Origin of the sequence: Escherichia sp. E14S1, assembly GCF_004211995.1 — a bacterium.
Lineage (GTDB): Bacteria > Pseudomonadota > Gammaproteobacteria > Enterobacterales > Enterobacteriaceae > Escherichia.
Window position 1 is genome coordinate 57,672 of sequence record NZ_RHJQ01000013.1, and the last position, 57,671, is coordinate 115,342.

At 49.1% G+C, this 57,671-nt stretch carries 56 protein-coding genes, 2 pseudogenes and 1 other annotated feature (2 of these 59 cut by a window edge); of the genes and pseudogenes, 26 read left to right on the plus strand and 32 right to left on the minus strand.

Annotated features, from left to right (window positions below; translation table 11 throughout):
- From D9734_RS15950 to D9734_RS15960, 3 genes are all read right to left on the minus strand, one after another.
- Positions 1-1,915, minus strand: the 5' portion of a protein-coding gene (locus tag D9734_RS15950; RefSeq protein ID WP_165383291.1) for an efflux RND transporter permease subunit. 1,193 nt of this gene lie to the left of the window's left edge; 1,915 of the gene's 3,108 nt are visible here — the first part of the coding sequence; the start codon lies at positions 1,913-1,915; its stop codon lies beyond the left edge, outside the window.
- Entirely contained in the window at positions 1,915-3,036 is a 1,122-nt protein-coding gene (locus D9734_RS15955) for an efflux RND transporter periplasmic adaptor subunit (RefSeq protein ID WP_130208819.1), read from the minus strand. Before D9734_RS15955 ends, D9734_RS15950 begins: the two co-directional genes overlap by 1 nt.
- Before the next feature lie 151 nt (positions 3,037-3,187).
- A complete protein-coding gene (locus D9734_RS15960) occupies positions 3,188-3,751 on the minus strand; it encodes a TetR/AcrR family transcriptional regulator (RefSeq protein WP_130208821.1) in 564 nt (187 codons plus the stop codon).
- Between the two features lie 514 nt (positions 3,752-4,265).
- Here D9734_RS15960 and fabI point away from each other — a divergent pair.
- The 3 genes from fabI (at position 4,266) to D9734_RS15980 (ending at position 8,327) form a co-directional block, all read left to right on the plus strand.
- Complete coding sequence (gene fabI, locus D9734_RS15970) at positions 4,266-5,054, plus strand: enoyl-ACP reductase FabI (RefSeq protein ID WP_000506490.1); 789 nt, start codon at positions 4,266-4,268, stop codon at positions 5,052-5,054.
- 143 nt (positions 5,055-5,197) lie between these two features.
- The gene (locus D9734_RS15975) at positions 5,198-6,325 is read left to right on the plus strand and encodes a CMD domain-containing protein (RefSeq protein ID WP_130208825.1); all 1,128 of its coding nucleotides are present in this window, start codon (positions 5,198-5,200) and stop codon (positions 6,323-6,325) included.
- Positions 6,326-6,392: 67 nt separating this feature from the next.
- On the plus strand, positions 6,393-8,327 hold the full coding sequence (locus tag D9734_RS15980; RefSeq protein WP_130208827.1) for an exoribonuclease II: 1,935 nt from the start codon (positions 6,393-6,395) through the stop codon (positions 8,325-8,327).
- Between the two features lie 63 nt (positions 8,328-8,390).
- Here the strand turns inward: D9734_RS15980 and D9734_RS15985 are convergent, their stop codons facing one another.
- A complete protein-coding gene (locus D9734_RS15985; RefSeq protein ID WP_130208829.1) occupies positions 8,391-8,513 on the minus strand; it encodes a hypothetical protein in 123 nt (40 codons plus the stop codon).
- 53 nt (positions 8,514-8,566) lie between these two features.
- Here D9734_RS15985 and pdeR point away from each other — a divergent pair, with 53 nt between their 5' ends.
- From pdeR to osmB, 4 genes are all read left to right on the plus strand, one after another.
- On the plus strand, positions 8,567-10,552 hold the full coding sequence (gene pdeR / locus D9734_RS15990; protein WP_130208831.1) for a cyclic di-GMP phosphodiesterase: 1,986 nt from the start codon (positions 8,567-8,569) through the stop codon (positions 10,550-10,552).
- A 148-nt stretch (positions 10,553-10,700) separates the two neighbouring features.
- A complete protein-coding gene (gene yciZ, locus D9734_RS15995; protein ID WP_130208833.1) occupies positions 10,701-10,874 on the plus strand; it encodes a protein YciZ in 174 nt (57 codons plus the stop codon).
- Between the two features lie 93 nt (positions 10,875-10,967).
- Positions 10,968-11,717 carry a DNA-binding transcriptional regulator YciT gene (locus tag D9734_RS16000; RefSeq protein WP_130208835.1) on the plus strand — a complete coding sequence of 250 codons (750 nt, stop codon included), beginning with the start codon at positions 10,968-10,970 and terminating at the stop codon, positions 11,715-11,717.
- 266 nt (positions 11,718-11,983) lie between these two features.
- Positions 11,984-12,202: an osmotically-inducible lipoprotein OsmB gene (gene osmB / locus D9734_RS16005; RefSeq protein ID WP_000498252.1), complete on the plus strand. Its 219-nt coding sequence runs from the start codon at positions 11,984-11,986 to the stop codon at positions 12,200-12,202.
- A gap of 126 nt (positions 12,203-12,328) precedes the next feature.
- Here the strand turns inward: osmB and yciH are convergent, their stop codons facing one another.
- The 5 genes from yciH to pgpB all read right to left on the minus strand — a co-directional run bounded on the left by yciH (position 12,329) and on the right by pgpB (position 15,983).
- Positions 12,329-12,655, minus strand: a complete 327-nt coding sequence (yciH, locus tag D9734_RS16010; protein WP_130208837.1) for a stress response translation initiation inhibitor YciH — start codon at positions 12,653-12,655, stop codon at positions 12,329-12,331.
- Positions 12,655-13,392, minus strand: a complete 738-nt coding sequence (gene pyrF, locus D9734_RS16015; RefSeq protein ID WP_130208839.1) for an orotidine-5'-phosphate decarboxylase — start codon at positions 13,390-13,392, stop codon at positions 12,655-12,657. The genes yciH and pyrF overlap by 1 nt, the downstream gene beginning before the upstream one ends.
- A 193-nt stretch (positions 13,393-13,585) precedes the next feature.
- A complete protein-coding gene (gene lapB, locus D9734_RS16020) occupies positions 13,586-14,755 on the minus strand; it encodes a lipopolysaccharide assembly protein LapB (protein WP_130208841.1) in 1,170 nt (389 codons plus the stop codon).
- Between the two features lie 6 nt (positions 14,756-14,761).
- Complete coding sequence (gene lapA, locus D9734_RS16025) at positions 14,762-15,070, minus strand: lipopolysaccharide assembly protein LapA (protein ID WP_130208843.1); 309 nt, start codon at positions 15,068-15,070, stop codon at positions 14,762-14,764.
- A 148-nt stretch (positions 15,071-15,218) separates the two neighbouring features.
- A complete protein-coding gene (gene pgpB / locus D9734_RS16030; protein WP_130208845.1) occupies positions 15,219-15,983 on the minus strand; it encodes a phosphatidylglycerophosphatase B in 765 nt (254 codons plus the stop codon).
- 168 nt (positions 15,984-16,151) lie between these two features.
- On the opposite strand from pgpB, the gene ribA reads away from it, so the two are divergent.
- On the plus strand, positions 16,152-16,742 hold the full coding sequence (ribA, locus tag D9734_RS16035) for a GTP cyclohydrolase II (protein ID WP_130208847.1): 591 nt from the start codon (positions 16,152-16,154) through the stop codon (positions 16,740-16,742).
- Between the two features lie 62 nt (positions 16,743-16,804).
- Here ribA and acnA read toward each other — a convergent pair whose 3' ends face one another.
- The 6 genes from acnA to topA all read right to left on the minus strand — a co-directional run bounded on the left by acnA (position 16,805) and on the right by topA (position 24,269).
- Positions 16,805-19,480, minus strand: a complete 2,676-nt coding sequence (gene acnA, locus D9734_RS16040; RefSeq protein ID WP_130208849.1) for an aconitate hydratase AcnA — start codon at positions 19,478-19,480, stop codon at positions 16,805-16,807.
- 163 nt (positions 19,481-19,643) lie between these two features.
- Complete coding sequence (gene ymiC / locus D9734_RS16045) at positions 19,644-19,739, minus strand: small membrane protein YmiC (RefSeq protein ID WP_130208851.1); 96 nt, start codon at positions 19,737-19,739, stop codon at positions 19,644-19,646.
- 115 nt (positions 19,740-19,854) lie between these two features.
- A complete protein-coding gene (locus D9734_RS16050) occupies positions 19,855-20,025 on the minus strand; it encodes a hypothetical protein (protein WP_130208853.1) in 171 nt (56 codons plus the stop codon).
- Between the two features lie 2 nt (positions 20,026-20,027).
- Positions 20,028-20,168, minus strand: coding sequence for a YmiA family putative membrane protein (locus D9734_RS16055; RefSeq protein WP_212741620.1), 141 nt, complete (start codon positions 20,166-20,168; stop codon positions 20,028-20,030).
- Positions 20,169-20,487: 319 nt separating this feature from the next.
- Complete coding sequence (gene cysB, locus D9734_RS16060; protein ID WP_064527218.1) at positions 20,488-21,462, minus strand: HTH-type transcriptional regulator CysB; 975 nt, start codon at positions 21,460-21,462, stop codon at positions 20,488-20,490.
- 209 nt (positions 21,463-21,671) lie between these two features.
- A complete protein-coding gene (gene topA / locus D9734_RS16065) occupies positions 21,672-24,269 on the minus strand; it encodes a type I DNA topoisomerase (protein ID WP_130208855.1) in 2,598 nt (865 codons plus the stop codon).
- A 378-nt stretch (positions 24,270-24,647) separates the two neighbouring features.
- On the opposite strand from topA, the gene D9734_RS16070 reads away from it, so the two are divergent.
- On the plus strand, positions 24,648-24,899 hold the full coding sequence (locus D9734_RS16070) for a YciN family protein (RefSeq protein WP_130208857.1): 252 nt from the start codon (positions 24,648-24,650) through the stop codon (positions 24,897-24,899).
- 35 nt (positions 24,900-24,934) lie between these two features.
- On the opposite strand, the gene sohB is transcribed toward D9734_RS16070, so the two are convergent.
- Positions 24,935-25,984, minus strand: a complete 1,050-nt coding sequence (gene sohB, locus D9734_RS16075; RefSeq protein WP_130208859.1) for a protease SohB — start codon at positions 25,982-25,984, stop codon at positions 24,935-24,937.
- Positions 25,985-26,202: 218 nt separating this feature from the next.
- On the opposite strand from sohB, the gene D9734_RS16080 reads away from it, so the two are divergent.
- The gene (locus tag D9734_RS16080) at positions 26,203-26,961 is read left to right on the plus strand and encodes a YciK family oxidoreductase (RefSeq protein WP_130208861.1); all 759 of its coding nucleotides are present in this window, start codon (positions 26,203-26,205) and stop codon (positions 26,959-26,961) included.
- Positions 26,958-27,548: a cob(I)yrinic acid a,c-diamide adenosyltransferase gene (gene cobO, locus D9734_RS16085; RefSeq protein ID WP_130208863.1), complete on the plus strand. Its 591-nt coding sequence runs from the start codon at positions 26,958-26,960 to the stop codon at positions 27,546-27,548. Before D9734_RS16080 ends, cobO begins: the two co-directional genes overlap by 4 nt.
- A gap of 51 nt (positions 27,549-27,599) precedes the next feature.
- Here cobO and D9734_RS16090 read toward each other — a convergent pair whose 3' ends face one another.
- The 6 genes from D9734_RS16090 to rnm all read right to left on the minus strand — a co-directional run bounded on the left by D9734_RS16090 (position 27,600) and on the right by rnm (position 33,560).
- A complete protein-coding gene (locus D9734_RS16090) occupies positions 27,600-27,908 on the minus strand; it encodes a hypothetical protein (protein ID WP_130208865.1) in 309 nt (102 codons plus the stop codon).
- Positions 27,909-27,918: 10 nt separating this feature from the next.
- Complete coding sequence (locus D9734_RS16095) at positions 27,919-28,920, minus strand: hypothetical protein (RefSeq protein WP_130208867.1); 1,002 nt, start codon at positions 28,918-28,920, stop codon at positions 27,919-27,921.
- Positions 28,921-29,089: 169 nt separating this feature from the next.
- The gene (gene rluB, locus D9734_RS16100) at positions 29,090-29,965 is read right to left on the minus strand and encodes a 23S rRNA pseudouridine(2605) synthase RluB (protein ID WP_001291217.1); all 876 of its coding nucleotides are present in this window, start codon (positions 29,963-29,965) and stop codon (positions 29,090-29,092) included.
- Between the two features lie 191 nt (positions 29,966-30,156).
- A complete protein-coding gene (locus tag D9734_RS16105; protein ID WP_130208869.1) occupies positions 30,157-32,034 on the minus strand; it encodes a DUF2207 domain-containing protein in 1,878 nt (625 codons plus the stop codon).
- A 27-nt stretch (positions 32,035-32,061) separates the two neighbouring features.
- Positions 32,062-32,682 (minus strand): L-threonylcarbamoyladenylate synthase, encoded by a 621-nt coding sequence (locus D9734_RS16110; protein ID WP_001516499.1) that lies wholly within the window; start codon positions 32,680-32,682, stop codon positions 32,062-32,064.
- Positions 32,679-33,560: an RNase AM gene (gene rnm / locus D9734_RS16115; protein WP_001285663.1), complete on the minus strand. Its 882-nt coding sequence runs from the start codon at positions 33,558-33,560 to the stop codon at positions 32,679-32,681. Before rnm ends, D9734_RS16110 begins: the two co-directional genes overlap by 4 nt.
- A gap of 137 nt (positions 33,561-33,697) precedes the next feature.
- On the opposite strand from rnm, the gene trpL reads away from it, so the two are divergent.
- The 6 genes from trpL (at position 33,698) to trpA (ending at position 40,364) form a co-directional block, all read left to right on the plus strand.
- Positions 33,698-33,742, plus strand: a complete 45-nt coding sequence (gene trpL, locus D9734_RS16120; RefSeq protein WP_001700591.1) for a trp operon leader peptide — start codon at positions 33,698-33,700, stop codon at positions 33,740-33,742.
- Positions 33,719-33,812 (plus strand) — a sequence feature (Trp leader region). Its footprint overlaps the gene before it by 24 nt.
- Before the next feature lie 21 nt (positions 33,813-33,833).
- Complete coding sequence (trpE, locus tag D9734_RS16125) at positions 33,834-35,396, plus strand: anthranilate synthase component I (RefSeq protein ID WP_130208871.1); 1,563 nt, start codon at positions 33,834-33,836, stop codon at positions 35,394-35,396.
- Complete coding sequence (trpD, locus tag D9734_RS16130) at positions 35,396-36,991, plus strand: bifunctional anthranilate synthase glutamate amidotransferase component TrpG/anthranilate phosphoribosyltransferase TrpD (RefSeq protein ID WP_000763524.1); 1,596 nt, start codon at positions 35,396-35,398, stop codon at positions 36,989-36,991. Before trpE ends, trpD begins: the two co-directional genes overlap by 1 nt.
- Entirely contained in the window at positions 36,992-38,353 is a 1,362-nt protein-coding gene (trpCF, locus tag D9734_RS16135) for a bifunctional indole-3-glycerol-phosphate synthase TrpC/phosphoribosylanthranilate isomerase TrpF (RefSeq protein WP_205712820.1), read from the plus strand. It abuts the gene before it with no gap.
- A gap of 11 nt (positions 38,354-38,364) precedes the next feature.
- On the plus strand, positions 38,365-39,558 hold the full coding sequence (gene trpB / locus D9734_RS16140) for a tryptophan synthase subunit beta (RefSeq protein ID WP_130208873.1): 1,194 nt from the start codon (positions 38,365-38,367) through the stop codon (positions 39,556-39,558).
- The gene (trpA, locus tag D9734_RS16145; protein WP_130208875.1) at positions 39,558-40,364 is read left to right on the plus strand and encodes a tryptophan synthase subunit alpha; all 807 of its coding nucleotides are present in this window, start codon (positions 39,558-39,560) and stop codon (positions 40,362-40,364) included. Before trpB ends, trpA begins: the two co-directional genes overlap by 1 nt.
- A gap of 50 nt (positions 40,365-40,414) precedes the next feature.
- On the opposite strand, the gene ompW is transcribed toward trpA, so the two are convergent.
- On the minus strand, positions 40,415-41,068 hold the full coding sequence (gene ompW, locus D9734_RS16150) for an outer membrane protein OmpW (RefSeq protein ID WP_064527188.1): 654 nt from the start codon (positions 41,066-41,068) through the stop codon (positions 40,415-40,417).
- Positions 41,069-41,269: 201 nt separating this feature from the next.
- Between ompW and D9734_RS23555 the strand changes: the two are divergent.
- The 4 genes and pseudogenes from D9734_RS23555 to yciA form a co-directional block, all read left to right on the plus strand.
- Positions 41,270-41,484, plus strand: a pseudogene (locus D9734_RS23555) (YkgJ family cysteine cluster protein); the annotation flags it as partial.
- A 27-nt stretch (positions 41,485-41,511) separates the two neighbouring features.
- Positions 41,512-42,255 carry a YciC family protein gene (locus tag D9734_RS16155; RefSeq protein ID WP_130208877.1) on the plus strand — a complete coding sequence of 248 codons (744 nt, stop codon included), beginning with the start codon at positions 41,512-41,514 and terminating at the stop codon, positions 42,253-42,255.
- 29 nt (positions 42,256-42,284) lie between these two features.
- Positions 42,285-42,824, plus strand: a complete 540-nt coding sequence (locus D9734_RS16160) for a septation protein A (protein ID WP_000808667.1) — start codon at positions 42,285-42,287, stop codon at positions 42,822-42,824.
- Between the two features lie 104 nt (positions 42,825-42,928).
- A complete protein-coding gene (gene yciA / locus D9734_RS16165) occupies positions 42,929-43,327 on the plus strand; it encodes an acyl-CoA thioester hydrolase YciA (protein WP_130208879.1) in 399 nt (132 codons plus the stop codon).
- Between the two features lie 40 nt (positions 43,328-43,367).
- Here the strand turns inward: yciA and tonB are convergent, their stop codons facing one another.
- Positions 43,368-44,087 carry a TonB system transport protein TonB gene (gene tonB, locus D9734_RS16170; RefSeq protein WP_064528843.1) on the minus strand — a complete coding sequence of 240 codons (720 nt, stop codon included), beginning with the start codon at positions 44,085-44,087 and terminating at the stop codon, positions 43,368-43,370.
- Positions 44,088-44,310: 223 nt separating this feature from the next.
- Here tonB and D9734_RS16175 point away from each other — a divergent pair, with 223 nt between their 5' ends.
- Entirely contained in the window at positions 44,311-44,607 is a 297-nt protein-coding gene (locus D9734_RS16175; RefSeq protein ID WP_000967596.1) for a YciI family protein, read from the plus strand.
- A gap of 302 nt (positions 44,608-44,909) precedes the next feature.
- Positions 44,910-46,163, plus strand: coding sequence for a voltage-gated potassium channel protein (gene kch / locus D9734_RS16180; protein ID WP_130208881.1), 1,254 nt, complete (start codon positions 44,910-44,912; stop codon positions 46,161-46,163).
- A 54-nt stretch (positions 46,164-46,217) separates the two neighbouring features.
- Here kch and D9734_RS16185 read toward each other — a convergent pair whose 3' ends face one another.
- Positions 46,218-46,391: a YciY family protein gene (locus D9734_RS16185; protein ID WP_122983112.1), complete on the minus strand. Its 174-nt coding sequence runs from the start codon at positions 46,389-46,391 to the stop codon at positions 46,218-46,220.
- Between the two features lie 142 nt (positions 46,392-46,533).
- Here D9734_RS16185 and cls point away from each other — a divergent pair, with 142 nt between their 5' ends.
- Together cls and D9734_RS16195 are read left to right on the plus strand one after the other, a co-directional pair.
- Complete coding sequence (cls, locus tag D9734_RS16190) at positions 46,534-47,994, plus strand: cardiolipin synthase (protein WP_130208884.1); 1,461 nt, start codon at positions 46,534-46,536, stop codon at positions 47,992-47,994.
- A gap of 34 nt (positions 47,995-48,028) precedes the next feature.
- Positions 48,029-48,358, plus strand: a complete 330-nt coding sequence (locus tag D9734_RS16195; protein WP_000366958.1) for an HI1450 family dsDNA-mimic protein — start codon at positions 48,029-48,031, stop codon at positions 48,356-48,358.
- 55 nt (positions 48,359-48,413) lie between these two features.
- On the opposite strand, the pseudogene D9734_RS16200 reads toward D9734_RS16195, so the two are convergent.
- The 7 genes and pseudogenes from D9734_RS16200 to ychE form a co-directional block, all read right to left on the minus strand.
- Positions 48,414-49,259, minus strand: a pseudogene (locus tag D9734_RS16200) (potassium channel family protein).
- A gap of 48 nt (positions 49,260-49,307) precedes the next feature.
- Positions 49,308-50,312 carry a murein tripeptide/oligopeptide ABC transporter ATP-binding protein OppF gene (gene oppF / locus D9734_RS16205; protein WP_130208886.1) on the minus strand — a complete coding sequence of 335 codons (1,005 nt, stop codon included), beginning with the start codon at positions 50,310-50,312 and terminating at the stop codon, positions 49,308-49,310.
- On the minus strand, positions 50,309-51,322 hold the full coding sequence (gene oppD / locus D9734_RS16210) for a murein tripeptide/oligopeptide ABC transporter ATP-binding protein OppD (RefSeq protein ID WP_130208888.1): 1,014 nt from the start codon (positions 51,320-51,322) through the stop codon (positions 50,309-50,311). The genes oppF and oppD overlap by 4 nt, the downstream gene beginning before the upstream one ends.
- Positions 51,323-51,333: 11 nt before the next feature.
- Entirely contained in the window at positions 51,334-52,242 is a 909-nt protein-coding gene (oppC, locus tag D9734_RS16215; protein WP_000979659.1) for an oligopeptide ABC transporter permease OppC, read from the minus strand.
- Positions 52,243-52,256: 14 nt separating this feature from the next.
- The gene (gene oppB / locus D9734_RS16220; protein WP_001516507.1) at positions 52,257-53,177 is read right to left on the minus strand and encodes an oligopeptide ABC transporter permease OppB; all 921 of its coding nucleotides are present in this window, start codon (positions 53,175-53,177) and stop codon (positions 52,257-52,259) included.
- Between the two features lie 85 nt (positions 53,178-53,262).
- Positions 53,263-54,894: an oligopeptide ABC transporter substrate-binding protein OppA gene (gene oppA, locus D9734_RS16225; protein WP_130208890.1), complete on the minus strand. Its 1,632-nt coding sequence runs from the start codon at positions 54,892-54,894 to the stop codon at positions 53,263-53,265.
- 728 nt (positions 54,895-55,622) lie between these two features.
- Positions 55,623-56,270, minus strand: a complete 648-nt coding sequence (ychE, locus tag D9734_RS16230) for an NAAT family transporter YchE (RefSeq protein ID WP_000616766.1) — start codon at positions 56,268-56,270, stop codon at positions 55,623-55,625.
- 477 nt (positions 56,271-56,747) lie between these two features.
- On the opposite strand from ychE, the gene adhE reads away from it, so the two are divergent.
- On the plus strand, positions 56,748-57,671 hold the start of the coding sequence (gene adhE, locus D9734_RS16235; protein ID WP_130208892.1) for a bifunctional acetaldehyde-CoA/alcohol dehydrogenase. It continues 1,749 nt past the right edge of the window; 924 of the gene's 2,673 nt are visible here — the first part of the coding sequence; it begins with the start codon at positions 56,748-56,750; the stop codon falls past the right edge of the window.

The following is a 57,671-nucleotide window of genomic DNA, read 5'->3' on the forward strand; positions in this document are numbered from 1 at the left end:
TATTTTCTGCCCCTTTACGTTGTGACCAGTTTTTCAACGAGACAAACGCCATCCCGGTATTCTGTCCGCTGCCGCTAAAACTGAAACCATCAACGGTAAAGATGACATCGGTATTTGCTTTTTCGTTTACCAGGAACCAGTCAACAATCTGGCGATTCACTTCTGCTGTACGAGCCGCGGTCGCCCCAGCTGGCAGCGTGTACTGCACCATGATTTCGCCCTGGTCTTCAGTGGGTAAGAAACTGCCCGGCAGTTTCCACATCATCAGGGCCATTCCGCCACTCAGCACGGCATAAACACCCATCGTTCGGGCAGCACGGCGCAGGACATAAATTACGCCTCGCTGATATTTATCTTCAGTACGGCGGTAAAAGCGGTTAAATGCGCCGAAAAAGCCTTTTTTATGCGGTGGAACATGCTGAAGGACGGAACCGCACAGCGCGGGAGTCAAGGTCAATGCCACCACCACGGAAAGCAGCATTGCGGAGATAATGGTTATCGAAAACTGACGATAAATTACTCCCGTAGATCCCCCAAAGAAGGCCATCGGCAGGAATACGGCTGACAACACCAGCGCAATAGCAACCAGTGCGCCAGAAATCTCGCCCATTGATTTTTCCGTGGCTTCACGCGCGGGCAACCCTTCGTCACGCATAATACGTTCGACGTTCTCCACCACCACAATGGCATCGTCCACCAACAAGCCGATCGCCAGCACCATCGCAAACAACGTCAGGGTATTAATCGAATAGCCAAACAACGCAAGAGCGCCGAATGTGCCCAGCAAAACAACGGGGACAGCTAACGCCGGAATCAGCGTGGCGCGCAGGTTTTGCAGGAATAAATACATCACGCAAACCACCAGTACGATGGCTTCAAACAGCGTCTGAATTACGTCCTCTACGGAGATTTTAATAAATTCAGTGCTGTCTTTCGGGTATGCGATGGCGTACCCCTGCGGCATATTGCGCTGGAATTCGGCAATCTTATCCTTGACCAGCGTCGCCGTATTCAGCGCATTCGCACCGGGCGAAAGCATTACAGCAACCCCGGCAGACGGGTGACCGTTAAGTTTGCCGATCGCGGTATAATCTTCACTGCCCATCTCAACGCGAGCCACATCTTTTATGCGAACAACTGCGCCGTCTGACTGGCTTTTCACGATAATATTTTTGAACTGATCCACCGTCTGCAAACGAGACTGCGCACGTACTGTCGCCGTCAGTTGCTGAGTATTCGGTGAAGGCAATGCCCCAATTTTCCCGGCAGTAACCTGCACGTTTTGCGCTTCGATAGCACTTTGCACGTCTGAAGGCATCAGCGAGTAAGACGCCAGTTTGGCCGGGTCAAGCCAGATGCGCATAGCATATTCTGCGCCAAAGACTTGCAGACTCCCCACACCTTCAACGCGCGCCAGCGGGTCCTGAACGTTACTGACCAACCAGTCGGCGATATCCGAACTGGAGGCTTTGTCAGTGGTGTCATACACGGCAGCAATCAGCAAAAAGTTGCTTTGTGATTTTTCCACTGTGACGCCCGTTTGCTGCACTTCACTCGGTAAGCGTGACTCAGCCTGCTGAATTTTATTCTGCACCTGAACCTGTGCAGTGTCGGGATCGGTACCTTGTTCAAAGGTCACATTAATACTGACCGAACCATCAGAGCTGCTGGTTGAGCTAAAATAGAGCAAATTATCCAGCCCGGTGAGTTGCTGTTCGATAACCTGGGTCACGCTGTTCTCCAGCGTTTCGGCTGAAGCACCGGTATAAGTGGCTGAAATTTTTATGGTCGGCGGCGCAACGTCAGGATATTGCGCGACGGGTAATGTGCGAATGGCCAGAATACCCGCCAACATAATCAAAATGGCGATAACCCAGGCAAAGACCGGACGGCGAACAAAAAAGCGCGAAAACATCAGGCGTTGCCTCCATTAGCCTGAACTTCAACAGCCTTGACGGTCTGCCCTGAAGTTACTTTGGCGGAACCTTCAACAATCAGTCGGTCGCCGTCATGCAGGCCGTTCAGCACCAGCCATTTATCACCATACGTTTCTCCCGTTTCGAGCGTTCGCTGCTCTACTTTATTGTCTTTATTCACCACCAGCGCAGTTGCATTGCCTTTAGCATCGCGCGTGACGCCCTGTTGAGGCGCGAGAATAGCGTCTTCCATCACGCCTTCATCGACACGAGCGCGAACAAACATGCCTGGTAATAACTGTTGTTGTGGATTGGGGAAAATCGCCCGTAATGTCACCGAGCCGGTAGACTCATCCACAGCGACTTCGGTGAGTTCCAGACGCCCTTTTTCGCTGTAGGTTGTGCCATCTTCCAGAATAAGTGAGACGCTCATGGTGTCACTGTTGGTCGCCAGTGACTGTTTGCGCAGACGTAATAAATCGACACTGGAGCGAGTGAGGTCGACATACATTGTATCCAGACCACGAATGGTCGTTAACGCCGTATCCTGCGACGCGGTCACCAGTGCGCCAGGGGTCACCGACGAAATGCCAATACGCCCCGAAATCGGCGCGGTTACCGTGGTCCAGTCAAGATTAATGCGCGCGGTTTCCAGTGCGGCTTTTTTCGCTTCAACACTGGCTTTATCTTGTGCGCAGGTAGACTGAGCATCATCAGCATCCTGTTGTGAGACACCGTTATCTTTCACCAGTCGGGCATAACGCTGCGCTTTCTGGCAATCGGCTTTTACCAGTGCCTGTGCCTGTTGTAATGCTGCCCGGGCTTCATTCCATGCCGCCCGATAACTGGCCGCATCAATTTGGTACAATGGTTGTCCGGCCTTAACCAAATCGCCTTCAGTAAATAGGCGTTTCTGGATAATTCCCCCAACCTGCGGACGTACTTCAGCACTGAGTGCCGCACTGGTGCGCCCGGTTAATTCACTGACTACCGAAACCGGTTGAGATTTGAGCGTAACAACGCCCACTTCTGTTTCCGACGGGGATGAATTGTTATTTTGCGTATTATCACAACCAGATAAGAGTAGCATTGCCACTACAGACGTTGCTATATACTTCATTATTTTCTCCAGGGTGAACAATACCCTCCCCATTAAAATTAATGAGGATATGTCAGGGATATTCAGATATAACGAACCCGCATCGCGAAATGAATTTCGCAATGAAATAAGGGGGATTAATATCCCCCACTATCGGTTAATTCTTTTCTTATTAATTTATCAACATACTAACAATGTCCTGATATATTTTTTGCAGACGTTGGGGATCGCTTTTTTGCGGTGTTAAGCGACGATAAACCGTACCTTCCATCATGGTGGCAAGCACTTCAACGCAGCAACGAATGTGCTCATCGCTAAGATGGGGATGCATTCTTTTCATATGTGCACAACCGTTAGCGAACATTCTGGCGTCAGCTTCCTCGAGCATCGCCATCACCCGTGGGTTGCGTGTGGCTTCTGCAGCCACTTCCAGCATCAACGCGTCGTCGTCCTCATTTAAGGATTTCCGCAAAGCAAGAACTTCCGGGAAGTGATCGGTACGCGCGTCAATGTCCATCTGGGCAATACGAAAGTCGATGATACGGCGAACCATCTCTTCAATAATGGCGTCTTTATTGGCGAAGTAACGATATATCTGACCCACGCTAAGCTGAGCTTCGCTGGCAATTTGCGACATACTGGCGGCGTGAAAACCGCAGCGACGAAAACACCGACGGGCGGCGTTGATGATTTCATCCTGCCGCTGTTTGTGACGTATCTCCAGCTTGCTGGTCATTTCTGTCTCCTGTCCTTCCACTTAGTGAGAACGATCATTCTCATTTTTGCCAATTATACATTTCTCCAAAGTGAGGGAAAGTATTTTTATCTTATTCATGGTGTATATTCTGATAATGAAGAGATTGTGGAGATTCTGTGAAGATAGTTGACAATATTAAATTGGGGGCTATTTGTCAGAGATAAGACCGCGACTTGTTGTCGCCAGATTATTAATCGTCGATGACACAACAAACGCCGGACCTGATAAATCCGCGTCTGTTTTATCATCAAACTTACCGGAAGTAATACGAATAGTTTTAAAGCCAGACGCTATAAGATATTTCCACAATCGGCCCCTCGCAGGCGTCGCAAAATGCTCTGGACTGCTGATTCTCTCCGGTACAGAAAGCGCAACTATAGCCACCCACAGCCAGGTTGATTATAATAACCGTTTATCTGTTCGTACTGTTTACTAAAACGACGAATCGCCTGATTTTCAGGCACAACAAGCATCAACAATAAGGATTAAAGCTATGGGTTTTCTTTCCGGTAAGCGCATTCTGGTAACCGGTGTTGCCAGCAAACTGTCCATCGCCTACGGTATCGCTCAGGCGATGCACCGCGAAGGAGCTGAACTGGCATTCACCTACCAGAACGACAAACTGAAAGGCCGCGTAGAAGAATTTGCCGCTCAATTAGGTTCTGACATCGTTTTGCAGTGCGATGTTGCCGAAGATGCCAGCATCGACACCATGTTCGCTGAACTGGGTAAAGTTTGGCCGAAATTTGACGGTTTCGTACACTCTATTGGTTTTGCACCTGGCGATCAGCTGGATGGCGACTATGTTAACGCCGTAACTCGTGAAGGCTTCAAAATTGCCCACGACATTAGCTCCTACAGCTTCGTTGCAATGGCAAAAGCTTGCCGCTCCATGCTGAATCCGGGCTCTGCTCTGCTGACCCTTTCCTACCTGGGCGCTGAGCGCGCTATCCCTAACTACAACGTTATGGGTCTGGCAAAAGCGTCTCTGGAAGCTAACGTGCGCTATATGGCCAACGCAATGGGGCCGGAAGGTGTGCGTGTTAACGCCATTTCCGCAGGTCCGATCCGTACGCTGGCCGCTTCCGGCATCAAAGACTTCCGTAAAATGCTGGCGCACTGCGAAGCCGTTACGCCGATTCGTCGTACCGTTACCATCGAAGATGTGGGTAACTCCGCAGCGTTCCTGTGCTCCGATCTCTCTGCCGGTATCTCCGGTGAAGTGGTCCACGTTGACGGCGGTTTCAGCATCGCTGCAATGAACGAACTGGAACTGAAATAATCGTTCTGTTGGTCAAGATGGGCGGCGTTCTGCCGCCCGTTTTCTCTGTTATACCTTTCTGATATTTGTTATCGCCGATCCGTCTTTCTCCCCTTCCCGCCTTGCGTCAGGATAACGATTTCCGTTATGACCAAGGAGCGCCCATGGAACAACGCCACAGTTCAGGCAAAAGCCATTGGTATCATGAAATCCAATCCAGCACTTCAGAGCATAACGTTCTGCCACTTGTACCCGAAGCCGCAAAGGTCAACGACCCTTTTTTGCTCGACGTGATTCTTGAGGAACAAACGCTGGCCCCTTTTCAGTCATGGCTGGCACCCGCACGTGCACTCGCTGGAGCATTGTTCCCGGCTCAGCTGGCCGTGACCCGCTTGCAGACATTCACCGCTTATGAACGCCTGTCGACTGCCCTGACTGTTGCTCAAGTCTGCGGCGTCCAGCGGTTGTGCAACTACTATTCCGCGCGCCTGACACCACTTCCCGGACCGGATTCCTCCAGGGAAAGTAATCATCGGCTGGCGCAAATCACACAATATGCCCGCCAACTGGCCTTCTCTCCATCTATTATCGACGGTCGATCCCGTGAGCATCTTAAAGATGTCGGCCTTACCGCCTGGGACTGTGTGTTCATTAACCAAATTATTGGCTTTGTCGGTTTTCAGGCGCGAGTGATTGCCACATTGCAGGCTTATCTTGAGCAACCAGTTCGTTGGCTACCCGGTCTGGAGATGCAAAACTACGCCGATGCATCACTGTTTGCGAATGAATCAACTCGCTGGCGTACCTGCTACGCCGTAGAAAAATCATGTGAAGATGCGGTGAATAGTTCGTCGGTTGAACTCAGCCAACTGACCGAAATACTCAATCTTCACCCAGCTCTACTTTCACGCCTTGAGGAGCTATTCGCCAGCACATTGGTTAGCGCCAAAACCAACCATCAACTTGCGACGTTGTTAACCGCGCGGATTAATGGCAGCGCCGCTTGCTTCGCTAGCCAAACATATTCAACAACAGAATATAAAGAGGCAATCCTCATTCTACGTCAGGGCGAAAATGAAATTAATCGGTGGGCTGATAGCCATTGTGTTGAGCGCGCTACCGTTCAGGCGATACAATGGCTGACCCGAGCACCCGATCGCTTTAGCGCCGCCCAGTTCAGCCCATTACTCGAACATGAAATATCATCAACACAGGTTATTAATTTGTTGGTATGGAGCGGGCTTTGTGGCTGGATCAATCGCTTAAAAATCGCGTTGGGTGAAACATATTAACCTTGCTGCGTCAGACAGAATCGCGTAAAACTGTCAGCCGCTCTAATGGCCACCAAAATAGACAATTATGTTTCAGGACAACCCGCTGCTAGCGCAGCTTAAACAGCAACTGCATTCCCAGACGCCCCGCGCTGAAGGGGTGGTAAAAGCCACTGAAAAAGGCTTTGGCTTCCTGGAAGTCGATGCACAAAAAAGTTATTTCATTCCGCCGCCGCAAATGAAAAAAGTTATGCATGGCGACAGAATTATCGCAGTCATCCACAGCGAAAAAGATCGTGAATCTGCCGAACCAGAAGAGCTGGTTGAACCTTTTCTAACCCGCTTCGTGGGTAAAGTTCAGGGCAAGAATGACCGTCTGGCCATTGTCCCTGATCATCCATTATTGAAAGATGCCATTCCTTGCCGCGCAGCCCGTGGCCTGACACATGAATTTAAAGAAGGCGACTGGGCAGTTGCCGAAATGCGCCGTCATCCATTGAAAGGCGATCGTTCTTTCTATGCAGAACTCACGCAGTACATCACTTTTGGCGACGATCACTTCGTGCCGTGGTGGGTAACTCTGGCGCGTCATAACCTGGAAAAAGAAGCGCCGAACGGCGTTGCTACTGAAATGCTCGACGAAGGTCTGGTGCGCGAAGATCTGACTGCACTGGATTTTGTCACCATCGATAGCGCCAGCACGGAAGATATGGATGACGCCCTCTTCGCGAAGGCGCTCCCGGATGACAAACTGCAACTGATCGTGGCGATTGCCGATCCAACCGCGTGGATTGCAGAAGGTAGCAAACTGGACAAAGCGGCAAAAGTTCGTGCATTCACCAACTATCTGCCAGGTTTCAACATCCCAATGCTGCCGCGTGAGCTTTCCGACGATCTCTGCTCACTGCGCGCCAATGAAGTTCGCCCGGTAATGGCGTGTCGGATGACGCTCTCCGCAGATGGCACCATTGAAGACAATATCGAGTTCTTTGCCGCGACTATCGAGTCCAAAGCGAAACTGGTTTATGACCAAGTTTCCGACTGGCTGGAAAACACCGGCGACTGGCAGCCAGAAAGTGAGGCCATTGCCGAACAAATTCGCCTTCTGGCGCAAATTTGCCAGCGTCGCGGCGAGTGGCGCCATAACCATGCACTGGTGTTTAAAGATCGCCCGGATTACCGTTTTATTCTCGGTGAAAAAGGTGAAGTGCTGGATATCGTCGCCGAGCCTCGTCGTATTGCCAACCGTATTGTCGAAGAAGCGATGATTGCTGCTAACATTTGTGCTGCCCGCGTACTGCGCGATAAGCTCGGTTTTGGTATCTATAACGTGCATATGGGCTTTGATCCGGCAAATGCGGAAGCGCTGGCAGCATTGCTAAAAACGCACGGTCTGCATGTCGATGCTGAAGAAGTGCTCACGCTGGATGGTTTCTGCAAGCTGCGTCGCGAACTGGATGCGCAACCGACCGGTTTCCTCGACAGCCGTATTCGTCGTTTCCAGTCCTTTGCCGAAATCAGCACTGAGCCAGGCCCTCACTTTGGCCTCGGTCTGGAAGCGTATGCCACCTGGACCTCACCAATCCGTAAGTATGGCGACATGATCAACCATCGTCTGCTGAAAGCGGTCATCAAAGGCGAAACGGCGACGCGTCCGCAGGATGAGATCACCGTTCAAATGGCCGAGCGTCGTCGTCTCAACCGGATGGCGGAACGTGATGTCGGTGATTGGTTATACGCCCGTTTCCTGAAAGACAAAGCCGGGACCGACACCCGTTTTGCGGCGGAAATTGTCGATATCAGCCGTGGCGGCATGCGTGTGCGTCTGGTTGATAATGGCGCTATCGCTTTTATTCCTGCGCCATTCTTACACGCCGTACGCGACGAACTGGTTTGCAGTCAGGAAAATGGCACCGTGCAAATTAAAGGTGAAACGGTTTACAAGGTAACCGATGTTATCGACGTCACTATTGCCGAAGTTCGTATGGAAACTCGCAGCATTATTGCTCGTCCGGTAGCGTAATATTCTTTTGCGGCCCATTCATTACGGATGGGCCGTTTACTTTACTCGTCTCCGCATTCGTTTTTATCCCCCCAGATTTTTTTCACAGACTTTCGTTTGTAAACTGGCGTTTTTCCAAAACTGGATTACAAATAAATATATAAATAAAACAATACGTTTAGCCGTCGCTAATTTTATGTAATTCATGTTGGACCTTTCTTTTAATCGCGAACTCCGCTGTTAACCGGAAGACACGCTTCATGAAAACAGTTAGGGAGTCCACAACGTTGTACAACTTTCTCGGATCGCACAATCCATACTGGCGTTTATCGGAAAGCAGCGATGTTTTGCGCTTTTCCACCACCGAAACCACAGAACCTGAACGTACTTTGCAGTTATCTGCCGAACAGGCTGCTCGCATCAGGGAAATGACGGTCATCACTTCCAGCTTGATGATGAGTCTGACCGTCAATGAGAGCGATCTTTCTGTGCATCTGGTTGGACGAAAAATCAATAAGCGCGAATGGGGCGGCAACGCGTCTGCATGGCATGACACACTTGCAGTAGCCCGCGATTTATCGCATGGGCTTTCTTTTGCTGAACAGGTAGTGTCTGAAGCTCATTCCGCGATAGTCATTCTTGACAGCCGGGGAAATATCCAACGGTTTAACCGATTATGTGAAGAATACACAGGTTTCAAAGAGCACGATGTCATTGGGCAAAGCGTATTTAAGCTGTTTATGAGCCGTCGTGAAGCTGCAGCCTCCAGCCGCAATAACCGTGGCTTTTTTCGCAGTGGTAATGCTTATGAAATTGAGCTCTGGATACCAACGCGCAACGGTCAACGGCTATTTCTGTTTCGCAACAAATTTGTGCACAGCGGTAGCGGCAAAAATGAGATCTATTTAATCTGTTCCGGCACCGATATTACCGAAGAGCGTCGCGCCCAGGAACGACTTCGCATACTGGCAAATACCGACAGCATCACTGGACTACCGAATCGTAACGCCATGCAGGCGTTAATCGATCATGCCATTGATCAAGCTAACGACTGTAAGGTTGGTGTTGTATATCTTGATTTAGACAATTTTAAAAAGGTAAATGACGCTTACGGACATTTATTTGGCGACCAGTTGTTACGTGAGGTGTCACTGGCCATTTTAAGCTGCCTTGAACAGGATCAGGTGCTGGCGCGTCCTGGCGGGGATGAGTTTCTGGTGCTGGCACCCAATACATCACAAAGCGCACTGGAAGCGATGGCATCACGTATTTTAACCCGGCTTCGCCAACCCTTCCGTATTGGTTTAATTGAAGTTTATACTGGCTGTTCCGTCGGTATTTCACTTTCGCCACAACATGGTATGGACAGCGCAGCCATTATTCGCCATGCCGACACCGCAATGTACACCGCAAAAGAAGGTGGGCGCGGACAGTTCTGTGTTTTTTCGCCAGAAATGAACCAACGTGTTTTCGAATATCTTTGGCTTGATACCAACCTGCGTAAAGCGCTGGAAAACGATCAGTTAGTTATTCATTATCAACCGAAAATCACCTGGCGCGGTGAAGTTCGAAGCCTGGAAGCGTTGGTGCGCTGGCAGTCGCCTGAACGCGGACTCATTCCCCCGTTAGACTTTATTTCCTATGCAGAAGAGTCTGGGCTAATTGTTCCATTAGGACGTTGGGTGATTCTCGATGTGGTGCGTCAGGTGGCGAAATGGCGTGATAAAGGCATTAATCTGCGGGTAGCGGTGAACATCTCTGCTCGCCAGTTTGCCGATCAAACTCTTTTTACCGATCTGAAGCAGGTTCTTCAAGAACTGAATTTTGAATACTGCCCTATTGATATCGAGTTAACTGAAAGCTGTCTGATAGAAAATGATGAACTCGCCCTCTCCGTCATTCAGCAATTTAGTCAGTTAGGCGCGCAAGTGCATTTGGATGATTTTGGCACCGGCTACTCTTCGCTTTCGCAACTGGCCCGTTTTCCCATCGATGCCATTAAACTTGACCAGGCTTTTGTCCGTAATATTCACAAACAACCTGTCTCGCAGTCATTAGTGCGTGCGATTGTCGCCGTCGCCCAGGCATTGAATCTGCAAGTCATCGCCGAAGGCGTGGAAAGCAAAAAAGAAGATGCCTTTTTAACCAAAAACGGCATCAATGAGAGGCAAGGATTTTTGTTTGCCAAACCAATGCCTGCCGTGGCCTTTGAACGTTGGTTTAAACGTTACCTGAAACGCTTATAAAGAGACGAATGTATATAATTAGCGATATATAATCTTATCACACATCATTTTCTCGAATGAAAATTGGCCTTTGCCACTATACGCTTCTCTTTTAGTGGCAATTTTTGCATTATTCATTTTTGCCTTTATTTGCCATAAGGATACCCTCATGTCTGAATTTGATGCCCAGCGCGTTGCCGAACGTATTGATATTGTGTTAGATATCCTTGTGGCGGGCGATCACCACTCTGCGATCCATAATCTCGAGATACTAAAAGCAGAACTCTTGCGCCAGGTTGCTGCATCTACGCCAGACATCCCGAAGGCACCGTGGGAGATTTAACAGTCGTGCTTTCAGGCTTTCCATTTAGCAGAAAAGGATGCCAGGCGCGTCAGCTTTTTTATTGAATATTATAACGTTATAAGAATTACAGCGATGAATTCCCGACAACAAACAATTCTACAGATGGTCATTGACCAGGGTCAGGTTAGCGTAACCGAACTGGCAAAAGCCACTGGTGTTTCTGAAGTTACTATTCGCCAGGATCTCAACACCCTCGAAAAACTGAGTTATCTGCGCCGCGCGCATGGTTTTGCAGTTTCGCTTGATAGCGATGATGTTGAAACCAGGATGATGAGTAATTATACGCTGAAGCGTGAACTTGCCGAGTTTGCGGCTGCTCTGGTTCAGTCAGGTGAAACTATCTTTATTGAAAATGGCAGCAGCAATGCCCTTCTGGCTCGCACGTTAGGCGAACAGAAGAAAGATGTTACCATCATTACGGTTAGCAGCTACATTGCGCATTTGTTGAAAGACGCCCCCTGTGAAGTCATTTTACTTGGTGGCGTGTACCAGAAAAAAAGCGAAAGCATGGTTGGCCCTCTGACACGTCAGTGTATCCAGCAGGTTCATTTCAGTAAGGCATTTATTGGTATTGATGGCTGGCAACCTGAAACTGGATTTACTGGACGCGACATGATGCGTACCGACGTAGTCAATGCAGTACTGGAAAAAGAGTGCGAAGCAATAGTTCTGACGGACAGCTCAAAATTTGGTGCCGTACATTCTTACTCCATCGGCCCTGTTGAGAAAATCAAACGGGTCATTACCGACTCGAAGATACCTGCCAGCCACCTGTTGCATCTTGAGCATAATAGACTGACAGTTCACGTCGTCGACAATTAATTTCCCCTCCTCTACGGATGATTTGCACTTTCGCAAATCATCCGCTCTAAGATGATTCCTGGCTGTTAATTAAGACTATTTACCTGTCCTTAAAACTTCAAAGTTGTAAACTTAACATTAGCGATATAACAGGAAGTGACTGTCACCTGCGTGATATAACCCTGCGCGAGAGGATTTCACGGAAAATAACTTTTTCAGAAAGCGTCTTAACTATTATAGTTAAAGAGAGCTTACTTCCGTGAATCATAAATTCAGGAGAGAGTATTATGTTTGTAACGAGCAAAAAAATGACCGCGGCTGTTCTGGCGATTACGCTGGCTATGTCTCTGAGTGCCTGTTCTAACTGGTCTAAACGAGATCGTAATACCGCAATCGGTGCGGGTGCAGGTGCTTTAGGTGGCGCAGTACTGACTGATGGCAGCACGCTGGGTACGTTAGGCGGTGCGGCAGTCGGTGGTATTATCGGTCACCAGGTCGGTAAATAATCGTAAATAAATGTCGATTAGCGACTCGCAATTATAATACGCTTAACTCTGTTCAGTACGAAATAACTGAATAATACACACAGTAAAATAAACGAAAGCCACGGAATATTTTCGTGGCTTTTTTTGTTAACCGCCGGCGAGTTTTACCTTCATGCCTTTCGCTTCAAGCATTGATTTTAATAAATCACGCTTATCACCCTGAATTTCGATAATTCCTTCTTTTACTGACCCTCCGCAGCCGCATTTTTTCTTCAGTTCTGCCGCTAGCTTTATCAGTTCAGCTTCATCGAGATCAACACCAGTAATCAGGCAAACACCCTTACCTTTACGGCCGCTGGTTTGACGTTGAATACGCACAACGCCATCACCTTTAGGGCGTACAGGGGCTAATTTCGGTTCATCGATACGTCCAGTCTCCGTTGAATAGACCAGACGGCTGTTGGAATCACTCATTATGCACTCCGCTGTAACGAGGCGTTGATCGCTTTCAGCGTTTGCGCTGGATCCGCAGATTGCGTCACCGGGCGACCAATCACCATATAATCAACCCCAGCTGCCAGCGCCTGTTCTGGCGTCATAATGCGGCGCTGGTCTCCAGCATCACTCCCCTGAGGACGAATACCCGGCGTAACCAGTTTGAAGTCCTGACCAAACGCTTGTTTAAAACGAACGGCTTCTTGGGCAGAACACACCACGCCATCAAGACCACATTTTTGTGTCAGCGCCGCCAGACGCTCTGCATAATCCGCTGGTGACAGTGTCACGCCGAGATCCGCCAGATCGCTTGATTCCATGCTAGTCAGCACAGTTACCGCTATTAACAACGGCGCGTCTTTGCCAAACGGAACCAGCGCCTCACGAGCAGCGGTCATCATACGCGCCCCGCCAGATGCATGAACATTCACCATCCACACACCTAAGTCAGCCGCTGCGGCCACGGCGTGCGCTGCTGTGTTGGGAATGTCGTGAAATTTCAGGTCAAGGAAGATATCAAAACCACGCTCTTGCAGTTCACGGACAAACTGTGGCCCAAACAGCGTAAACATCTCTTTGCCAACTTTCAGACGACAATCGCGTGGGTCGATTTTGTCGACAAATGCCAGCGCAGCATCACGATTATTATAATCAAGGGCAACAACGACGGGAGAACGCGTAACAGCGCGGGAAGAAGATGAAGCAGTTAACGTCATGACCAGACCTTCTTGATGATGGGCACCGGAAGTGGCGCGAAAAAGGTAAACGACGTGCATTCTACCCGTGGAAATAAAAAATTAACAGTTGCGATTTCTCTCCTGTCAGGCTTTTTCATGCAGGCGTTACCGAAGCACATTTGTTGATAACAACCATTAGTATGTTGTAACTAAAGTTGATTTTTTTTAAAAACTACAGACCGTCCAGACCACGAATTGGTTTAATGGTCGACCAGGCCCGACAGGACGGACAATGCCAGTAAAGGGTATAAGCGGTAAAACCACACTTCTGGCAGCGATAACGCGGCTTACTGCGTACCTTCTCACCAACCATATCGCGCAGCACCATCAGGCTCTCTTTTGCACGCCCTTCTTCCGCTTCATTGAGGTGGTAATCCATCAATTTGTGGAACACGCGCATGGTTGGATGACGTTGCAACTGCCGCGTAATGTAAACCTGAGCTGCATCGCTCCCGTCACGCGATTCAATGATGTCAGCAAGCATCAGTTCAGCATCAGCACCCGTATTTTCTTCCACCGCTCGCTGGAGAAACTCTGCCCATTCGTCAGTTTTACCCAACTGCTGATAGCAGGTTTGCAGCATTTCCAGCGTTTCGCTGACCAGTTCTCTGTCCTGAGAAATAACGCGTTGCAGGCTTTCGACCGCTTTGCCGTACTCGCCTTTGGCCATAAACACACGCCCCATCATGATGGATACGCGCGCGCTGTTTTTGTCGGCCGCCGCCCCTTTTTTCAGCAAAGTCATGGCACGATCGAGATCTTCGCTGGCAATGTATTGAAGAGCTAATTCACAATAGAAATGAGCTATTTCGACCCGCTGTTTATCTTTACCCAGTTTAACCAAACGTTCGGCGACATCGATCGCCTTTTGCCATTCACTGGTGGCCTGGTAGATTTGCAGGAGTTGTTGCAAAGCGCCAACACGGAAGTCAGTTTCATCAGTCAATTGATTAAACATATCTTCCGCACGATCGTACAATCCGGCAGCCATGTAATCACGACCCAGTTGCTGAATTGCCAACAGGCGCTGTTCATAGGTCAGCGAGGCGCTTTCCATTAAGGTTTGGTGGATGCGAATTGCGCGATCGACTTCGCCACGGGATCGGAACAAGTTTCCGAGCGTAAGGTGGGCTTCAACGGTGCCGGTGTCCTCTTTGAGCATATCGAGGAACAGGTCCACCGCCTTATCTTGTTGATTGCTAAGCAGAAAGTTAACCCCCGCCACGTAATCACGTGACAGGCGATTGGCTTCATCTTGCTTGTTTTGTTGCGCACTTCTGCGGCCCATATACCAGCCATAGGCAGCGGCTACAGGCAAAAGCAGAAACAACAACTCCAGCATAGAAGGTTATTCCTTCGCCACTGACGCATGCGGCGCTACCGCCACATCAGTCGCGGGTGAAAGCTGGTTTTCCAGTCGCTTTATTTTACGTTCAGCACGCGCCAGAGAAACACGAACTCGCAGCCAGAACAGTCCGCAAATTAACCAACCGATAGCAAAACCCGCAGCAAACAATACCGCCAGCAAAGTAGAGATACGATACTCCCCTTGCGCTAACAGATAGTTAAACGTCACCTGTTGATCGTTCTGCGCACCTAACGTGACCGAAATCACGAAAATCGCCAACACCAATAAGAAAATGAGTAAATATTTCACATTACTTCCCGTTATGTGGTTAGAGCGCATAAATTATGGTCAACTTACCGCAATAGCCCTTTAAAGTACCATTTTCACGCCGACTGCGAAATGGCAACTACGTGCATTGTTGGTGATTTAAGGGCGAAAATCAGAAAATCAACCAGCGTTAACTTTCTTCTTCTCGTTGCGCTATCTCACGATCTTCTTCCGGAGGTGGTGTTAATGGCCCACAAATTCGTTGTGCAAGCCAGGTTGCCACCGCCACCAGCGCCCACGAAATCAATGTAGCCACCACCAAATCACGCGGCCAATGCATCCCGAGTAGCAGACGGCTTCCCATGACTCCCGTGGCCCAAACCAGCAAGAGTGCAATGGTGAATGTTCGCCGACGCGGCCACAGTAACCCAACGGCCAGCAGCGCCCAACTGGCAGCAAACATCGTGTGACCGGAAGGAAAGGCAAAACCCGTCTCTTTCTGCCAGTGAGAGCGTAAATAGCCCGGTATATTATTTTCTGCAGCCAACTGTTCTTTCACTAAACTTCCGCGTTCCGCACGTTTTAAAGTGTAGAACTCCTCAACCGGAATATGATGTGTTTTTTCCAGCCATATCACAAAGGGGCGCGGCTCCTGAACTTTATCTTTTATCCAGGATTTCACGCCTTGTCCAATGAGGATCGCCGCAGCCAGAATGGTAAACAGCATAATTGCGGCTTTGAGGCGAAAACGCAGACACCAGAGAAACCAAGCGAATAAAATCAGATGTGTAATGACGCCCCAGGGCTGAGTAACGGTTTCAGTGATCCAAAAGGCCGCTTTTAACAGCCAACTTTGATCTCCTGGTTGCCAACGCCAGCCAGAAATCCATACAGCTACCGGCATTACAAGTAATAGTGCAGCTCCCACTGCGGTACGTCTGGCAATCGAACGCATGGCCTCTCCTTTTTATAATTCCCACAATCATAACTGAAAATGCCTGCTCCAGTAAAAATTGACAGATTTGTGCCATTCAGTGAACGATTGGCGCGTCGTGATTAGGAGAACCCCTTCGCGTTATGGCAAAATAAGCCAATACAGAACCAGCATTATCTGGAGAATTTCATGCAGCTTAAACGTGTGGCAGAAGCCAAACTGCCAACCCCATGGGGCGATTTCCTGATGGTGGGATTTGAAGAACTGGCAACCGGACACGATCATGTCGCGTTAGTTTATGGCGACATTTCAGGACATACTCCTGTCCTGGCACGCGTCCATTCTGAGTGTCTGACCGGTGATGCCCTGTTCAGCTTGCGCTGCGATTGCGGCTTCCAGCTTGAAGCGGCACTGACGCATATTGCCGAAGAAGGCCGTGGTATTTTGCTGTACCACCGTCAGGAAGGACGTAACATCGGTTTGTTGAATAAAATCCGTGCTTATGCGTTACAGGATCAAGGTTACGATACTGTAGAGGCCAATCATCAGTTAGGTTTCGCCGCTGATGAACGTGATTTCACCCTCTGCGCCGACATGTTCAAGTTACTGGGCGTTAATGAAGTCCGTCTGTTAACCAACAACCCGAAAAAAGTCGAAATTCTGACCGAAGCGGGTATCAACATTGTTGAACGCGTGCCGTTGATTGTTGGCCGTAACCCAAATAATGAACACTATCTCGATACTAAAGCCGAGAAAATGGGCCATTTGTTCAACAAATAACCCTTATCGCTACAGACTTAATATATTTGCCGGATGATCCACATCCGGCAACTAAAGTTGAATTACTTCAACATATTACGGATGACATAATGCAAAATACCGTCATTCCGGTAATAGGTTAATTCTGTTGCAGTGTCGATGCGACAACGGCACGGCACAACGTCCTGCACACCATCAGCTCGCGTTAGTGTCACAGGAACCGTAGCGCCAGGTTGCAGATTTTGCAGATCGGCAATATCAATCTTCTCTTCCCCCGTCAGCCCTAACGATTTACGCGTCACCCCTTGCGGGAACTCCAGCGGCAAAATACCCATGCCGATTAAATTCGAACGATGAATACGTTCAAACGATTCTGCAATCACCACGCGAATACCGAGCAGACGCGGGCCTTTTGCCGCCCAGTCTCGACTCGAACCTGACCCATATTCTTTCCCGGCAATTACCGCCAGCGGTGTTTTCTCTTGCTGATAGCGCATCGCCGCATCATAAATAGAGATAACATCATTGCCTGGTAGATGGCGCGTCATCCCCCCTTCAACACCAGGCACCATTTCGTTACGAATGCGAATATTGGCGAACGTGCCACGCATCATCACTTCATGGTTACCACGACGCGAACCGTAGGAGTTAAAATCTTTACGCTCAACACCACGACCTTGTAGATATCGACCCGCGGGACTATCAGGCTTAATGCTGCCTGCCGGAGAGATATGGTCAGTGGTAACCGAATCCCCCAGCATTGCCAGAATTCGCGCACCGTGAATATCTTCCACTGGCGCAGGGGTTGCCTGCATTTCATCAAAGAAAGGGGATAAGCGAATGTAGGTCGAATCATCCTGCCATCCGTAGGTATCTGATCGTACAACCTTAATCTCCTTCCACTCCGCAGTCCCTTCGAAAACTTCCGCGTACTCCTTACGGAACATTTCAGTGGAGACTTGCGCAACAGCGCGAGCAATCTCTTGAGTCGATGGCCAGATATCTTTCAGATATACCGGATCGCCTTTACGATCGTGCCCCAGAGGTTCGGAAGCCAGGTTGATATTCATATTGCCCGCCAGTGCATAGGCAACCACCAGCGGCGGCGAAGCCAACCAGTTGGTTTTAACCAGCGGATGAATACGTCCTTCAAAGTTACGGTTGCCAGACAGTACCGCGCCAACGGTTAAATCGCCCTTTTTGATCGCGGTTTCGATAGGATCGGGCAACGGACCAGAGTTACCAATACAGGTGGTACAACCATAGCCCACAAGGTTAAAGCCCAGTTCATCAAGATACGGCGTCAGTTTGGCTTTTGCCAGATAGTCAGAAACCACTTTCGAGCCAGGCGCGAGAGACGCTTTGACCCACGGTTGTCGTTTCAGCCCCAAGGTGACGGCTTTTTTCGCCAGTAATCCGGCCGCCATCAGCACGCTGGGGTTAGAGGTGTTGGTACACGACGTTATCGCAGCAATAACCACCGCACCATCAGGCAACTGATACTGATGCCCGTTCATAACATAATCGACCGGCTGGCGATCTTTATGCGTGGCGTTGACTTCCAGTTCGTTACTGGCGGCAAAAGCTTTTGGCACATCAGGCAGCGCAACACGATCTTGTGGACGCTTTGGACCGGCAAGACTAGCGACTACGTCGTTCATATTCAATTCAAGCGTACTGGTAAACACCGGTTCATCACCTGCGTTCCGCCACATCCCCTGCGCTTTAGCATATTTCTCAACCAGTTCAACCTGGTCTTCACTACGGCCGCTTAACCGCATGTAATCGAGAGTGACAGCATCGATTGGGAAGAAGCCGCAGGTCGCACCATATTCCGGCGACATATTGGCAATGGTTGCACGATCCGCCAGTGGCAGTGAATCCAGACCATCACCGTAAAATTCGACGAATTTACCTACTACGCCATGTTTACGTAGCATCTGAGTAACGGTCAGCACCAGGTCGGTGGCGGTAATACCTTCACGCAGTTTACCGGTGAGTTTAAAGCCCACCACATCAGGAATAAGCATGGAAACTGGCTGACCTAACATCGCCGCTTCCGCTTCAATTCCACCAACGCCCCAGCCTAACACACCAAGACCGTTGATCATGGTCGTGTGCGAGTCGGTGCCAACGAGCGTATCCGGATAAGCAATCCACTCCCCCTCCTGCAATTCACTCCACACCGCTTTGCCGAGATATTCAAGGTTCACCTGGTGGCAAATCCCAGTGCCTGGTGGCACAACGCTAAAACGACTGAACGCCTGCTGCCCCCATTTCAGAAATACATAACGCTCGTGGTTGCGCTCCATTTCCAGGCGTACGTTTTCCTCAAATGCCTCATCATCGCCAAAGCGATCGACGGTAACCGAGTGGTCAATCACCAGATCGACTGGTGAGAGCGGATTCACCTTCGCGGTATCGCCACCGAGACGTTTTACTGCTTCCCGCATCGCCGCAAGATCAACAACAGCAGGTACGCCGGTAAAATCCTGCATCAGCACTCTGGCTGGACGGTAGGCAATTTCGCGGTCGGCATGGGCATTTTTCAGCCATCCCGCCAGCGCATGAATATCGTCTTCGGTGACCGAATTGCCATCCTGCCAGCGCAGCAGGTTTTCGAGCAGAACTTTGAGCGACTTAGGCAGACGGGTGATATCGCCCAGTGATTTGGCAGCAAGCGGCAGGCTGTAGTAGTGGTAAGTTTTATCTTTGGCCTGCAACGTGTCCTTACTGGCTTCTCGTAGGGTTGACGACATAGCTCCTCCTTAATAACAGGGTTGCGATGCCCTGATTCTCTTCAGGGTGAATATTAAAGATAACACAAACATCGCGTAACGATTTGATAACAACCCAAATTGATAAAAGAGGAGAAAACGTGTGGCAAAGCAAAAGAAAACCCCGCCGCAGCGGGGTCAGGGATCAGTGAGTAACGATCCAGAGGAGTTCAGCCCAGAAGAGCATCGACAGAGAAAATGCGCCCATCCAGGACCAGTATTTCGTATTTGTAGTGATCATAGGCTACACCCTTAACAGTTATTACTTTATGTTGAGATAACTCAACCTGTTATTGCTGTGGTGTAATAAAAGCCGTTATATTCATTAATATATTGGGGAACAAGAATGATGATAATTATTGTTTCTGCTGATCATCTTCAGCAAACATCTCTATAAAGGCTTGCTGTTGCGGTGTTAGTTTCCAGCTATGGGGTATAACGACGGAACAGTCCCGTTTCGTTTCCGTTGCATTGTCATTCTGCTGACATAATGGTGACGGTTCCTGATGTTGCTCCTGAACGACCATAGTTATCCCCACACTTTCCAAATCAGCAGTGCGACAACCACCCAAAAGAGCGCAGAACCAAGAAATACCGCAAGCCAGGCTTTGCGTTTTAATTCAGGGTCCCGGCGGGGGTCCTGATTTCCAGAAGGCATTGCTAACCTCATATAATCGCCATCACTTATCAGAAAGATGATAAACGATTGGTGTAATTAATCAAATGATAGGACAAATCCTAATGAAACTTTAGTCAAAAATCCAGCGAATTTACGAATCGTTTCCAGTGAATAATTCAATCTTTTGACCTGAAATAGATATTTGAAGAGTGGAGTTTGCAACGCGGATAAATAGACACTACTTTATGCTCGATTTGCCATAAAAATTTTGTGGATATTTATATTGTGAGCGACTAACAAATAAAAAGGAATAGAGAATATATTCCGGCACCTTTGTCACATAAAAAGATGCCGGAAATAACGTGGGTAATTATTTTTCTGGCAATTTGATATCTTTGAACATGACTTCAATTTCTTCATTGGAACGCAGTGCTACGGCGGCATCAACGACGTCTCGCGTTAAATGCGGCGCAAAACGCTGAATGAAATCATACATATAGCTGCGTAAAAACGTACTACGGCGAAAACCAATTTTAGTTGTGCTGTGGCTGAAGATATCATGTGCATCGACACGCACCAGATCGGGGTCTGAAACCGGATCGACCGCCATGCTGGCAATGACCCCTACTCCCAGCCCAAGACGAACGTAGGTTTTAATGACGTCAGCATCAGTTGCTGTGAAGACAATACGCGGCGTCAGCCCTGCGCGGTTAAACGCTGTGTCCAGTTCGGAACGGCCGGTAAAGCCGAAGGTATAGGTTACTAGCGGATACTGCGCCAGTTCTTCAATCGTGATTTCCTTTTTGCCCGCCAGAGGATGATCCGGGGTTACCACAATGGCCCGGTTCCAGTGGTAGCACGGCAACATCACTAAATCTTCATATAAATGCAGGGCTTCCGTGGCAATTGCGAAATCAGCATTACCTTTAGAGACTGCATCAGCAATTTGTGTCGGCGAGCCCTGATGCATATGCAAAGAAACTCGAGGATAACGCTCGATAAAGCCTTTAATGACATTTGGCAGCGCATAACGTGCCTGAGTATGGGTAGTGGCAATATACAGCGAACCTTTATCAGGCCAGGTGTGTTCACCGGCTACCGATTTAATGGCGTCGACCTTTGACAACACTTCACGAGCAATACGGATAATTTCCTGCCCTGCGGGGGTTACCTGCGTCAGGTGCTTACCGCTACGGGAAAAAATTTGAATGCCCAGTTCATCTTCCAACATTCTGACTTGCTTACTGATCCCGGGTTGTGATGTGTAAAGTCCTTCAGCCGTTGAGGAGACATTTAGGTTATGATTGACTACCTCAACAATATAGCGAAGTTGTTGTAATTTCATGTTAAACCATCCAATTAGACGCCATCAGAACATCGTTTTTTCGCCACACCTGGCGGGTGACTAATACGATTTAATAATAAAAAAAGTGATAACTATAACCACTATATCATTTATAGCTTTAGTGTATAGGTGTGTAGAAAAAATAATATGCAATGAAAAAGGGCCGCTTTTGCGACCCTTTGTTTATAAAAACCTGACAGACTTAAAGGTTATTTTTTCCCTTCAACCCATTTGCCATCAACATAAAATGCTGACCAGCCAGTTGCCTTTCCGTCTTTTTCCGAAGAGACATATTGCTGTTTAGTTTTGCGGCTAAAGCGAACCATTGTCTTATTACCGTCTGGATCTTGCTGCGGAGCCTCCGCCAGATAACGCAGTTTTTCCGGTAGACGGTCGCGGAAGCGATAAAGCTCTTCCACCAGCGGCGCACGCGTTTCACGAGATTTCGGGAAGGTGTTGGCAGCCAGGAACACTCCAGCAGCGCCGTCACGGAGCACGAAATAAGCATCCGATTTTTCGCACGCTAATTCTGGCAGCGGAACCGGATCTTCTTTCGGTGGCGCCACTTCGCCGTTACGTAAAATCTTACGCGTGTTTTTACACTCTTCGTTGGTGCAGGCCATGTATTTACCGAAACGCCCCATTTTCAGGTGCATTTCAGAGCCACATTTTTCACACTCAACGATCGGGCCGTCATAACCTTTAATGCGGAATTCACCCTCTTCGATCTCGTAACCATCGCAGGTTGGGTTATTACCACAAACATGCAACTTACGTTTTGGATCGATGAGATAGCTGTCCATCGCCGTGCCGCATTTCGGGCAACGACGTTTGGCGCGCAGGGCGTTAGTTTCAGCGTCTTCGCCTTCCAGTACGTTCAGTACTTCGTTTTCCGGCACCAGGTTAATGGTGGTTTTGCAACGCTCTTTCGGCGGCAGCGCATAGCCAGAACAGCCAAGGAATACCCCGGTGCTCGCTGTACGAATACCCATTTTGCGGCCACAGGTAGGGCAGTCAATACTGGTCAAAACCATCTGGTTTGGACGCATGCCGCCCTCTTCCGGATCTTTTTCCGCTTTATCAAGCTGCTGGGTGAAATCCGAGAAGAAGTGATCCAGTACGGCTTTCCACTCCGCTTCGTGATTTGCCACCTGGTCGAGGCTGTTTTCCATCTGCGCGGTGAAGTCGTAATTCATTAATTCGCGGAAATTTTCTTCCAGACGATCGGTTACGATTTCACCCATTTTTTCCGCATAGAATCGACGGTTTTCCACACGCACATAGCCGCGATCCTGGATGGTCGAAATAATCGACGCATAGGTAGACGGACGACCAATACCACGTTTTTCCAGTTCTTTAACCAGCGAGGCTTCGCTGAAACGGGCTGGCGGCTTGGTAAAGTGCTGTGCCGGAGTCAGTTCAACAAGCGACAGAGAGTCGCCTTTATCGACTGCCGGTAAAATACGATCTTCATCGCCTTTACGCAGCGCAGGCATTACTTTCGTCCAGCCATCAAAGCGCAGAATACGTCCGCGTGCTTTCAGGCGGAAATCGCCTGCACCAACGGTCAGCGTGGTGGAATCATATTTCGCCGGGGTCATCTGACAGGCAACAAACTGACGCCAGATTAACTGGTAAAGTTTCTGTGCGTCCGCTTCCATATCCTTCAGCGATTCCGCCATCACATTGACGTCAGAAGGACGAATCGCTTCGTGCGCTTCCTGTGAGTTTTCTTTGCTGGCGTACTGATTCGGACTTTCCGGCAGATATTTATTACCAAAATTATCGCTGATATAACCGCGAACCATATTTACCGCGTCCTGACTCAGGTTAGTGGAGTCAGTACGCATGTAAGTGATATAGCCTGCTTCATACAGACGCTGCGCCATCATCATGGTTTTTTTCACGCCAAAACCAAGACGAGTGCTGGCAGCCTGTTGCAGCGTAGAGGTAATAAAAGGAGCGCCAGGTTTGCTTGTGGTCGGTTTGTCTTCACGTTCCAGCACGCTATAGCGCGCTTTTTCCAGCAGACTTACCGCAGCCTGAGTTTGTTCTTTATTGACCGGGCGGAACGGTTTGTCATTCTGATGAGTCACCTGCAAAGCCAATGCCTCGCCGGATGGCGTGGTCGTGCTGGCATCCACTTCCCAGAACTCTTCCGGTACGAACGCTTTAATTTCACGCTCACGTTCAACCACCAGGCGGACCGCTACCGACTGCACACGCCCGGCAGACAGACCACGAGCAATTTTTTTCCACAGCAGCGGAGAAACCATATACCCCACCACGCGGTCCATAAAGCGACGCGCCTGCTGGGCATTAACACGATCGATATTCAGCTCACCTGGCTTGTTAAATGCCTGACGAATCGCGTTTTTCGTAATTTCGTTAAATACCACTCGGCTATAGCGCGCATCATCACCACCAATCACTTCCCGCAGGTGCCATGCAATGGCTTCCCCTTCGCGGTCAAGGTCGGTTGCGAGATAGATGTGGTCGGCTTTTTCAGCCAGTTGTTTCAGTTCAGAGACGACCTTCTCTTTACCTGGCAACACTTCATAGTGCGCCTCCCAATTGTGCCACGGGTCAACCCCCATACGGTTGACGAGAGCGCCACGTTCATCCTTTTTAGGCTTTTTAGCCGTCTTGGTGGAGGTAGAGTCGGCACTCTTTTTGGCTGCTGAGCCACTGGTCGGCAAATCGCGGATGTGACCGACGCTGGATTTCACCACGTAGTCACTACCCAGATACTTGTTGATCGTTTTGGCTTTTGCCGGGGACTCAACGATGACAAGAGCTTTACCCATATTCACCTTACCTAATTTGATTCTTCCAGGAATGCGTCGCACATTGATAAACCTTCCACTGGCAACGAGTTACCGATATGGACTCGCTCTCTGCGGATATCAACCCCTTGTCGTGACTCTGTTCACGATAATTCAGGTGACTGAGTTAACAGGTCTGGCCTACAGGCGCTATAGCACGACGTAATTTTGGTCGAATGTCAAGCAAATCTATTGCCAGATTGACGAAAGCGTCACACTGTACCTGATAAAATCCGTTACGCAACTTTATTAGCATGCAAAATCCAAAGTTGCCAGTAAGGCGCTCTTGCCGTCAGCGTGGTATATTTGTCTGCAAGCCATGCCTGGCGTAGACTAATGTCCTTGTTTAAGGAGTAAATAATGAACAAAGAGACACAACCCATCGACCGCGAAACGCTGTTGAAAGAGGCTAACAAAATCATACGTGAGCATGAGGATACGCTCGCAGGGATTGAAGCCACCGGCGTCACGCAGCGTAATGGCGTGCTGGTGTTTAGCGGCGATTATTTTTTAGATGAACAAGGATTGCCGACAGCGAAAAGCACCGCGGTGTTTAATATGTTCAAACACCTGGCCCATGTGCTCTCGGAAAAATACCATCTGGTCGATTAAAGCAAAACGCGAGGTTTTATCCTCGCGTTTATCTTTTACATCAACGGCTTTTGCCCGCGTTGCCACCAGCGTAGCAACAATCGGTCGGCGCTCTCTGCCGCGCTGCCAGTGAATCGATCGATCAACCGTTTACGCTGCATATAGCGTACATTGATCACTTCACGACCTTCCATCAGGCTAAGGATCACTTCATCACTGGTGTTGATTTCGTCAACCAGGCCTTTCTCCACCGCCTGTTGTCCGTACCAGTGTTCACCGGTTGCCACCATTTCAATGTCCAGAGACGGACGCATACGCTTCACAAAATCTTTAAATAACTGATGCGTTTCGTTCAGTTCTTCGCGGAATTTCTCGCGCCCTTCTTCGGTGTTTTCACCCAGCACTGTCAGCGTGCGCTTATACTGCCCGGCAGTGTGCAGTTCGATATCAATATCTTTGCTTTTCAGGAAGCGGTGAAAGTTGGGCATTTGCGCCACAACACCAATAGAGCCAACAATTGCAAACGGCGCTGAAACAATTTTATCCGCCACACAGGCCATCATGTAACCGCCGCTGGCAGCCACTTTGTCTACCGTAACAGTTAAAGGAATATTTTTATCACGCAGGCGCTGCAACTGTGAAGCCGCCAGACCGTAACCATGTACCATGCCACCGGGGCTTTCCAGACGCAGAACGACCTGATCCTGCGGTTTAAATGCCGCGAGTACCGCAGTAACCTCTTCACGTAGCGCGTTCACTTCATGGGCGTCCATGCTGCCCTTGAAATCCAGCACCCAGACTCGTGGCTTGCTTTCGGCTGCCACCTCGCCCAGTTTGGCTTTTGCTTTCGCTGCCTTCGCTTCTTGCTTGTGCTTTTTCTTCTGCGCTTTGTGCCACTGTTTTTGCTGATGTGGATCCATCAGCGCCGCAGCCAGTTCTTCTTTCATCTCCTTATACTGTTCGCTGAGATTGTTGACTCGTAACTCGCCACGCTGGCGTTTATTACGTTGAGCAACATTGACAATAATGGCGGCAATAGCCGCAATCGCCACCACAACGGTGACGATTTTCGCCAAAAACAAACCATATTCAGACAACAATTCCACGAGTCCCACCTTGGTTAAACAACGCTTTGGCTCACAGTTTACAACAGGCATGTTAAGCCGTCTCGCAGAGATGTTATTGCGGCGAAAGTATGACAAAGTATTCATTTTACGGCGTTATCGCCCCAGGCTGATTGAAATGCCCTCCTGTTTCAGGCATAAAACCCCAAAGTCATAAAGTACACTGGCAGCGCGACTGTTGATGTCGTCGGGGAGTAGCCATGCATTACCAACCAAAACAAGATTTACTCAATGATCGTATTATCCTGGTGACAGGCGCCAGCGACGGCATTGGTCGTGAAGCCGCTTTAACTTATGCGCGCTATGGCGCGACGGTCATTCTGCTGAGCCGGAACGAAGAAAAATTACGTCAGGTGGCCCAGAGCATGTTAGAAGAGACAGGACGCCAGCCGCAATGGTTTCTTCTCGATTTGCTGACCTGTACGTCCGAAGACTGCCAACAACTGGCACAGCGTATTGCTGTTAATTACCCGCGTCTGGACGGCGTGCTGCATAACGCCGGATTGCTCGGCGATGTTTGCCCAATGCGCGAGCAAAATCCGCAGGTCTGGCAGGACGTCATGCAGGTCAACGTTAATGCCACCTTTATGCTCACCCAGGCACTGCTTCCTTTATTACTCAAATCGGACGCCGGTTCGCTGGTCTTTACCTCATCAAGCGTTGGGCGTCAGGGGCGTGCCAACTGGGGCGCATATGCGGTGTCGAAATTTGCCACCGAAGGAATGATGCAAGTGCTGGCCGATGAATATCAGCAGCGCCTGCGCGTCAACTGCATTAACCCCGGCGGTACACGTACTGCAATGCGTGCCAGTGCTTTCCCCACCGAAGATCCACAGAAACTCAAAACACCCGCCGATATCATGCCACTCTATTTATGGCTGATGGGCGATGACAGCCGCCGTAAAACCGGCATGACCTTTGACGCCCAACCGGGCCGCAAACCAGGAATATCCCAATGAGTGATGAACGCTACCAACAGCGTCAGCAGCGTGTTAAAGAGAAAGTTGATGCTCGCGTGGCGCAAGCGCAGGATGAGCGTGGCATTCTCATCGTCTTTACCGGCAATGGAAAAGGCAAAACCACCGCGGCATTTGGTACCGCAACTCGCGCGGTTGGCCATGGCAAAAAAGTGGGGGTCGTGCAGTTTATTAAAGGTACCTGGCCTAACGGCGAGCGCAATTTGCTGGAGCCACATGGCGTTGAGTTTCAGGTGATGGCAACGGGCTTTACCTGGGATACGCAAAATCGCGAGTCTGATACCGCCGCCTGCCGTGAAGTCTGGCAACATGCAAAGCGGATGCTGGCAGATCCCTCAGTGGATATGGTTTTGCTCGATGAGCTGACTTATATGGTGGCGTATGACTATTTGCCACTTGAAGAAGTGGTGCAGGCGTTAAATGAACGTCCAGATCAGCAGACGGTGATTATCACGGGTCGTGGTTGTCATCGGGATATTCTTGAACTGGCGGATACGGTAAGTGAGTTACGCCCCGTGAAACATGCGTTTGATGCTGGCGTAAAAGCGCAGATAGGGATCGATTACTAAGTGAAAGCACCTCAAAAGAAACCTCTTGAGGTGCTTTAATCATAATTATATTCAAGCGGCAATAGCAAAATTCAGAATGCGTGTAATCTCATTAAAATGTCTCTGATATGTTTCATGATTCTCAGCGTCAACATCTTCAATAAATAATATCAATTCAGTAATTAACGCATTAGCATCGTCATAATTTATCTCGGCTAACTCTGGCGAAGTTTCAGTACCATAGTTAATCGTCAGGTTGTTCATAACTGTGAGGATATGGATAAAATATTTATGACAAACATTGCATGTGGTTTTATTGCCCAGGGTATTATACAGCATATCAAGTAATGCCAGTATCCTACGATTTTGCACATCGTTCATAAAAAGCCTCCTATAACATTATTCCGCTGGCAATAAGTAATTTTGCCAGCCCCTCAGACGCCTTTAACCCACTAATGACCTGTGCGCGTAATATCTCATTTAACCTTTTTTGTTCAGCTGCCGTGCGTGTTTTATTAACGTATAAGCTTTTCAGATAATCACCCTTATCTATAAAGGCATTTAAAGCCTCAATCGCAGGCATGGCAGGTGCCGATGCCTGTAGCCTGGTTTCATTCACATTGATTACTGAACTTAGAAACTCTTTCCTGTTTTTCAGCGTGTTAAACTCTGTATTCTTAGAGTTTTTAGATGCCGTATTATAATAAAACATATTATCATGCACATTCGCAAAGGTATAATTTTCAATCTTGTTGCTTTTTGTATAAATATCATTACGCAAAACTGTCATGTTCTTTATAAGTCTTACCCAGTTTTCATCTACCGTTGTACCTATTTTTCCAGAATTGACTTTTATTATATATAACTCATTGAAATAATTTACTAAATCTTTAACCGCCGCTGCAGACTGAGCTAAATCTTTGCTATGTGAAACACCAAGTAGTGTTTGTGCGTTGTTTGCGTGATCCAGAGCCTGTTTAAGTAATGCCACTTGCTGACTTTCCGTTGTTGCCATATCCTCAGTCAGAAGTTCTACATAAGCGCTCATGCTATTAATGACTTCCATTGAAGCCAGTAGTTTTTCTTTCTCGAAAGGGACTAATTGTACTTGTTTTGTATTTGGCCCTGGACGCTGGCATAATTTCCCTCCATTACCATCACCGCCTATATCTATGGCATAATCAGGTCGCAGGGCACAATCCGGATTAGTTGCATAGAAATTAACAAGGAAGTTTTCACGAGAAGCATAATATTGTTTAAAGAAACTTGCATTCGCTGCCACCGCTTTGTTACCCACAGTAATAACAGTTTCAGCTTGTTCGTTTTTCAATGCTTCAGTTGCACAACCTGAAAGCATTAACAGCGATAGAAATATTCCACTATATCTAATCATAACCCACCTCATGACGTTGAGTTTATCTCAGATAATTAAATAGTAATGTGGCTATTTCCGGGCATTATTCATAAGCAAGTATGAAATTAAATTAAAATACTGCGACTATTTATCATGCTTCAAATGAAGAAAAGGCCCCGCAGGGCCTTTATTTTATACTTATCTTAAATTAACCGTTATTATTACGTCCGCCAGAACGACGACCGCCGCTCACCTGGCTATGACGTTTCACCGCACGTCGAATTTGATTTGCCTTCATGCGACGACGATCTTTTTCTACAGCGACTTTAGAGCTGGTTTCTGGCGGTAGCTCCACCAGTTCGCGCAGATAGTTAGTCTGGGCGAGATCCAGCTCCGTCCAGCCGCCGCGTGGCAGACCTTTCGGCAGTGGAATATCACCGTAACGCACACGGATCAGGCGACTTACCTGCACGCCAACCGCTTCCCACAGACGACGAACTTCACGGTTACGGCCTTCGGTCAAAGTAACGTTGTACCACTGGTTGATCCCTTCACCGCCGCTGAACTTGATGGTTTTAAAGGCTGCCGGACCATCTTCCAGCTGCACACCACGGCTTAAATCACGCAGTTTCGCGTCGTCAACCTGACCAAATACACGCACGGCATATTCACGTTCAACTTCACGGCTTGGATGCATTAAACGGTTTGCCAGTTCACCATCGGTGGTGAACAGCAACAGACCACAGGTGTTAACGTCCAGACGACCCACGGCAATCCAGCGTGCGCCACGCAGCTTCGGCAGACGGTCAAACACCGTTGGGCGCCCTTCCGGATCGTTACGGGTACACAACTCACCTTCTGGTTTGTAATAGGCCAGAACGCGACAAATTTGTTCAGCGGACTCACGTACCGAAATCAGGTGACCATCGATACGGATTTTCAGCCCAGGGGTAACTTCAACGCGATCGCCGAGTTTGGCAATTTTGCCATCAACACTCACACGACCGGCTTCAATAATAGATTCGATTTCACGGCGAGAACCGTGGCCGGCACGCGCCAGCACTTTCTGTAACTTTTCGCTCATTGAGCTTCCTTTTGGTGTCGCCTTCCCAGGCGTCTGGTATGCTTTTGTGCAACAATGAGTCAGAACTTACATCTGACTCACTGATAGTAAAGTCTGTTTGAACTCTTCAGGCCGTAGCTGGCCTGCCTTTGAGGCGGAACATCATACACGATCTTTATGGTTAAAGCTTGTTTCGATTAACATCGGCTTCATTACCAACCACCACCAGCGCCAGAACCACCACCGGAATAGCTCCGCCCCAACAAACTGGTATAGGCCCCGCAACTCAGGTGCATCTGTAATGAGAATAAAACGCCGTTACGGGCAATCTCTGGAGCGCGAATCGCCGAAGAAAGCGAAGGAACGATGCGTAACGCCCATTCCCTCCCCAAATTTGCCGATATAGCCCAACCTAACAACGCGTAATCCAGCTTCCGTGTTTCCCCTTTCCGCCGCCGCCCACTGTGCGTTGCTGCCTCTTTACGTGCAAGATAGTTAACGATAGCTTCACCGTGGGCATAACGTTGCTGCCCAGTTTGGGTAAACTTTGGCAGAAAAATATACCCCATGCCAGTGAGATAACCGGTCAGGAAAACAGCGCTAAAATAACCCGCTGGCATATACCAGTAAAAGAATACATCTCCGACATTGACATAGAGAGAATAGAAGGCCACGCCTGAACAAATCAGTGGTAAGAACAAAGTGATGATTACACGATTAACGCAAGGCTTGTCATCATCGCGGGCAAACAAAAGCTCAAGGGAACAAAATAAAAAAGGAAGAAGCCAGCAGATCATAATAAACATATCGCCCACCAGACTCATTCCTGCCCAACCTACCGGACTCAGGTTACCGTAGAGAATGACCGCCAATATCGCCATTCCGCCCCATTGCAAAAACGCATCAGGTCGGTAAAACGAAGACTTTTTACGCGGCAGATAAAATTTCTGCATCCGTAAAAATGCTCTGCGTAAGACTCTGTTGCGCCTCCCCGTAAGGACGACCTTATCGCCTTTACGAAATAGCGCTTCCAGTAATAACTGTTCGGTGGGCAGTAATAGCGCATTATTTCTGGTCGCGCCTTCATTAACACGAATCAGGGTTTGCTGATTTTTGTCATACTGATCTTCCAGATGAATTTTTCCTTTCACAATCAGATTTACGATATCGGCACAAAAACCTTTATCGTCGTAAACCAGTTTCGCATCGAGACGTAACATGCCGGGCGTATAATCTGGCGGAATGACATCGGTTTCACTCACATCTACCGGCGTAAATTGCGGCCTGCGCTTCCAGAGATATAACCATCCACACGCCAGGAGCAAACACGGTAACCAAATGATAAGAGACGATGTTGAGGGCCAAAAAAGATGGCTAAAGATATTCGCCGTGTGTTGTGCCGGGGCATTATCCAGCAAGGCATGAGGCCAGCGGTAGAGAACCGTGAAATCTTCACGATAAAACGGATCGCGAGATTCAATTTTTCCGTCCTCAAGGATGCGGCCATTTCGATATGTGTCGCCCTCATCTCCGGTAAAGAGATCGATTTCGCTAAATGGATTACCCGCAATATTAGAGAACTGGAGAGAAAATCGGGTCTTATAAATTTCAAACGGCCAGTTGTTACCGGTCACGTTCCAGATTAGCAGGTCAGAGTCACCATCGCGTAGAAAAGCATTTTTAACCTGATAATGAATTTGATAATGATAGTCGCCTTGAGGCAAGAAACGTTGTTTATCGCCCACGACAATACTCATTAACCCGATATGCCAGTCAAGATGCCAGAGTTCAGGAACGCCATCACGGGTGACGCCAACAATACGATAGTTCAGCAGTGCAGCATCCCCATTAGGCTGCATCCATAGTCGTGGTAAATCACGAGAAAACCCGTGCTTAATCTGCTGATTTCGCGCCTGAAAATGAATGTTCTCTTTGATGTCGAGCACCCCATCCGGTTGCAGAGTGGCTTCAACATCAAAGAGCGAGATCCCTTCTTCATATGAAGGGATCTCCGTGTTTTTCGCATAACTCAACGAAGAGAAAAAAAGCCCAACTATCAACAGCAAAATGCAGCGATATATCCCTGCCATAATCTTCCATCCGTGGAACGCAATTTTTTATAAGAAAGGCTTCACATCACCCACGCCTTCACGCACCACGACCGGCGTATCATCGGTAAGATCAATGACCGTTGTCGGTTTCTGCCCGAGATAGCCGCCGTGGATAATCAAATCCACCTGTTTTTCCAGACGGTCTTTAATTTCTTCCGGATCGGATTCGGTAAATTCGCTGCCCGGTAGCATCAGCGATGTGGAAAGCATCGGTTCGCCCAATACCTCAAGCAACGCCTGCGCAATCGGGTTAGAAGGCACACGCATCCCAATGGTTTTACGTTTTTCCTGCAACAGACGGCGTGGCACTTCCTTCGTCCCCTTCAGGATGAAGGTATAGTTGCCCGGCGTGTTGTTTTTCATTAAACGAAACGCAACGTTATCCACGAATGAATAGGTCGAAAGTTCAGAAAGATCGCGACACATCAGGGTAAAGTTGTGACCGTCCGGCAGCTGGCGAATACGACAAATACGCTCCATCGCGTTTTTATCTTCAATTTTACAGCCGAGTGCGTAGCCGGAATCGGTTGGATAAACAATCACCCCGCCTTTACGCACGATCTCCACCGCCTGGTTGATCAGACGTTGCTGCGGGTTATCAGGATGAATATAAAAAAACTGGCTCATAATTCCCTCTCTGTGGTGTTCTGCGGCTGTTCCCATAGCTGCCAGACGCCTTCAACGCCTGCGGGCAGCCAGAGTTTACGACCCAGTTCGATCCACGGGCATGGCTGATGAAAATCAGATCCTTGTGATGCCCATAAATGATGCTGGCGGGCAAGTGTCGCCAGCTGGGTACGTTCATTGGGCGATTGCTGGCACTGCGCGACTTCCATCGCGTCGCCGTGGTGTTCGGCAAAATGCGCAACCAATCTTTTCAGCCATTTAGCACTAAGATTGTACCGCCCAGGATGAGCAAGCACCGCCTTACCGCCAGAATGATGAATGACATCAATAGCTTGTTCTATTGTACACCACTGTGGCGGAACGTATCCGGTTTTCCCGCGCGCCAGATACTTTTTAAAGACATCCGCCATTGAACTGGCTTTGCCGCACTCCACCAGGAAACGAGCAAAATGACCGCGCGTCACCGCACCGCCCTGCGCCAGTCGTTGCGCGCCTTCCAGCGCCCCTGGTATTTGCGCTTTTTCAAGTCTTTCGGCAATTAGCTGCGCCCGCTGATTGCGCCGTTCTGTCTGCTGCGCGAGGAACTCACACATTAGCGGATGAGTAATATCAATATTCAGCCCGACAATATGAATTTCATGATTTTCCCAGACCGTGGAAATTTCCACGCCGGGAATAAGATTCAGCGCCAGTCCCGAACGTGAAATTTCCTCTCTTGCTGGCGCGATTGCAGCTGTGGTGTCATGGTCGGTGATCGCCAGAGTGCCGACGCGCATCTCGACCGCACGGTGCACCAACGCCTCTGGCGTCAGGCAGCCATCGGAAGCTGTGGTATGGCTGTGCAGGTCGTAAATCACTGCGTAATTCGTGTCGCTCAAGGCGCACTCCCGTTTTGGATAATGTTTTTGGCGCCGACATCATAACGGTTCTGGCAAATATTCTGAAATGAGCTGTTGACAATTAATCATCGAACTAGTTAACTAGTACGCAAGTTCACGTAAAAAGGGTATCGACAATGAAAGCGATTTTCGTACTGAAAGGTTGGTGGCGCACTTCCTGAAACGGGCAGTGTATTCACCATGCGTAAAGCAATCAGATACCCAGCCCGCCTTATAAGCGGGCTTTTTTTTGAACAAAATTAGAGAATAACAATGCAAACACAAAAACCGACTCTCGAATTGTTAACCTGCGAAGGCGCTTATCGCGATAATCCCACCGCGCTTTTTCACCAGTTGTGTGGGGATCGTCCAGCAACGCTGCTGCTGGAATCCGCAGATATCGACAGCAAAGATGATTTAAAAAGCCTGCTGCTGGTAGACAGTGCGCTGCGCATTACAGCTTTAGGTGACACTGTCACAATTCAGGCGCTTTCTGGTAATGGCGAAGCCCTGCTGACACTACTGGATAACGCCCTGCCTGCGGGTGTGGAAAATGAACAATCACCAAACTGCCGTGTGCTGCGCTTCCCCCCTGTCAGTCCACTGCTGGATGAAGACGCCCGCTTATGCTCCCTTTCGGTTTTTGACGCTTTCCGCTTATTACAGAATCTGTTGAATGTACCGAAGGAGGAACGAGAAGCAATGTTCTTCGGCGGGCTGTTCTCTTATGACCTTGTGGCGGGATTTGAAGATTTACCGCAATTGTCAGCGGAAAATAACTGCCCTGATTTCTGTTTTTATCTCGCTGAAACGCTGATGGTGATTGACCATCAGAAAAAAAGCACCCGCATTCAGGCAAGCCTGTTTGCTCCCAATGAAGAAGAAAAACAGCGTCTCACTACGCGCCTGCACGAGTTGCGCCAACAACTGACCGAAGCCGCGCCGCCGCTGCCGGTGGTTTCCGTGCCGCATATGCGTTGTGAATGTAACCAGAGCGATGAAGAGTTCGGTGGCGTAGTGCGTTTGTTGCAAAAAGCGATTCGCGCCGGAGAAATTTTCCAGGTGGTGCCATCTCGCCGTTTCTCTCTGCCCTGCCCGTCACCGCTGGCGGCCTATTACGTGCTGAAAAAGAGTAATCCCAGCCCGTACATGTTTTTTATGCAGGATAATGATTTCACCCTGTTTGGCGCGTCGCCGGAAAGCTCGCTCAAGTATGACGCCACCAGCCGCCAGATTGAGATCTACCCAATTGCCGGAACACGCCCACGCGGTCGTCGTGCCGATGGTTCACTGGACAGAGACCTCGACAGCCGCATCGAACTGGAAATGCGTACCGATCATAAAGAGCTGTCTGAACATCTGATGCTGGTGGATCTCGCCCGTAATGATCTGGCACGCATTTGTACCCCCGGCAGCCGCTACGTCGCCGATCTCACCAAAGTTGACCGTTACTCTTACGTGATGCACCTGGTCTCCCGCGTTGTCGGTGAGCTGCGCCACGATCTCGACGCCCTGCACGCTTATCGCGCCTGTATGAATATGGGGACGTTAAGCGGTGCGCCGAAAGTACGCGCTATGCAGTTAATTGCCGAAGCGGAAGGTCGTCGACGCGGCAGCTACGGCGGCGCAGTAGGTTATTTCACCGCGCATGGCGATCTCGACACCTGCATTGTGATCCGCTCGGCGCTGGTAGAGAACGGAGTCGCCACCGTGCAGGCCGGTGCTGGCGTGGTACTTGATTCTGTTCCGCAGTCGGAAGCCGACGAAACCCGTAATAAAGCCCGCGCTGTACTGCGCGCTATTGCCACCGCGCATCATGCACAGGAGACATTCTGATGGCTGACATTCTGCTGCTCGATAATATCGACTCTTTTACTTACAACCTGGCAGATCAGTTGCGCAGCAATGGTCATAACGTGGTGATTTACCGCAACCATATTCCAGCGCAGACCTTAATTGAACGCCTGGCGACGATGAGCAATCCGGTACTGATGCTTTCTCCTGGCCCCGGTGTGCCGAGCGAAGCCGGTTGTATGCCGGAACTCCTCACCCGACTGCGCGGTAAGCTGCCAATCATTGGCATTTGCCTCGGGCATCAGGCGATTGTCGAAGCTTACGGGGGTTATGTCGGTCAGGCGGGCGAAATTCTTCACGGTAAAGCGTCGAGCATTGAACATGACGGTCAGGCGATGTTTGCCGGATTAACAAACCCGCTGCCGGTGGCGCGTTATCACTCGCTGGTTGGCAGCAACATTCCGGCAGGTTTAACCATCAACGCCCATTTTAATGGCATGGTGATGGCGGTGCGTCACGATGCGGATCGCGTTTGTGGGTTCCAGTTCCATCCGGAATCCATTCTTACCACTCAGGGCGCTCGCCTGCTGGAACAAACGCTGGCCTGGGCGCAGCAGAAACTAGAGCCAACCAACACGCTGCAACCGATTCTGGAAAAACTGTATCAGGCACAGACGCTTAGCCAACAAGAAAGCCACCAGCTTTTTTCAGCGGTGGTACGTGGCGAGCTGAAGCCAGAACAGCTCGCGGCGGCGCTGGTGAGCATGAAAATTCGCGGCGAGCACCCGAACGAAATCGCCGGAGCAGCAACGGCGCTACTGGAAAACGCCGCGCCGTTCCCGCGCCCTGATTATCTGTTTGCCGATATCGTCGGCACCGGCGGTGACGGCAGCAACAGTATCAATATTTCGACCGCCAGTGCGTTTGTCGCCGCGGCCTGTGGGCTGAAAGTGGCGAAACACGGTAACCGCAGCGTCTCCAGTAAATCTGGCTCGTCGGATCTGCTGGCGGCGTTCGGTATTAATCTTGATATGAATGCCGATAAATCGCGCCAGGCGCTGGATGAATTAGGCGTCTGCTTCCTCTTTGCGCCGAAATATCACACCGGATTCCGCCACGCGATGCCGGTTCGCCAGCAACTGAAAACTCGCACCCTGTTCAACGTGCTGGGGCCATTGATTAACCCGGCGCATCCTCCGCTGGCGTTAATTGGTGTCTACAGCCCGGAACTGGTGCTGCCAATTGCCGAAACCTTGCGCGTGCTGGGGTATCAACGTGCAGCGGTGGTACACAGCGGTGGAATGGATGAAGTTTCCTTACACGCTCCGACCATTGTTGCCGAGCTGCACGATGGTGAAATTAAAAGCTATCAACTGACCGCTGAAGATTTTGGCCTGACGCCCTACCACCAGGAGCAACTGGCTGGCGGAACACCGGAAGAAAACCGTGACATTTTAACACGCTTGTTACAAGGTAAAGGCGACGCCGCCCATGAAGCAGCCGTCGCGGCGAATGTCGCCATGTTAATGCGCCTGCATGGCCATGAAGATCTGCAAGCCAATGCGCAAACCGTTCTTGAGGTACTGCGCAGTGGTTCCGCTTACGACAGAGTCACCGCACTGGCGGCACGAGGGTAAATGATGCAAACCGTTTTAGCGAAAATCGTCGCAGACAAGGCGATTTGGGTAGAAGCCCGCAAACAGCAGCAACCGCTGGCCAGTTTTCAGAATGAGGTTCAGCCGAGCACGCGACATTTTTATGATGCGCTACAGGGTGCACGCACGGCGTTTATTCTGGAGTGCAAGAAAGCGTCGCCGTCGAAAGGCGTGATTCGTGATGATTTCGATCCGGCACGCATTGCCTCGATTTATAAGCATTACGCTTCGGCAATTTCGGTGCTGACTGATGAGAAATATTTTCAGGGGAGCTTTGATTTCCTCCCCATCGTCAGCCAAATCGCCCCGCAGCCGATTTTATGTAAAGACTTCATTATCGATCCTTACCAGATCTATCTGGCGCGCTATTACCAGGCCGATGCCTGCTTATTAATGCTTTCAGTACTGGATGACGAACAATATCGCCAGCTTGCAGCCGTCGCCCACAGTCTGGAGATGGGTGTGCTGACCGAAGTCAGTAATGAAGAGGAACTGGAGCGCGCCATTGCATTGGGGGCAAAAGTCGTTGGCATCAACAACCGCGATCTGCGTGATTTGTCGATTGATCTCAACCGTACCCGCGAGCTTGCGCCGAAACTGGGGCACAACGTGACGGTAATCAGCGAATCCGGCATCAATACTTACGCTCAGGTGCGCGAGTTAAGCCACTTCGCTAACGGCTTTCTGATTGGTTCGGCGTTGATGGCCCATGACGATTTGAACGCCGCCGTGCGCCGGGTGTTGCTGGGTGAGAATAAAGTATGTGGCCTGACGCGTGGGCAAGATGCTAAAGCAGCTTATGACGCGGGCGCGATTTACGGTGGGTTGATTTTTGTTGCGACATCACCGCGTTGCGTCAGCGTTGAACAGGCGCAGGAAGTGATGGCTGCGGCACCGTTGCAGTATGTTGGTGTGTTCCGCAATCACGATATTGCTGATGTGGTGGACAAAACTAACGCGTTATCGCTGGCAGCAGTGCAACTGCATGGTAATGAAGATCAGCAATATATCGACGCACTGCGTGACGTGCTGCCCGCTAACGTTGCCATCTGGAAAGCATTGAGCGTCGGTGAAACTCTTCCCGCGCGCGATTTTCAGCACGTCGATAAATATGTTTTCGACAACGGCCAGGGTGGAAGCGGGCAACGTTTCGACTGGTCACTGTTAAATGGTCAATCGCTTGGCAACGTCCTGCTGGCGGGTGGCTTAGGCGCAGATAACTGCGTGGAAGCGGCACAAACCGGCTGCGCCGGGCTTGATTTTAATTCTGCTGTAGAGTCGCAACCGGGCATTAAAGACGCACGCCTTTTGGCCTCGGTTTTCCAGACGCTGCGCGCATATTAAGGAAAGGAACAATGACAACATTACTTAACCCGTATTTTGGTGAGTTTGGCGGTATGTACGTGCCACAAATCCTGATGCCTGCTCTGCGCCAGCTGGAAGAAGCTTTTGTCAGCGCGCAAAAAGATCCTGAATTTCAGGCCCAGTTCAACGACCTGCTGAAAAACTATGCCGGGCGCCCAACCGCGCTGACCAAATGCCAGAACATTACAGCCGGGACGAACACCACGCTGTATCTGAAGCGCGAAGATTTATTGCACGGCGGCGCGCATAAAACCAACCAGGTTCTGGGCCAGGCTTTGCTGGCGAAGCGGATGGGTAAAACCGAAATCATCGCCGAAACCGGAGCCGGTCAGCATGGTGTGGCGTCGGCCCTTGCCAGCGCCCTGCTCGGCCTGAAATGCCGTATTTATATGGGTGCCAAAGACGTTGAACGCCAGTCGCCTAACGTTTTTCGTATGCGCTTAATGGGGGCGGAAGTGATCCCTGTGCATAGCGGTTCCGCGACGCTGAAAGATGCCTGTAATGAGGCGCTGCGCGACTGGTCCGGTAGTTACGAAACCGCGCACTATATGCTGGGTACCGCAGCTGGCCCGCATCCTTATCCGACCATTGTGCGTGAGTTTCAGCGGATGATTGGCGAAGAAACGAAAGCACAGATTCTGGAAAGAGAATGTCGCCTGCCGGATGCTGTTATCGCCTGTGTTGGCGGCGGTTCGAATGCCATCGGCATGTTTGCTGATTTCATCAACGAAACCAATGTCGGCCTGATTGGCGTGGAGCCAGGCGGTCACGGCATCGAAACCGGCGAACATGGCGCACCGTTGAAACATGGTCGCGTAGGCATCTATTTCGGCATGAAAGCACCGATGATGCAGACCGAAGACGGGCAAATTGAAGAATCTTACTCCATCTCTGCCGGACTGGATTTCCCGTCCGTTGGCCCACAACATGCGTATCTCAACAGCATCGGTCGCGCTGATTACGTGTCGATTACCGATGATGAAGCGCTGGAAGCCTTTAAAACGCTGTGCCTGCATGAAGGAATTATCCCGGCGCTGGAATCCTCCCACGCGCTGGCCCATGCGCTGAAAATGATGCGCGAAAACCCGGAAAAAGAGCAGCTACTGGTGGTTAACCTTTCCGGTCGCGGCGATAAAGACATCTTCACCGTTCACGATATTTTGAAAGCACGAGGGGAAATCTGATGGAACGCTATGAATCTCTGTTTGCCCAACTGAAGGAGCGCAAAGAAGGCGCATTTGTTCCTTTCGTCACCCTCGGTGATCCGGGCGTAGAGCAGTCGCTGAAAATTATCGATGCGTTGATTGAAGCCGGTGCCGACGCGCTGGAGTTAGGCATCCCCTTCTCCGACCCGCTGGCAGATGGCCCGACCATTCAAAACGCCACACTGCGTGCTTTTGCGGCAGGTGTGACCCCGGCACAATGTTTTGAGATGCTGGCACTGATTCGTCAAAAACATCCGACCATTCCTGTTGGCCTGCTGATGTACGCCAACCTGGTGTTTAACAAAGGCATTGATGAGTTTTACGCTCAATGTGAAAAAGTCGGCGTCGATTCGGTGCTGGTTGCCGACGTGCCAGTGGAAGAGTCTGCGCCCTTCCGCCAGGCCGCGTTGCGCCATAATGTCGCGCCGATCTTTATCTGCCCGCCGAATGCTGATGATGATTTGCTGCGCCAGATTGCCTCTTACGGTCGTGGTTACACCTATTTACTGTCGCGTGCGGGCGTGACCGGAGCGGAAAACCGCGCGGCATTACCGCTCAATCATCTGGTCACGAAGCTGAAAGAATACAATGCCGCGCCTCCATTGCAGGGCTTTGGCATTTCAGCACCGGAACAGGTAAAAGCAGCGATTGATGCAGGAGCTGCGGGCGCGATTTCTGGTTCTGCAATTGTAAAAATCATCGAGCAACATATTAATGAGCCAGAAAAAATGCTGGAAGCACTGAAAGCTTTTGTACAACCGATGAAAGCAGCTACACGAAGTTAATTTGAGACAAACCGCCAGAATATATCTGGCGGTTTATTGATGGTAAAAAATTAGAAGCGGTAACCCGCAGAGAACATAAATACCCATGGGTCGAGGCGTACGTTGTCAGAATAGCGTCCTGCAGGCAGCACTGCGCCATTGGATTTATATTTCACCTCAGTGTCGATATCCATGTACCAGACCGACATATTAAGCAACCAGTCACGGTTGATGAGATAATCCAGACCTACTTGTCCCGCCACGCCCCATGAATCCTTCAGACTAAGGTCGGATAAACCAAGACCTTCACCGGTGTCATTGAAGTCATTATTAAAAAAGGTAGTGTAGTTAATACCCGCACCAATGTAAGGACGGAATTTACTGCCGGAATCGCCAAAATACCATTGTGCCATCAGTGTTGGCGGTAAATGGTGGACTGTCGCAATATCTCCAGTTGTGGCTGTGCCAACCTTATGACGAAACGGAGATGCCGCCAGCAATTCCACACCAATGTTATCAGTCGCCATATAGGTGAAGGTCAGGCCCAGTTGGGTGTTATTGGTCACGCTAAAGCCACCCAGGCTTCCCAGAGTTCCATCCGCGCCTTCCGTTGGACGTACCGTTGCCGAACCTGCACGAATAAAGAACTCGCCTGCTTCGTGAGCATAGACGCTACCAGAGAGAAGTGTACTGACTGCCAATGCCGCCACTGTTAATTTTTTCATGTTCGCTCCGTCGTTATGGTTATAAAAACGTGACGAATATACCTACATTGGAGTAACAAATGATCCTACATAGATCACATTGCATTCGCTAAATGACCATTTATTGATCTGGATTAATTTAGAAGTTGTATCGCAAATCCTGGTTAACATGATTCAAATCAATTTGAATGCTTTCCATCTCCGAAAGTATTCTTTTGCTACCTTATTGGCCTTTTAAGCAGGCGGTAAGTTGCGGTATTTATGCAAACAGCCCTTCTGCTTGTCAGGAATTTGTCGTGTCTGGAGAAAGCAATGGATCCTGTGATCGCACCCACGCACGCTGTGGATTACCTGCGCTTTACAAAGATATGCTTTTCCATACAAGTCGTGATGCTGCCACTGAAGGGATAACCAGGGTACAATTGCCCGCTAATTAACACCTGCATAAAACTCAAGGAGAGTGCATGTCTATCACGGCGCAGTCCGTATACCGTGACACCGGAAATTTCTTCCGTAATCAATTTATGACCATTCTGTTGGTATCGTTGCTTTGTGCATTTATCACAGTGGTGTTAGGACATGTTTTCTCACCCAGTGACGCACAGCTTGCGCAGCTCAATGACGGCGCGCCCGTTAGTGGCGGCGGTGGGTTGTTCGATCTGGTGCAAAATATGTCCCCGGAACAGCAACAAATTTTGCTGCGTGCTTCCGCTGCGTCCACTTTTTCAGGATTAATCGGTAACGCCATACTCGCCGGAGGCGTAATATTAATCATCCAACTGGTGTCTGCGGGTCAGAGAGTCAGTGCGCTACGCGCTATTGGTGCCAGTGCGCCGATATTGCCAAAGTTATTTATTCTGATTTTTCTGACTACCCTTTTAGTACAGATTGGCATCATGCTGGTGGTCGTTCCGGGGATTTTAATGGCCATTTTACTGGCACTGGCGCCGGTGATGTTGGTGCAGGATAAAATGGGCGTTTTCGCCTCTATGCGCAGCAGTATGCGGCTGACATGGGCGAATATGCGTCTGGTGGCACCTGCAGTACTAAGCTGGTTACTGGCAAAAACACTGTTGCTGCTGTTTGCCTCTTCGTTTGCCGCATTAACCCCGGAAATTGGTGCCGTACTGGCGAATACTTTAAGCAACCTGATTTCAGCCGTATTGCTTATCTATCTGTTCCGCCTGTACATGTTGATTCGCCAATAACCTGAAGTATTTGATTACGGAATCGTAAAATGAAGCAGTTTCTTGATTTTTTACCGCTGGTTGTCTTCTTCGCGTTCTACAAAATTTATGACATCTATGCGGCAACTGCGGCGCTCATCGTCGCCACGGCAATTGTGCTTATTTATAGCTGGGTTCGCTTCCGGAAAGTTGAGAAGATGGCCCTGATCACTTTTGTTCTGGTGGTCGTTTTCGGTGGTCTGACGCTGTTCTTCCACAATGATGAGTTTATTAAATGGAAGGTCACCGTCATCTACGCTCTGTTTGCCGGTGCTTTGTTGGTTAGCCAATGGGTAATGAAAAAACCGCTGATTCAGCGGATGCTGGGTAAAGAACTCACTCTACCGCAGCCAGTATGGTCGAAGCTGAACCTGGCCTGGGCAGTCTTCTTTATTCTTTGTGGTCTGGCGAATATCTACATCGCATTCTGGTTACCGCAAAATATTTGGGTCAACTTCAAAGTGTTCGGTCTGACCGCCCTCACCTTAATCTTCACACTGTTAAGCGGTATTTATATCTACCGCCATATGCCGCAGGAAGATAAATCATAATCTGTCTGCCGGCCCTTCGGGGCCGGCGCTGCATATCCTCTGTTCTCATTTGGAAAATCATAGTAGCATCGCGCCTGTGATTTTCCTTTTATGTCGGTTTTACCATGTCTACAACACCTAACGTCCCTCAGGGCGATCTTGTTTTACGTACTTTAGCCATGCCTGCCGATACCAATGCCAATGGCGATATCTTTGGTGGTTGGTTGATGTCGCAGATGGATATTGGCGGTGCCATTCTGGCAAAAGAAATTGCCCACGGTCGCGTCGTGACCGTGCGGGTTGAAGGAATGACTTTCTTACGGCCAGTTGCGGTTGGTGATGTGGTGTGCTGCTATGCGCGCTGTCTCCAAAAAGGGACGACATCAGTCAGCATTAATATTGAAGTATGGGTGAAAAAAGTGGCGTCTGAACCGATTGGGCAGCGCTATAAAGCGACGGAAGCGTTATTTAAGTATGTTGCCGTCGACCCTGAAGGAAAGCCTCGTGCCTTACCTGTAGAGTAATAGTCAAAAGCCTCCAAGTTGGAGGCTTTTGATTTTCTGTTTATTGAATTTCGGTGGTGCCGTTAATTTTAAACAGGATATTCACCACAATCCCACTTCCAGGTTTGCCCGGCTCATAACGCCATCTGCGCATCGCGTTTTTCACTTCGCGCTCAAACATGTTCGCCGGTTTGGCTGAAAGGATTTGTACGTTATCCACGCGACCATCCGGTGTGACGTCAAATTTAACTTTAACCTGCCCTTCAATGCGTAGTGCCTGCGCGCGCGCCGGATACTGCGGCTGATTACGGCTTAATGCCCGTGGACCAGACGCGACACTTGTGACCGGTTTGCTGGTTGCAGCCGTTGCCGTACTTGATGTTGGGCGAGCAGGTGCCGTATTTTCAAACGGTGACGCCGGACGTGACTCTACCGGTTTGACATCGCGTTTCGGCTGCTCCTGTACCTTTTTCACCGGCTTCGGTTTTGGCTTAGGTTTCGGCTTCGGCTTTTCAATGACTACCGGTGCTTCTTTTGGCGGTTCTGGTATCGGCTCAGGCTCCGGTTCTGGCTCCACCACTGGTTCCGGCGGCGGTTGAACGGCTTGTGGCGGCTCAAGTTCGGCCGGGGCAACCATGGTGACAGAAATCGGCTGCGCGGGCGCAGGTAGTTCAATAACCTGATGTACCGAGGTATAGAGTAGACCCGCCACAACAGCACCATGAATGCAGACCGAAAGTAACGTCGGCCAGGGGAAGCGGCGAGGTAAATCAAGGGTCATTGAAGTCATAATCGTTTCAGTAAAAAAACCAGGCCTCGATTTTAAATGCAAATAGCAATCATATTCAATAAGGCAAGGCGATCAGGATCAGTGAAAACGCAATTTTTGGCGCTATTAACCTTACTTTTAGTGACGCCTTAACAAAGACATCATCTTTCCGTTGCAGATCTTCGCCCTTTCAAATAACGTACTTTATAACTTTTCCGAACAAGGAGTTGTGCCCGTGTTGTATGTTATTTACGCTCAAGACAAAGCCGATAGCCTCGAAAAGCGCCTTTCCGTTCGTCCGGCACATTTAGCACGTTTGCAGTTACTGCATGATGAAGGGCGTCTGCTGACCGCCGGTCCAATGCCAGCGGTAGACAGTAACGATCCAGGCGCCGCAGGATTTACTGGCTCAACCGTTATTGCTGAATTTGAATCGCTGGAAGCAGCCCAGGCCTGGGCAGATGCCGATCCATACGTGGCTGCGGGAGTCTATGAGCAAGTTTCCGTGAAACCCTTTAAGAAAGTGTTCTGAATATCCACATCCAGGGGCGCGGTGACAGAAACCGCGCTCTTGTTTTTACTTTATATTTACCGATGCCCCCAATCCACCACCACAAACAGATAATAACTTTATCTGTATCTCCCTATATACCCTCGGCATCTCCGTCTAAAAATGACAAAATTTCTCTGCCTGATTCGGTTTTGATCAATCAAAACCTTTGATTGCTGCGGATAAAGTCATCTACTATGGTTTAACACATTCACGTGCCGCATGTTTTTCACATTCTGTACGCGTGAAGATAATTAAACAAAATTGTGGTTACAGAGGTATCAGTGAGTCACTGGGCTACATTCAAGCAAACAGCGGTAAATTTATGGGTGACCCTGCGGCACGATGTTATCGCGCTGGCGGTCCTTTCAAATGGATTGCTTATTTTTAAAACAATTTATGGCATGCCGGTCAATCTGCTCGATATTTTCCATATCCATGCGTTTTCAGAACTTGACCTCTCCTTGCTGGCCAATGCGCCACTGTTTATGCTCGGCGTCTTTCTTGTTTTGAACTCGATCGGCTTGCTATTTCGGGCAAAGCTGGCATGGGCTATCAGTATCATTTTATTGCTGATAACGCTGATTTACACCCTGCACTTTTATCCCTGGCTGAAATTCAGCATTGGTTTTTGCATCTTTACCTTGATAATTTTGTTGGTGCTGCGTAAAGACTTCTCTCACAGTAGTGCTGCGGCCGGGACAATTTTTGCTTTTATTAGTTTTACGACGTTACTGTTTTACTCTACCTACGGCGCACTTTATTTAAGCGAAGGTTTTAATCCGCGAATAGAGAGTCTAATGACCGCGTTCTATTTTTCGATAGAAACTATGTCAACCGTGGGCTACGGCGATATCGTCCCGGTTTCTGAATCAGCGCGCCTGTTTACTATTTCGGTCATTATTTCCGGTATTACCGTTTTTGCCACCTCCATGACCTCGATTTTCGGCCCGCTTATCCGCGGAGGATTCAATAAACTTGTGAAAGGAAACAATCATACAATGCATCGTAAAGATCACTTTATTGTTTGCGGGCATTCCATTCTGGCAATCAACACGATTCTGCAACTGAATCAACGCGGACAAAACGTCACGGTTATCAGTAACCTGCCAGAGGATGACATAAAACAGCTTGAACAAAGACTCGGTGACAATGCCGATGTTATCCCCGGTGACAGCAATGACAGTTCAGTACTAAAAAAAGCGGGAATTGATCACTGTCGAGCTATTCTGGCGTTAAGTGATAATGACGCCGATAATGCTTTTGTCGTTCTGTCGGCGAAAGATATGAGCAAAGATGTTAAAACCGTGCTTGCCGTCAGTGATAGCAAAAACCTGAATAAGATTAAGATGGTGCATCCGGATATTATTCTTTCACCGCAGCTATTTGGTAGCGAGATACTGGCGCGTATTCTCAATGGGGAAGAAATTAATAATGATATGCTCGTCTCGATGTTGCTGAATTCCGGGCATGGCATTTTCAGCGATAACAATGACGACGAAACCAAAACTGACAACAATGAATCTGCGCAAAAATAGATTTTAACGGCGAAAAGATAATCTTAATGGGCACCGCGTTGGTGCCCAGAACATTTAGATATTGTAGATCGCAAACAATAACGAGTTTCGCTGTTTGTTTAGAAGGCACTTCCTGATGCTGTGGATACGCATATTTCGGCGTGACTGCCCCTCAAGCCAACGCGATTTCCGTCGGCTAGCCTGACGCTGCATGCGCCAGCGCCCCACTTCCGTTCTACTCCGCTTCATGTTAACTACTCTATGCAATAACAGAGCGGTCATTATACCCCCGGTCCCGACGCTGACCAGTGCTTTTACCGCGTTTTTATTTGCCAGATGAATCCATATGCGTAAACTCATAACAATGCGCTTTCAAAAGGATTTCTAATCTATGACAACCGTTTATACGTTGGTGAGTTGGTTGGCCATTCTGGGATACTGGTTGCTCATTGCAGGCGTAACTTTACGCATTCTAATGAAACGACGCGCAGTTCCCTCCGCCATGGCCTGGCTGTTGATCATTTACATTCTGCCGTTGGTCGGAATTATTGCTTATCTGGCTGTTGGCGAACTCCACTTAGGCAAACGACGCGCCGAACGCGCCAGAGCGATGTGGCCTTCCACGGCGAAATGGCTTAACGATCTTAAAGCCTGTAAGCATATTTTTGCTGAAGAAAATAGCAGCGTCGCTGGACCGTTATTCAAGCTCTGCGAGCGTCGTCAGGGGATCGCCGGGGTCAAGGGTAATCAGCTGCAACTGATGACCGAGTCTGATGATGTGATGCAGGCGTTAATCCGCGACATTCAACTCGCTCGCCATAACATTGAGATGGTGTTTTATATCTGGCAACCAGGCGGTATGGCAGACCAGGTGGCAGAATCTTTGATGGCCGCCGCACGACGCGGTATTCATTGCCGATTAATGCTCGACTCTGCGGGGAGTGTTGCTTTTTTCCGTAGCCCGTGGCCAGAGTTAATGCGAAATGCCGGTATCGAAGTGGTCGAGTCCTTAAAGGTTAACCTGATGCGCGTATTCTTACGCCGCATGGACCTGCGCCAGCACCGCAAGATGATCATGATCGATAACTACATTGCCTACACCGGCAGCATGAATATGGTCGATCCGCGCTTCTTCAAACAGGATGCGGGCGTAGGACAATGGATTGATCTGATGGCTCGCATGGAAGGCCCTATTGCCACCGCGATGGGAATTATCTACTCTTGCGACTGGGAGATTGAGACGGGAAAACGTATTTTACCACCACCGCCTGATGTCAATATCATGCCGTTCGAGCAGGCCAGCGGTCATACGATTCATACCATCGCTTCCGGCCCGGGATTCCCGGAAGACCTGATCCATCAGGCTTTGCTGACTGCAGCTTATTCAGCTCGTGAATATTTAATCATGACGACGCCCTACTTCGTCCCCAGCGATGACTTACTTCACGCAATCTGCACAGCGGCGCAACGCGGGGTTGATGTCAGTATTATTTTGCCGAGGAAAAATGACTCAATGCTGGTAGGCTGGGCCAGTCGCGCATTCTTTACAGAACTACTTGCTGCTGGGGTTAAGATTTATCAGTTTGAAGGTGGGTTACTGCATACCAAGAGCGTGCTGGTCGATGGCGAATTAAGTCTGGTTGGCACCGTTAACCTCGACATGCGTAGTCTGTGGCTGAATTTTGAAATCACGCTGGCTATTGACGATAAAGGTTTTGGTGCCGATCTGGCTGCCGTTCAGGACGACTATATTTCTCGTTCGCGTCTGCTCGATGCGCGGCTGTGGTTAAAACGTCCACTCTGGCAACGTGTCGCCGAGCGACTGTTTTACTTCTTCAGCCCGTTGCTGTAAAACGTCGCCAACAGAGATTAAACAGGTAGTGACTATGGATATGGATTTAAACAATCGCCTGACTGAAGATGAAACGCTTGAGCAGGCCTACGATATTTTTCTTGAACTGGCCGCTGATAATCTCGATCCGGCTGATGTTCTGTTGTTCAATCTGCAGTTTGAAGAGCGCGGTGGTGCAGAGTTATTTGACCCGGCAGAAGACTGGCAGGAACATGTTGATTTCGACTTGAACCCGGACTTTTTTGCCGAAGTGGTGATTGGTCTGGCAGACAGTGAAGATGGCGAAATCAACGATATTTTCGCCCGTATTTTGTTATGCCGTGAAAAAGATCACAAACTTTGCCATATTATCTGGCGGGAATAACGCTTGCCATCGGATGTGACGTAGCTGCGTCACATCCGTTCTTCCTTTTACACATCTACCTTTCCCCTCCTCCCAGTTCATTGCCACAAATACGACAATACTTCGCATCGTGTGCATGATGTTGGGTATTGCATTTAGGACAACAGAGAAGTTTTTTAGTCTGTTCAAGTTCACTGGTGAGTTGCGCAGTAATAATCCCCGTCGGAATTGCAATGACTGAGTAGCCAATCAAGATTAATACCGAGGCCACCATCCTTCCTGCCGCAGTATGTGGTGTAATATCACCATAACCAACGGTGGTTACCGTCACTATCGCCCAGTATACGGCTGTGCCCAGCGAGTTAAATTCGTTTGATGCACCTTCTATGGCGTACATTAACGCCCCAGCGACGATCATCACAATGGCAATAAAAGCATAAAAAAGAATCAACTGATGGCGGGCATTATTTATCGCCCGCCATAGACTGTTTAAGGCAGGCATAAAGCGGAGCAGGCGCAAAATTCGCAACGCACGAATCGCTCTCATCGCTCGCCAGGCAAATAAATAAGTAAAACCAATTTCAGGCCATAGCCAGATGACATACAGCGGCAAAATGGTGGCCAGATCGATAAATCCCCAAAAGCTAAAAACATAACGTACCGGATTCGGCCAGCTTAATATTCGCAGGAAATACTCGATCGTGAAGACAAAAGTAAAGAAGAATTCTACCCAAACAAAGATATGCCATTCGTCGTAAGTTAGCTGGAATTGCGATCCAATACCGGATTCTATGAAGACAGCGCCAACGCTTAACAATGCGAGGAAACCAAACAGCGCCTCGCAGCGTCGCCCGGTTTACGTATGCTGATCAAAAAGGAAATGATAAACCCGTTGGCGATACTCTGAAAGATGTCCTGTCACCTGTACCTCCCATGAAAAAGGGCCGGCAATCTGCCAGCCCTTAACACGTTATAATGGGTCTACTTTCAGGCAAGAGACGGCATGTCTGAAACTGCCTTCCAGCACCGGGCGTGTTTTGGCACACTCAGGACCGGCTATCGGGCAACGGGTACGGAACACACATCCAGAAGGCGGGTTGATGGGCGACGGTAATTCCCCTTCCAGTAACTGGATAGATTTGTTCTTCTCCAGATCAGGATCTGGAATGGGGACTGCCGACATCAATGCTTTGGTATAGGGATGCAACGGATTGTGGTAAACCTCATCATACGTCCCCAACTCTACCGCATGGCCGAGATACATCACCAGCACGCGATCGGAAATGTGTTTTACCACGGCCAGATCGTGAGCGATAAAGATTAATGACAATCCCATCTCACGTTGCAACTGCTGGAGTAAATTCACCACCTGCGCCTGTATTGACACATCCAGTGCCGACACCGGTTCGTCGCAGATAATCAGCTTCGGTTCAAGGATTAGCGCACGCGCAATCCCGATACGCTGACACTGACCGCCGGAGAACTCATGCGGATAGCGGTTAATCAGGTTAGGTAGCAAGCCGACTTTCATCATCATCACCTTCACGCGCTCGCGAACTTCCTGGCGTGACATTTTCGGATGATAGGTACGCAGCGGTTCAGCGATGATCTCGCCGATGGTCATACGCGGGTTTAGCGATGCCAACGGGTCCTGGAAAATCATCTGAATATCACTGCGGACGGCACGCCATTCATCAGGTTTCATGCCCAGCAACTCTTTACCTAACCAGGCAACATGACCATCGGTGGCCTTGACCAAACCAATGATAGCGCGAGCAAAGGTAGACTTACCGCAACCTGATTCCCCTACGACGCCCAACGTTTCCCCTTCATATAACCTGAGCGTCACACCATCAACGGCCTTAAGGGTTTTCGGCGGTTGCCAGAACCACTGTTTGCCATCTTTGATCTCAAAGTGCACTTTCAAATCGGCAATTTCGAGGAGGACTTTTCTTCCTTCGGTTGCAGCATTCATAACAGTTCCTCCACCGGTTTAAAGCAGGCACGCAGTCGGCCTGGCGTGAACTCTTCCAGCGGCGGCGCGCTACTGCAAATCTCCATCGCATACGGACAACGCGGCTGGAACGGGCAACCTTTCGGCAAACGCAGCAGGTTTGGCGGGTTACCCGGGATGGTCAACATCGTTTCACCTTCCGCATCAAGACGCGGCACCGCATTGAGTAAACCGATAGAATAAGGATGAACGGGTTCATAAAAGACATCGCGCGCGTTGCCATATTCCATCGTGCGCCCAGCGTACATCACCAGAACTTTGTCACAGATCCCCGCGACTACGCCGAGATCGTGGGTGATCATGATAATGGCAGTATTAAATTCCCGTTTCAGTTCATTCAATAGCGTCATGATCTGCGCCTGTACTGTCACGTCCAGCGCAGTAGTCGGTTCGTCGGCAATCAGCAATTTAGGTCGGCACAACAACGCCATCGCAATCATCACACGCTGACGCATGCCGCCAGAAAACTCATGAGGAAACATCTTCATACGCTTACGCGCTTCTGGCATTTTCACCGCATCGAGCATTCGTACCGATTCTTCAAACGCTTCGGCCTTGCCCATACCTTTATGCAGCATCAGCACTTCCATCAACTGCTCGCCGACGCGCATGTATGGATTTAACGAGGTCATCGGGTCCTGAAAAATCATCGAGATTTGTTCAGCACGCAGTTTATTAAGTTCACGTTCTGGCAGATTGAGGATTTCGCGCCCATTAAAGGTTGCCGATCCACCAATGCGTCCGTTAGCCGCCAGCAGCCCCATTAAAGCAAACGCGGTTTGCGACTTACCGGAGCCAGATTCGCCAACGATACCCAGCGTTTCCCCGGCACGCAGGGAAAAATTTAAATCATTGACCGCCGTGACGTCACCGTCCGGGGTGCTAAATGTCACTCGCAAATCTTTCACGTTCAGCAGTGCGTCAGCCTGTTGCTGTGCGAGCGGCACGGTTGCAGTTTCAATTACGCTCATGGCTGCACTCCTTAACGATCTTTCGGGTCGAGGGCATCACGCAAGCCATCGCCGATAAAGTTGAAACAAAACAGTGTCACCACAAGGAAACCTGCCGGAAATAGCAGCAACCATGGAGAGACTTCCATCGAGTTCGCGCCATCACTGAGCAATGCGCCCCAACTACTTAATGGCTCTTGCGTACCCAGTCCCAGGAAGCTAAGAAAAGACTCAAAGAGGATCATGCTGGGCACCAGCAGAGAGGCATAGACCACCACCACACCAAGCACATTCGGCACAATGTGGCGAATCACAATGCCGGGCGTAGATACACCGCCAACTTGTGCCGCCTCAATAAACTCTTTGCGCTTCAGACTAAGGGTTTGACCACGCACGATACGTGCCATGTCCAGCCAGGAAACCATCCCAATCGCTACGAAAATCAGCAGGATGTTTTGACCGAAAAAGGTCACCAGCAAAATGACGAAGAACATGAACGGAAAGGAGTTGAGGATTTCCAGCAGGCGCATCATTACGGAATCCACCTTGCCGCCAAGATAACCGGAAAGTGAACCGTAAAGCGTTCCTACGACTACTGCCACCAGTGCTGCAGCAACACCAACCATTAATGAGATGCGCCCACCAATTGCAACGCGCACCAGCAGATCGCGACCGGAAGAGTCGGTACCAAAGTAGTGACCAGATTCCATATCCGGGGCGCTGGACATCATCGCCCAGTCGGTGTCGTCATAGGCAAATTGCGAGAGCATCGGCGCCAGGATAACAAACAGTGCAATAAGCACCAGTACAATCAGACTGGCCACTGCTGCACGGTTATGCATAAAACGTCGACGTGCGTCCTGCCATAAACTGCGGCCTTCGACCTCCAGCTTTTCACTGAAATTCTCCAGCGTCTCGCTGTTTTTCTTACTTAACATCATCGCGAGCTCCAGTATCAGTAACGGATTTTCGGGTCGATAACCGCATATAGCACATCGACAATGGCATTGAACAAAATGGTTAAAGCACCAACCAGAATGGTCAGGCTTAACACCAATGAATAGTCACGGTTCAAGGCACCATTAACAAACAATTGTCCGATGCCCGGCAAACCGTAAATGGTTTCGATAACCATAGAACCGGTGATAATGCCAACAAATGCGGGTCCCATATAAGAAAGTACCGGTAGCAACGCAGGTTTTAATGCGTGGCGGAAAATAATGCGCCGCATGGGCAGACCTTTCGCGCGTGCGGTACGAATGAAGTTGGAGTGTAAAACTTCAATCATTGATCCACGGGTAATACGCGCAATACTGGCGATATAAGCCAGTGATAAGGCAACCATCGGCAGGATCATAAATTTCAGCGCCCCACCATTCCAGCCACCGCCCGGTAGCCAATGCAAAATGATCGCGAATATCATGACTAATAATGGCGCAACGACAAAGCTTGGTATAACCACTCCCGTCATAGCCAATCCCATGACGGTATAGTCCCATTTGGTGTTTTGTTTTAATGCGGCAATAACGCCAGCACTAACGCCCAGTACCACTGCGAGGAAAAATGCAGCAGCTCCCAGTTTTGCTGAAACGGGAAAACTGGATGCGACCAGGTCATTGACCGAATAATCTTTATATTTAAATGAAGGGCCGAAATCGCCATGAGCCAGTTGTTTCAGATAGCTGAAATACTGCGTCATGATGGGATCGTTAAGATGATATTTCGCTTCAATATTGGCCATTACTTCTGGCGGTAATGTACGTTCGCCGGTAAATGGACTTCCCGGCGCGAGGCGCATCATAAAGAACGAAATAGTAATAAGAATAAATAGCGTCGGAATCGCTTCCAGACAGCGACGTAGAATAAATTTTAACATTGCCGTACCTTCTGGCCTGTGCCTTCTGTAATGCGATAAAAAGCAGACACCGTGGAGCAGGATACACCTGCCCCACGCATTGCCATTAGTGCTTCACAATGTACATATTTCGGGTGTAGGTATTATCCAACGGATCTTTACCGGTATAACCCCCAACCCACGGTTTTACCAGACGCGCGTTCACGTAGTAATAAACCGGAACAATGGCCGAATCTTTATCCAACTGTTGCTCTGCTTTCGTGTACAGCGCCGTGCGCTGTGCCTCGTCTGTAGCTTTCAGGGTTTCCGCCATAATACTGTCAAAGGCCGGACTCTTATAATGCGCGGTGTTCATCGAACTGTTCGACAGCATGGTGTTCAGGAAGGAAGTTGGTTCATTATAGTCTGCACACCAGCCTGCACGGGCCACATCGAAAGTACCCTGGTGGCGGGTATCGAGGAATGTTTTCCATTCCTGGTTAACCAGTTTAACGTCCACGCCGATATTTTTCTTCCACAGTGAAGAGGCGGCAATCGCCAGCTTTTTATGCAGATCGGACGTGTTATATAACAGATTAATCGTTAGCGGTTTGTCTGCGGTATAGCCCGCTTCTGCCAGTAGTTTTTTCGCTTCTTCGTTACGTTTTTCCTGGCTCCAGCCAAACCATTCTGGTTGCGTCAGTTTTGCGCCATCGGTATATGGCGGCGTGTAACCATAGGCCGGCATATCGCCCTGCGCTTTGACTTTATTAACAATGATATCGCGATCCATACCCAGTTTCAGTGCGGTACGCACACGCACATCATTGAATGGCGGTTTCTGGTTGTTAATCTCGTAATAGTAAGTGCACAGGTATGGATCAACGTGAACTTCGTTCGGGATTTCTTTTTTCAGTTTCTGGAACAGTTCGATCGGCATGTTGTTATAAGTCATATCGATTTCGCCGCTACGATAACGGTTAACATCGGTAACTTCAGAAGCGATCGGTAAATAGGTCACCTGGTTAATTACCGTTTTAGCGTTATTCCAGTAGGTCGGGCTGCGCTCAAGAACGATACGTTCGTTAACAACCCAATCTTTTAATGTATAGGCGCCGTTAGTAACGATATTGCCTGGCTGGGTCCATTTTTCGCCAAATTTCTCAATAGCGGCTTTTGGCACCGGGGAAGTAGATGGGTGAACCAGTAACTTATAGAAGTACGGAACAGGTTCACTTAAGGTGACTTCTAATGTGTGGTCATCGAGGGCTTTAACACCGAGATCGGTAATTGGTTTCTTCCCTTCCAGTATTTCATCAATACCCGCAATATGCCCGTATTGTAAGTAGCTTGCGTAGGGAGAAGCGGTGTTCGGATCAACAGAACGTTGCCAGCTATACACAAAGTCTTGTGCCGTGACTGGCGTGCCGTCAGACCATTTCGCATCTTTACGCAGGTGGAACGTCCAGACTTTAGCGTCCTTGTTATCCCAGGATTCAGCCACGCCAGGGGCCGGATGACCATCAAGATCGCTAACCAGCAAACCTTCAAACAGGTCACGGCTGATATTAGACTCAGGAACCCCTTCAATTTTGTGCGGATCTAATGACTGAACTTCAGAACCATTGTTGCGAACCAGCGTTTGTTTTTCCGCTAGTGTGACTCCTGCGGGTACATCAGCTGCCAGTGCGATATTCCCTGCCATAAGCGCAGCCAGAACGCCTGCTGCCACTAAACTTCTCTTGGTGATGTTGGTCATTGTGTTTTGGACTCCCTCATTATAATTACTGGTTTTTACCAGCATGTGTAATCCCGGATTAGGATACCTGTACAGCTCGGAGACTTTTTGCTGCCAGGTTGCTTTATCGTTACTAATTGCTATCACCGACTTTATTTATTCTGGTGATTCAGATGACCACCTTATGTCGATTCTTACTGTGTCTCCCCTGTCGAGACACATTATTTTTTGCAGCGTCTTTTAATCGCAAATCATTCTCATTGCCAATAAAAATCGCCAAACGGTTGGCCGAAAAGTATCAAATGCCCTTCTTGCCCGCCAATACATTTTGCAAAATTGTTACGCAATTCTCTTTTACTAACCATACCAGTACGTATACCCCTCGTTATCCAATCAATAAAATAATTTAAAAACAAAGGGATATAACTAAAGAAAGCAATACTGCCTTTTCCGGTTATAGTCCAGATAGAAAATACGCACAATAATTTAACAAATGAATGCTATTTAGCACTTTTCTCTGCCAAAGCCAGTAGAATTACTAATATCATTTCAATTATTCTTCAGCAAGGCCCAGGATTATGATGTGATGAAAATAACATGATGTTGTGGATCGCCAGATAAGGATAGTCTTATAACTATCTGTAAAATGGGGATAAAATTATCTATTTCTTTTGTTAACTACGTTGGCTTGCAGTAAAAATAGTGATGAAAGAAACGGAGCATCATGACTCCGTTTCATATGAAAGGAATTAATTGAGCAGACCCGGGAAAATCCCTTTGATACCGTTGACGATAAATTCAATCCCTAATGCCATTAGCAAGAGCCCCATAATACGGGTAATGACGTTGATGCCAGTCTGACGCAGCACCCTCACCAGCCAGGGTGCCATGCGGAATAAACCCCAGCAACATAAAGCGAACAACGCGATTGCTACAAAAAAACCGAACAGATAACCAATGCTGTGATAACGCGTTCCCCATACGATAGTTGAACTGATTGCCCCTGGTCCTGCCATCAGAGGTAATGCGAGCGGTACAACGCCAATGCTTTCACGAATTGCGGTTTCTGATTTTTCTTGTTTGTTCTGTTTATCCTCGCCAAGCTTACCGCTGATCATCGACATTGCAATTGTCACGACCAGTATGCCGCCCGCGATGCGGAACGAATCAATAGATATTCCAAAAAGTTGCAGAATCGTGTCGCCGAGAAACAGTGCGATCCACAAAATAATGGCTACAGACAAGTTGGCGGTCAGATTTGTTTTGTTTCTCGCTGCCGCAGTCTGATAGCTGGTCATACTGATGAACACGGGGATGATCCCTACCGGGTTAACCAGCGCAAATAACCCGATGAAAAACTTAAAATAAACGGGAAAATCAAAAAGTGTCTGAATCACGGTTAGCTCCGAAGCAAAAGCCGGATAATGTTATCTTTAAACAAGGGTAAAAATACGTGCTGACAATACGCCTTTTGTCAGCATTTTTCACCTCCTAACTATCTAAAATTACTATCATTCATTATTGTTATCTAGTCGTACAAAACATGCTAAGGTAGCCAACAATTAATACTACAATTTATTAACTATTAGCTATTATGGCTAAAAGCGGAGCTGAAAGGTGTCAGCTTCGCGAGATTTTGATCTGGATCACTTAATCGGTACCCAGAAGTGAGTAATCTTGCTTACGCCACCTGGAAGTGACGCATTAGAGATTAATGACTCTAATGTTTAAACTCTTTTAGTAAATCACAGTGAGTGTGAGCACGAGTAAGATTTTGATTTTCAAAGGTTAAGCAAATCATCATCGCACTGACTATACTCTCGTATTCGAGCAGATGATTTACTAAAAAAGTTTAACATTATCAGGAGAGCATTATGGCTGTTACTAATGTCGCTGAACTTAACGCACTCGTAGAGCGTGTAAAAAAAGCCCAGCGTGAATATGCCAGTTTCACTCAAGAGCAAGTTGACAAAATCTTCCGCGCCGCCGCTCTGGCTGCCGCAGATGCTCGAATCCCACTCGCAAAAATGGCCGTTGCCGAATCCGGCATGGGTATCGTTGAAGATAAAGTGATCAAAAACCACTTTGCTTCTGAATATATCTATAACGCCTACAAAGATGAAAAGACCTGCGGTGTTCTGTCTGAAGACGACACTTTCGGTACCATCACTATCGCTGAACCAATCGGTATTATCTGCGGTATCGTTCCAACAACTAACCCGACTTCAACCGCTATCTTCAAATCTCTGATTAGCCTGAAGACCCGTAACGCCATCATTTTCTCACCACACCCGCGTGCTAAAGATGCAACCAACAAAGCTGCTGATATCGTTCTGCAGGCTGCTATTGCTGCTGGTGCACCAAAAGATCTGATTGGCTGGATCGATCAACCGTCTGTTGAACTCTCCAACGCACTGATGCACCACCCTGACATTAACCTGATCCTTGCGACCGGTGGTCCAGGCATGGTTAAAGCAGCATACAGTTCCGGTAAACCGGCGATCGGCGTAGGCGCAGGCAACACCCCAGTTGTTATTGATGAAACTGCTGATATCAAACGTGCAGTTGCATCCGTACTGATGTCCAAAACCTTCGACAACGGCGTAATTTGTGCTTCTGAACAGTCTGTTGTTGTTGTTGATTCTGTTTATGATGCTGTACGTGAGCGTTTTGCCACCCACGGCGGCTACATGCTGCAGGGCAAAGAGCTGAAAGCTGTTCAGGACGTTATCCTGAAAAATGGCGCGCTGAACGCAGCTATCGTTGGTCAGCCAGCTTATAAAATTGCTGAACTGGCA

Coding starts and splice junctions, on each gene's coding strand:
- D9734_RS15955 (WP_130208819.1), bottom strand. CDS start 3,036: ATGAAGTATATAGCAACGTCTGTAGTGGCAATGCTACTCTTATCTGGT.
- D9734_RS15960 (WP_130208821.1), bottom strand. CDS start 3,751: ATGACCAGCAAGCTGGAGATACGTCACAAACAGCGGCAGGATGAAATC.
- fabI (WP_000506490.1), top strand. CDS start 4,266: ATGGGTTTTCTTTCCGGTAAGCGCATTCTGGTAACCGGTGTTGCCAGC.
- D9734_RS15975 (WP_130208825.1), top strand. CDS start 5,198: ATGGAACAACGCCACAGTTCAGGCAAAAGCCATTGGTATCATGAAATC.
- D9734_RS15980 (WP_130208827.1), top strand. CDS start 6,393: ATGTTTCAGGACAACCCGCTGCTAGCGCAGCTTAAACAGCAACTGCAT.
- D9734_RS15985 (WP_130208829.1), bottom strand. CDS start 8,513: ATGAATTACATAAAATTAGCGACGGCTAAACGTATTGTTTTATTTATA.
- pdeR (WP_130208831.1), top strand. CDS start 8,567: ATGAAAACAGTTAGGGAGTCCACAACGTTGTACAACTTTCTCGGATCG.
- yciZ (WP_130208833.1), top strand. CDS start 10,701: ATGTCTGAATTTGATGCCCAGCGCGTTGCCGAACGTATTGATATTGTG.
- D9734_RS16000 (WP_130208835.1), top strand. CDS start 10,968: ATGAATTCCCGACAACAAACAATTCTACAGATGGTCATTGACCAGGGT.
- osmB (WP_000498252.1), top strand. CDS start 11,984: ATGTTTGTAACGAGCAAAAAAATGACCGCGGCTGTTCTGGCGATTACG.
- yciH (WP_130208837.1), bottom strand. CDS start 12,655: ATGAGTGATTCCAACAGCCGTCTGGTCTATTCAACGGAGACTGGACGT.
- pyrF (WP_130208839.1), bottom strand. CDS start 13,392: ATGACGTTAACTGCTTCATCTTCTTCCCGCGCTGTTACGCGTTCTCCC.
- lapB (WP_130208841.1), bottom strand. CDS start 14,755: ATGCTGGAGTTGTTGTTTCTGCTTTTGCCTGTAGCCGCTGCCTATGGC.
- pgpB (WP_130208845.1), bottom strand. CDS start 15,983: ATGCGTTCGATTGCCAGACGTACCGCAGTGGGAGCTGCACTATTACTT.
- ribA (WP_130208847.1), top strand. CDS start 16,152: ATGCAGCTTAAACGTGTGGCAGAAGCCAAACTGCCAACCCCATGGGGC.
- acnA (WP_130208849.1), bottom strand. CDS start 19,480: ATGTCGTCAACCCTACGAGAAGCCAGTAAGGACACGTTGCAGGCCAAA.
- ymiC (WP_130208851.1), bottom strand. CDS start 19,739: ATGATCACTACAAATACGAAATACTGGTCCTGGATGGGCGCATTTTCT.
- D9734_RS16050 (WP_130208853.1), bottom strand. CDS start 20,025: ATGGTCGTTCAGGAGCAACATCAGGAACCGTCACCATTATGTCAGCAG.
- D9734_RS16055 (WP_212741620.1), bottom strand. CDS start 20,168: ATGAGGTTAGCAATGCCTTCTGGAAATCAGGACCCCCGCCGGGACCCT.
- cysB (WP_064527218.1), bottom strand. CDS start 21,462: ATGAAATTACAACAACTTCGCTATATTGTTGAGGTAGTCAATCATAAC.
- topA (WP_130208855.1), bottom strand. CDS start 24,269: ATGGGTAAAGCTCTTGTCATCGTTGAGTCCCCGGCAAAAGCCAAAACG.
- D9734_RS16070 (WP_130208857.1), top strand. CDS start 24,648: ATGAACAAAGAGACACAACCCATCGACCGCGAAACGCTGTTGAAAGAG.
- D9734_RS16080 (WP_130208861.1), top strand. CDS start 26,203: ATGCATTACCAACCAAAACAAGATTTACTCAATGATCGTATTATCCTG.
- cobO (WP_130208863.1), top strand. CDS start 26,958: ATGAGTGATGAACGCTACCAACAGCGTCAGCAGCGTGTTAAAGAGAAA.
- D9734_RS16090 (WP_130208865.1), bottom strand. CDS start 27,908: ATGAACGATGTGCAAAATCGTAGGATACTGGCATTACTTGATATGCTG.
- D9734_RS16095 (WP_130208867.1), bottom strand. CDS start 28,920: ATGATTAGATATAGTGGAATATTTCTATCGCTGTTAATGCTTTCAGGT.
- rluB (WP_001291217.1), bottom strand. CDS start 29,965: ATGAGCGAAAAGTTACAGAAAGTGCTGGCGCGTGCCGGCCACGGTTCT.
- D9734_RS16105 (WP_130208869.1), bottom strand. CDS start 32,034: ATGGCAGGGATATATCGCTGCATTTTGCTGTTGATAGTTGGGCTTTTT.
- D9734_RS16110 (WP_001516499.1), bottom strand. CDS start 32,682: ATGAGCCAGTTTTTTTATATTCATCCTGATAACCCGCAGCAACGTCTG.
- trpE (WP_130208871.1), top strand. CDS start 33,834: ATGCAAACACAAAAACCGACTCTCGAATTGTTAACCTGCGAAGGCGCT.
- trpD (WP_000763524.1), top strand. CDS start 35,396: ATGGCTGACATTCTGCTGCTCGATAATATCGACTCTTTTACTTACAAC.
- trpCF (WP_205712820.1), top strand. CDS start 36,992: ATGATGCAAACCGTTTTAGCGAAAATCGTCGCAGACAAGGCGATTTGG.
- trpB (WP_130208873.1), top strand. CDS start 38,365: ATGACAACATTACTTAACCCGTATTTTGGTGAGTTTGGCGGTATGTAC.
- trpA (WP_130208875.1), top strand. CDS start 39,558: ATGGAACGCTATGAATCTCTGTTTGCCCAACTGAAGGAGCGCAAAGAA.
- ompW (WP_064527188.1), bottom strand. CDS start 41,068: ATGAAAAAATTAACAGTGGCGGCATTGGCAGTCAGTACACTTCTCTCT.
- D9734_RS16155 (WP_130208877.1), top strand. CDS start 41,512: ATGTCTATCACGGCGCAGTCCGTATACCGTGACACCGGAAATTTCTTC.
- D9734_RS16160 (WP_000808667.1), top strand. CDS start 42,285: ATGAAGCAGTTTCTTGATTTTTTACCGCTGGTTGTCTTCTTCGCGTTC.
- yciA (WP_130208879.1), top strand. CDS start 42,929: ATGTCTACAACACCTAACGTCCCTCAGGGCGATCTTGTTTTACGTACT.
- tonB (WP_064528843.1), bottom strand. CDS start 44,087: ATGACCCTTGATTTACCTCGCCGCTTCCCCTGGCCGACGTTACTTTCG.
- D9734_RS16185 (WP_122983112.1), bottom strand. CDS start 46,391: ATGAAGCGGAGTAGAACGGAAGTGGGGCGCTGGCGCATGCAGCGTCAG.
- cls (WP_130208884.1), top strand. CDS start 46,534: ATGACAACCGTTTATACGTTGGTGAGTTGGTTGGCCATTCTGGGATAC.
- D9734_RS16195 (WP_000366958.1), top strand. CDS start 48,029: ATGGATATGGATTTAAACAATCGCCTGACTGAAGATGAAACGCTTGAG.
- oppF (WP_130208886.1), bottom strand. CDS start 50,312: ATGAATGCTGCAACCGAAGGAAGAAAAGTCCTCCTCGAAATTGCCGAT.
- oppD (WP_130208888.1), bottom strand. CDS start 51,322: ATGAGCGTAATTGAAACTGCAACCGTGCCGCTCGCACAGCAACAGGCT.
- oppC (WP_000979659.1), bottom strand. CDS start 52,242: ATGATGTTAAGTAAGAAAAACAGCGAGACGCTGGAGAATTTCAGTGAA.
- oppB (WP_001516507.1), bottom strand. CDS start 53,177: ATGTTAAAATTTATTCTACGTCGCTGTCTGGAAGCGATTCCGACGCTA.
- oppA (WP_130208890.1), bottom strand. CDS start 54,894: ATGACCAACATCACCAAGAGAAGTTTAGTGGCAGCAGGCGTTCTGGCT.